Below are 57,671 nucleotides of genomic sequence, written 5' to 3' on the forward strand. Positions count from 1 at the left end.
TGGATTGGCTTCGCCTCCCACCCGCAGGGCACGCTGGTGGCCGATTCCGGCGCGGCCAAGGCGGTGCGCGGGGGAGCGGCCAGCCTGCTTGCGGCCGGCGTGGTGGAAGTGAAGGGCGATTTCGCCGCCGGCGACGCCGTCTGGGTTGACGACGAGCAGGGCAACCATTTGGCCAAGGGCCTGGTCGGCTTCGACTCCGAGGAGATCCCGCAGATGCTAGGACGCAATACGGCCCAGCTCAAGCGTTTCCTCGGCGAGGAATACGCGCATCCGCTGGTGCACCGCGACAATCTCGTACTGGTCTGAGCCAGTGCAAAAGGTGTGGTTAGGCCATCGATTTCGCTTCAAGCGAAGCGTTCGCGGCGAAATAGACGTGTGTCGTGGGGCTGTCGTTTTTCGCGTGGCAGGTCTAGCATTACAGGCATGACTATGGCTGACTGGCAGACTCTATCCGACCGTATCAATCACGTGGCTCCGAGCGCTACTCTGGCCGTCGATTCCAAGGCGAAGGCAATGAAGGCCGCCGGAATCGACGTCATCGGGTTCGGCGCGGGAGAACCGAACTTCCCAACCCCCGCACCAATCGTCGCGGCCGCGGCCGCGGCCGTGCAGGACCCGAAAAACTACCGTTACACGCCGACCGCCGGCCTACCGGAACTGCGCCAGGCCATCGCGGACAAGACGTTGCGCGACTCCGGCTACGAAGTCGATCCAAGCCAGGTCATCGTGACCAACGGCGGCAAGCAGGCCGTCTACGAATCGTTCCAGATTCTGCTCAACGAGGGCGACGAGGTCATCATCCCCACCCCGTACTGGACCAGCTATCCGGAAGCCGTGAAGCTCGCCGGCGGCGTGCCCGTGACCGTGTTCGCCGGCGCCGACCGCAACTTCGAGCCCAGCATCGAAGCCATCGAAGCGGCCCGCACCGAACACACGAAGGCCATCATCGTGAACACGCCGAACAACCCGACGGGCGCGGTGTGGAAGCCGGAAACCGTCAAGGCCATCGCGCAGTGGGCCATCGAACACCACGTGTGGGTCATTTCCGACGAAATCTACGAACACTTGAACTATGACGGCGCCAAAACCACGTACATCGGCGCCGCGGTGCCCGAAGTGCGCTCCCAGCTGCTCGTGCTCAACGGCGTGGCCAAAACCTACGCCATGCCGGGCTGGCGCGTCGGCTGGATGATCGCCCCCGTGGACGTGGCCAAGGCCGCATCCAAACTGCAGGGTCACATGACCTCCAACGTGAACAACATCTCCCAGCGTGCCGCCATCGAAGCCGTCTCCGGCTCCCTGGACGCCGTCTACGAGATGCGCGCCGCATTCGACAAGCGCCGCCAGACCATCGTCGCCGCGTTGAACGACATCGAAGGCGTGAACTGCCCGACTCCGACCGGCGCGTTCTACGCGTTCGCCGACGTGACCGCGCTGCTGAACAAACCGATCGGCACCAACAAGACCACGTTCGCCAACACTTCCGAACTGGCCGCCGCGTTGCTTGACGAAGGCCATGTCGCCGCTGTCCCGGGCGAGGCGTTCGGCGCTCCCGGCTATCTGCGCTTCTCCTACGCGCTTGCCGACGACGATCTGGTCGAAGGCATGCGTCGCATGAAGCGTTGGATCGAGGACTGAGCCGACCGGCCCCGCGCTCAACTGACGGAAAGTTCAGTTGATAGACGATATTTTTAGCGATTCGCGCTTCGGTGACATGCCGGGCGCGAATCTTTTTTTTCGTTGGAAAATAGCGGTTTCTTGCAATTCGTCGTGAATCGGGTTGGACGAAGTCGCGAAAACCCGCTATTATTTCGACTTGGCGGTTTTGCCGTCTGCTTCTTGCGTGGTTTTGCATAGAATCCTCGCCGGCAAGTGGAGACGGCAGAGTTCACCTAGGGAAGTGGCGCAATTGGTAGCGCAACGGTCTCCAAAACCGTAGGTTGTGGGTTCGAGTCCCGCCTTCCCTGCCAAGCTTCTTACAACAAGCCCAGCGGAGGATTATTATGGCGAAGGCGAAGAACAGCGAGAAGGCCATTAAGCCGAACATCTTCATGCGCATTGGCTTGTTCATCAAACAGATTATCGACGAACTCCGCAAGGTCGTCACTCCGACCAGCAAGGAACTGTTCTTCTGGTCCCTCGCCGTGTTTATCTTCGTGCTGCTGCTGATGGCACTGGTCACCGGCATGGACTACGGTCTGGGCAAGCTGACCCTGTGGATATTCGGCTGATAAACAACTTGAAGGTGAAAGTGCATGACTGACGAAGTGTTTTCCGACAACCTCGACGAGGCTTCCAAGGCTGATACCGAGGCTGCTGCCGCTGTTGAGGCGCTGCCGGCCGAAGGCGAGGCCGTCCAGGCCGTCGCCGCCGATCAGGCGACCGATGAGCAGGCCCAGTCCGAGCAGGACGCTCCGGAAGAGCAGACCGCGGAAACCACTGAGGATGAAGACACTGAGCAGGATGCCGGTGCCAAGGCCGTCGAGGAATTCTCCAAGAGCCTGCGCACGCTTGAAGGCAAGTGGTATGTGCTGCACACCTATTCCGGCTATGAGAAGCGCGTGAAGACCAACGTCGAATCCCGCGTGGCCAGCTTCGGTATGGAAGACAAGATCTTCCAGGTCGAAGTGCCGATGGAGGAAGTCGAAAAGCACACCGAAAAAGGCAAGAAGGTCATCACCCGCGTGCGTGTCCCCGGCTATGTGCTGATCCGCATGCTGCCGGATGAGAACGCCCGTCGTATCGTCCGCGAGACCGAAGGCGTCACCGGCTTTGTCGGCCCGACCAAGGATCCGGCACCGCTGACCCGCAAGGAAGTCGTCTCCATGATGGCTCCGATGATCGCTTCCGAAGCTCTCAAGGCCGCCGGAGACAAGCCGGCTGCAGCCAAGAAGCGCAAGCTTGAGGTCTCCTACGCTCCTGGCGATCAGGTCACCGTCACCGATGGACCGTTCACCACCATGGCCGCGGTTGTCTCCGAAGTGGATCCGTCCACGCAGAAGCTCACCGTGCTCGTGTCCATCTTCGGCCGTGACACGCCGGTGGAGCTAGGCTTCAACCAGGTTGAAAAATTAGCCTGAACGTGCATGACGGAGCGTTAGCTGCGTTGCTCCAAGCTTGACGCACCTTGGTACGCCTGCGCTTGGGCGCCTTGCTACCGCACGCGTCACACCCATTCAGGAACCTGAAATCGTGATTCTTTTGAACCCCGCTTCGGCGGGGTTTCTTTGTATGTATTGCCATACGCGCAATGTCGTGGCGGAATCGCATAATAGAAAAGTTGTGTCTGGAGGGTCTCGTGTGCCTGGACAAGGCGGCGGCACCTGCTAGCACAGCACAGCAATATACGTTGCGGAAGGAACCGGACGCGGGAGACCTACTCCGGTGCCGTTAACCACCGCTTCACAGAAAGAAGAACCATACAATGGCTCCTAAGAAGAAAGTCTCGGCGCTTCTCAAGCTCCAGATTCAGGCCGGCAAGGCCAACCCGGCTCCGCCGCTGGGCCCGGCTCTGGGTTCCCATGGCGTGAACATCATGGACTTCTGCAAGCAGTACAACGCTGCCACGCAGGACAAGATGGGCCAGGTCATCCCTGTTGAGATCACCGTTTACGAAGATCGTTCCTTCACCTTCATCCTGAAGACCCCGCCGGCAGCAGCTCTGCTGAAGAAGGCCGCTGGCATCCAGAAGGGTACCGAGAACCCGCTGACCCACAAGGTCGGCTCCGTCACCAAGGCTCAGGTCCGTGAGATCGCTGAAATCAAGATGGCTGATCTGTCCGCACGCGACGTCGAAGCCGGCATGAAGATCATCGCGGGCACCGCCCGTTCGATGGGTATCACGGTTACCGACTGAGAGGAGAAGGACTAATGGTACAGCGTTCCAAGAAGTATCGCGAAGCGGCTGAGAAGATCGATCGCAACAACCTTTACACCGCCAACGAAGCCATCGCTCTCCTCAAGAGCATGCCGGAGTACAAGTTCGACCAGACCGTTGAGGCCGTGCTGCGCCTGAACGTGGATCCGCGCAAGGCCGACCAGCTGGTCCGCGGTTCCGTGAACCTGCCGAACGGCACCGGTAAGACCGCCAAGGTCCTCGTCTTCGCCCGTGGCCCGAAGGCCACCGAAGCTCTCGAGGCTGGCGCCGACATCGTCGGTGACGACGACCTCGTGCAGAAGGTCGCCGACGGTTTCCTTGACTTCGATTCCGTCGTCGCCACCCCGGACATGATGGGCAAGGTCGGCCGCCTCGGCCGCGTGCTCGGTCCGCGTGGCCTCATGCCGAACCCGAAGACCGGCACCGTGACCATGGACGTCACCAAGGCCATCAAGGACATCAAGGGCGGCAAGGTTGACTTCCGTGTCGACAAGAACGGCAACCTGAGCTTCCTCATCGGCAAGATGTCCTTCACCGAGCAGGCTCTGGACGAGAACTTCAAGGCTGTGGCCGACGAAGTCAAGCGTCTGAAGCCGTCCACCGTGAAGGGCCGCTACGTCACCAAGGCGACCATCACCTCCACGATGAACCCGGGCGTCCCGGTTGATCCGGCGGTCGTTGCCTGAGTGCACAGAAGCTAAACTTCACCAAAAGACCCGTATCTGCAATCGCAGCATGCGGGTCTTTTCATATGTTCGGAAAGATTCATGACTTTATGACCGGATGACAGGTGCAACGGGCGTACCCAGACGCCACACCACCCGGGCAGCGGCTCAGCGGTCGCGCATACGGCCAATCGCCAGCGCGGTCGTCAGCACATACGCGTCACGCGGATCGGTGGCATCCCAGCCGGTTGTTTCGGCGGCACGCTTCAAGCGGTAGCGCACGGTGTTCGGATGCACATTCAGCTCCTTCGCCGTGTTCTCCAACGAACTGCCATACTTCAGGAACGTGGACACCGTCAGATAAGTGGGATCATCGGGATTCTCGCCGCGCAGCACCTGATATACGTTCCGATACAGTTCTTCACGCGCGTAATCATCACCCAGCAGCGCACGCTCCGGCAACAGCTCGTCGGCACGCAGCGGACGGGAAGGAGTGGACAGCGCCGGAGCCGCCTGCAGCGAGAACATCGTCTCACGCAACGCATGCGAAGCCCCCGCCACACCGGAACGGACCGGGCTCAAATACAGTGGCTCGTCCTCGCTGAACGCCGGCATGACCGCGGTACAGGTCACCTCCGGCGTGACCGCGCCCATCTGGCAAGCCAAAGCCAGCAGGAAAGTGCCGTACGTGCCGATGACCACATGCTCGCCACCCAAATCGCGCACCGCCTTGCGGATGGCGAGGGATGTCGAGGCAAGACTGGCCGAAGGCACCCCGCCGATCGCAAAACAGTTGAAATCGCCTTGCCATCCGAGAATGTTCATCAAGGAGACCACACGATCGTCGGTCATGTTCGTCAACAGGCATTCGAAAGCCAACCGCTCGATGGTCGTATCGTCGGTATGGCCTGACAAAAGGTCGAGGATGTCTGCCTGCTCGGAGTTCATAACCGTCCATTCTAATCGTCGTATCTGCGAATTGCCGCACGTTCGCCGACCGTTCCGGTCCCCATTCGCGCAGTGGCGGTAATATGCCGACTATGAGCGAAAACAAGAAAGCCGGAAAAGCCGACACGTTCCTCAGCTGGACGTTGGGCGTGCTCGCATGCCTGTGGGTGGCGTGGTGCTGCGGCATCGGCCCGCTGTACTGGTTTGGCACCGGACTCGCCGACTTCGGCTGGGCCAACGTGCTGTACATGGCGATCGCCTTCGTTGTTTCGTTTGCTATATTGTGGTCGCTGGTCCGTTACGGCCGTGGCGAGCGCGTGCTGCCGACGTATTTCTCACGTCGGTACGTCAAGCTGTGTCAGGAGGTGTCCGGCACGCCGACGACGGTATTGGGCATCATGCTGCGCCATCTGAGCGACGCCGCGCATAGCCGTCCGGGGCGCGCCATCCATGCGGTGATCGTCTGGATTGGTCGCAAGCTGACACGTTGCACCGACTGCTGGTGGAAGCTCATGCTGCTGTTCGTCATCGGCTGGCTGTGGATTCCGACCATCCTGCTTGCCGCGTACGGCGCCGACATCCGCTCCCAGATCCGCGAATTCAGCTGGGCGTTGAACCAGTGGACCGGACTGAAACAGCCGTACATCGGCTTCTTCTCATTCGTGCCGATGGACATCTATCCGACCGCGCATTACATGTGGCCGGCCAATCCCACGTATCTGACCGACCAGCACAACATCGTGCTGACCGTTTTCTACGGTGCGTTCGCCGCGGTCTCCCGGTATTTCACCGATTCCAACGACGCCGGCATCGTGGCGCTGGCCGCGCTGCAATGGCTGTTCGCCGCGTTCTGCTGCGCCGCCACCGCCAATCGTTTCTTCAATCTGCCGTGGCGTAGGCTGGGCGTCGGCACGTTCGACTTCTCCCATCCCGAACGGCACGACTGCTGGAACATGCGCGATTTCACCCATCCCGAGGCGGGTGTGGTGGCGCGTCCGTCCAGACTGCGCGCCGGCGCGAAGACGCGTTTCGTGATTCTGCTGTTCTTCATGGTGTGCCCGTTGGCGGTGTTCGCCACGATCTCACTGACCAAATCGCCGTTGTTCGCGTTCGCGTTCGTCTGGTGGTTCGGCGTGTGGTATGAGCTGCATATGACGCATATCAAGGCGCTGCCCACCATCAACGGCAAGCCCATGAAACTGCGCAAACGTTCCTTGGCGGCACTGTTCATGTCGAGCTGCGTCATGCTGATCAGCGCCAAATACGCGTGGTACATCATTCTGTTCGCCGCGCTGCTGGCCATCATCAACGACCGTAAACGTTGGAAGACGTACGTGGTCGCATTGATGCTGCCGACCGTGCTCATCCATGGCGGCCTCGTCTATCTGGTGAACAGCGGTGCCGTCATCGGCGGCGATCCGATCGAAAGCCGTGGCATCCAGCTGCAGCAGATCGCTCGCGTGGCGAAATACAATCCGCAGGGCATTCCCGAGGACGCGGCCAAGAAACTCGCTCCCGTCTTCAACCTCGACCAGATGGCCGAATCGTACTTCCAGCAGGACGCCGACCCGGTGAAATCGTCGGGTATCCAGTCCAAGAAGGTCAGCTACAAGTGGCGTACCGTCACCAAGGACGACATGAAGGATTTCAATGACGCATGGTGGCAGATCGTCAAGGCGAATCCTCAGATCGCGCTCGATGCGCTCTTCGCCGAATGCTTCGGATACTTCAACGTGACCGACCTGCCATACGTGTCGATGGACTACTACGTGAACAACGATTACGTGCAGTCCGACAACGAATGGATTCACCTGTACAACCACCAGTGGCGCAACCAGGTGGCCGGCTTTGCCAAGAAATGGGGGCAGATTCCCGTGCTTGGCTGGGTGACGCACGGCAACCTGTATGTCACGCTGACACTGCTGATCGGCGCCGCCGAAGTGGTGCTGCGTCGATGGCGGTCGCTGTCATGGCATCTGCCGTTGCTGCTGCTTATGGGTGTGATGATCACCGCACCGGCCAACAATTTCGAACGGCATATGCTTCCGATCGCATTCGTGTTCGGATTCCTGTGCCTGGAGTTCTGGCGCGAGTCGCGTGCCGCGCGGCTTGCCGCACGCGAGGCGTCGTACGTTGGCACGTCGACGGCGGGCAAACGGCGTATCGGCGGGCACCGAATCGACAGATAGCAGTCCGACAAGCAGGACGCCGACGAACGATATCTCGATGGACGACAGCTCGACGGACAGGAGAAGGAATCATGACGACCATATTGGATTCCGCATTGACCATGCCACGCACCTGCGTCGCGGCCGACCAGGTGATCGCGCTGGACTCAGTGGGCTCCACCAACACGTACGCCGCCGAATTGGTGCGCAAAGGCGCGCTGTTCGGCTCGGCCAGACGAGATGGCCTCGATGGCTGCGATGGACGCGATTGGACCGGCCGTGAAATCGTGGCGATCTGCGCCGACGAGCAGACCGCCGGCCGTGGCCGTCTCGACCATCAATGGACCAGCGCGGTGGGGGAGTCGTTCATCGTCTCCCTGGTGGTCAGCGTGCCTACGGCGATTGTGCGGGACACGTCCGTCAACGGCTGGCTGCAGATGATCGCCGGCTGCGAGGCGCGCAACGCGATTATCGCGGCCATCCGCGATTGCGGCGGCCCGCTCGGCAAGGACATCGTGCTCAAATGGCCGAACGACATTTTCGTCGACGGCAAGAAACTGGGCGGCGTGCTCGCCGAAATGGTTCCGCTTGCCGCAACTCCCATCGCGGACGGTGCGACTGGTACCACTGATGTGGCTGCCGCAACGGAACGCGTCGGCATCGTCTTCGGCATCGGCCTGAACCTGACCGTCCCCGAAGACCATCTGCCAACCGACAAGGCCACGTCGCTGCAGCTGGTCGCGCATGGCCTGCCCGATTCCATGACATTGCGCGACATGATCGCGGCCCATCTGGTGGACGGTTTGCGATCAAGGCTCGCCGATTTCGAAGCCGACCCGCATCGCGAGGCCACGCGTGCGATGGAGGAGATGCGTCCGGTCTGCTGGACGCTCGACAAGCCATGCGAGGCGCATTTCGTGGACGGCACCACCCTGCGCGGCACCGCGCTGGAACTCAACCCCGACGCCTCCCTCACCATCAGAGACGACAACGGCAACCTGCACACCGTGCACACCGCCGACGTAGGCGTCCTACCCCAATAATTCTCTAACCCTCATCCCTCATAAAGTCGTAAAGCGCTTTTTCGAAAATCGCACGTTTCAAAAAAACGCAATATTCGAGAAAAACGGCATTTCCCAAAATCGCAATATCCAAAAACCGCGCCACCCGCAAACGCAACATTCCCCCAAAACGAGGTGGGGCCGGCGGATACCAACGTAAGACCGTAAAAAACTCGGCCTGAGCGGCCCGGAGCGTGTCGCACGTTGGTATCCGCCGGCCCCACCGGACACAGCGAAAACGAAAATCACAGCGAAAACGGAAGACTGTATCAAAACCCGGAAATCACGAAGAAACCCGGAAATCACAGCGGAAATTCTCAGCGGAAAACCCTCAGCAGAAAATTCCCAGCAAAAAGTCGTAGAAAACTACCGCAGAAAAGTCGCTGCCGATAAAAGTCACTGCAGCTTTGCCAGTCCACTCGCGACCAACGAAGCCACAACCGCCTTGATGCAATCGCCCACAATGAAGCCCATCGAAGCGATGGCCACCACCGGCATCGCCACGCCCGTAATGGCGGACTGCACGATGAAGCCGAGCAGATAGTCAAGCACGATGCAGCCGGCCACGCAGGCGAACAGATACCGTGCGGCGGTCAACGCAGCATGCTTCGGGGAATCGACACGCGCCTTGCCCTTGAGCAGCGAGGTGACGACGGCGGCTGGCAGGAAACCGATGAGGAAGCCGGCGCTCGGGCCGACCAAAGCCATGGTGGACGCGCCGCCGGCGAACACCGGCAGACCAGCCGCGCCCGCGGCCAGATACATGAGCACCGCGGCGCCCGCCTGCTTCCACGGCAGCATCAGCGCGGCCAGCATGACCACGAAGGTCTGCAGGGTGATCGGAACCGGAGTGCCCGGAATCGGCACGGCGCCCGCCATGGAGGCGGCGGCGAGCAGCACGGCGAACAGCGTGGACTTCAAAACGGCGCCGAATTTGCCGCTGGTGGCCGTTTTGGCTGCGGATGAGATGGTCAGGATTGCGTTGCGCATGGTGGAATCCTCCCTTTTTTGCGGATGCTACAGGATGCTACAAAAAGTGACGAAAATGAGTCTTTCGTCAATCAATGCTCCCCATCGTAGGGTTGCTAAGTTTCGGTAACGTTTGTGGAGCCTTACAAAAAGATTGCGAATCTTTTGTGGGAAACGAGTTCGTCGAATCACGCCTCGACCGCCAAACTTGACATTATGCCTAAGAATGTCAACAAACTACTGGTGGCGAATCGCGGCGAAATCGCGCTTCGAGTCGTGCGCACCGCACGTGAGATGGGGATTCCCACGGTCGCGGTCTACGCCGAACAGGACCGTCACGCACAGTACGTGCAGATGGCCGATGATGCGTATCTGCTGTCTGGCGACACCTACAAGGACACGTATCTCAACGAGGATCTGCTCATCGACATCCTGCAGCGCAGCGGTGCCGACGCGGTGCACCCCGGCTATGGCTTCCTTTCCGAAGTCGCAAGCTTCGCGCAGAAGGTCCTCGACGCCGGCGCCACGTGGGTCGGCCCGAATCCGAAGGCGCTCGTCGACCTGGGCGACAAGATCACGGCCCGCCGCGTGGCCACTTTCGCGAAGGTGCCGCCGGTTCCCGGCATTTCCCAGTCGATTTCCGACATGCGACTGCTGCTCGACTTCGCGCACACGCACGGCTATCCGCTGATGCTCAAGCGCACCGACGGCGGTGGCGGCCGCGGCATCACGCTCGTGCACAACGACGACGAGCTGCGTGGCTTCTACATGAACCACGATGCGCTGCAGGGCGGCGATTTGGACGAGTATTTCGTCGAACGGTTCATCGACAAGGGCCGTCACGTCGAAACGCAGTGCGGACGCGATTCGCACGGCAATTTCACCGTGTATTCCACCCGCGACTGCTCCGTGCAGCGCCGCAACCAGAAGCTTGTTGAGGAAGCTCCGGCGTCGTTCCTTCCCGACGGCGTGCTCGAACAGCTGGAAACCTATTCCCGCCGCCTGTTCGACGCGGTCGATTACGTAGGACTTGGCACCTGCGAATTCATGGTGACCGAGCAGGGCAAGGTCTACTTCCTGGAAGTCAATCCGCGTCTGCAGGTGGAACACACCGTCAGCGAAGAGGTCTGCGGCCTCGATTTGGTGCGAGAACAGCTCACCATCGCCAACGGCGGCGAGCTAACCGTCGACCACCCGCTGCGCGGACACAGCTTCGAACTGCGTCTGACCTGCGAGGATCCAGCCAAGAACCTCGCGCCGAGCTCCGGCACGCTGACCAAGCTCGCATGGCCGTCCGGCCCGGGCATCCGCGTCGATTCCGGCGTGGTGGAAGGCGACACCGTCTCCCCGAAGTTCGATTCGATGATGGGCAAGCTCGTGGTCACCGCCTCCGACCGTGCGACAGCCGTGGCACGTGTGCGCCGCGCGTTGGAAGAGCTCAAGGTGGAAGGCGTGCCGACCCCGGCAAGCCTGTTCGAGCAGATCTTCAACGACGACGAGTTCACCGCCGAGCATGGCGTGGCCTACGACGTGAGCACGAAATGGCTGGAACGCAAGTACCTGAACAAGGAAGCATCCTCCACCAAGGGCGGCCAGCCGGCATCCATGGCCGGCGCTTCGGGTGCGAAGGAAGCCGAGCAGAAGGAATCCAGCGAAACCTTCGTCATCGAAGTCAACAACCATCGTGTGTCGCTGACCGTGCCGAACGACATCGTGGCCAACCTGACCGGCGGCGCCAAGGCGCGTGACGCCAAGCGCGCCATCCAGCCGCTGCGCGGACAGGGCCTGCACCACGTCGAAAAGAAGCAGCAGGGCAACGACGGCCAGTCCGGTGTGATCGCCAGCCCGATGCAGGCGGTCGTCACACGCATCAACGTCGTCGAAGGCCAGGACGTGGCCAAGGGCGACCTGCTCGTCGTGCTCGAATCCATGAAGATGGAGAACTACGTGTACGCGCCGGTCAAGGGCACCGTCACCAAGATATTCGTCGGCCCGGCGGCAGGCATCGAAGCGGGCGAGACGTTGATGACCATTGACGTCAACGGCGCTTCCAAGGCGGCTGACGGCAAGCCGGCAACGGACGGTAATACGGAAACCAAGACGGAAGGCGGCGCGAAATGACCGACATCATCGCAAGCCCGGCCGTCAAAGAGGCCGTGAAGGTCGTCATGGAACAGCAGGAGCGACTGGGTGACGAAGCGGCTGCCGAAGCCCGCGAATCGCAGCCGATCCGTACGTCCGTGCTGCGTGCCGCGCAGCTCGCCGCCGAAGCCGAAGACCATGCCCGCGGTCGCCAGCACGTCAAAGGCAAGCTGACCGCGCGCGAACGTCTCGATCTGCTGCTTGATACCGGTTCCTTCGAGGAAATCGGCCGTTTCCGCGGCGGCGACATCAACGGTGGCCGCGCAGGCTCCGCCGTCATCACCGGCTTCGGCGAGGTGTTCGGCCGCAAAGTGGCCGTCTACGCGCAGGACTTCTCCGTCAAAGGCGGCACGCTTGGCGTGGCCGAAGGCCGCAAGATCTGCCATCTGATGGACAAGGCGCTCGACCTCAAGGTGCCGATCATCGCGCTCATCGACTCCGGTGGCGCGCGCATCCAGGAGGGTGTGGCCGCGCTGACCGAATACGGCCACCTGTTCCGCAAAACCTGCGACGCCAGCGGTTTCGTGCCGCAGCTATCGCTGATCCTCGGCCCCTGCGCCGGCGGTGCCGTCTACTGCCCGGCCCTGACCGACCTGATCATCATGACCCGCGAGAATTCCAACATGTTCGTCACCGGTCCCGACGTGGTCAAAGCGGCCACCGGCGAAGTGATCAGCATGGACGATCTGGGCGGCGGCTACGTGCACAACGCCACGTCCGGCGTGGCCCACTATCTCGGCGAGGACGAGGCGGATGCGATCGACTACGCGCGTACCGTGCTCGCCTATCTGCCGTCCAACTCTGACCAGCAGCCGCCGGTCTACGCGTACGCGGCCACCCGCGCCGACCGTGACGTGGCCAAACGCCTCGCCACCCTCGTGCCGGACAACGACCGCCAGCCGTATGACGTGCTCGACGTGATCCGCTGCATCGTGGACTACGGTGAATTCGTGCAGGTGCACGAACTGTTCGCCGCTTCAGCGGTGGTCGGCTTCGCCTGCATCGACGGCCATCCCGTCGGCATCGTGGCCAACCAGCCGAACGTCAACGCCGGCATTCTCGACGTCGACTCATCCGAAAAAGTGGCGCGATTCGTGCGCTTGTGCGACGCGTTCAACCTGCCGGTCGTCACCTTGGTGGACACCCCGGGCTACAAGCCGGGCGCCGAACAGGAACATGCGGGCATCATCCGCCGTGGCGCGAAGGTCATCTACGCCTACGCCAACGCGCAGGTGCCGCTCGTCACCATCATCCTGCGCAAGGCCTTCGGTGGCGCATACATCGTGATGGGCTCTAAATCCATTGGCGCGGACATGAACTTCGCCTGGCCATCCAGCCAGATCGCGGTGCTCGGCGCGGCCGGCGCGGTCAACATCATCCACCGCAAGGACCTGCAGAAAGCCAAAGACAACGGCAAGGACGTCGAAGCGCTGCGCGCCAAGTACATCGCCGACTACGAACGCACCACCGTCAACGCGAACCTTTCGCTGGAAATGGGCGAGATCGACGCCATGATCGACCCCGAACAGACACGCGAGACCATCATCGAATCGCTCCGCCTGCTCGCCAGCAAGAAACGCGTGCGCCGAACCAGCAAACACCACGGCAACCAGCCGCTGTGACGGACGCAACGCGACGTAACCAACGTAAGCAACCACAACAATCGCAAGAAATTTTGGAACAAGTAAGGAAGATTATGAACACCTTTTTTCTTGATCGACTGAACAGCGAGCCCCACGCGCTCGCCTTCGCCGGCCAATCCACCCCGTGGCCGGTGGCGCTCGCCGACCAGAGCGCGAATCCGGCGCTCGACGAGGTCCTGCACACCCATGCGGCCGCCGCGCAGGCGCTGCTGTATCCGGTGTCCGCCGAGCTGCTCGCCACCACCGGACGCCCGGTCGACCTGTTCGGCTTCGAACCGAACCCGGCACGTCTGGGCGCCGCAGCCGCGGCTTCCGCCAGCGTTCCCGGCATCGCGCTGACCCAGCTGGGCGCGCTGCTCGACGCCGCCGCACTCGGCTACAATCCGGCCCAGGCCAAGCCGGTCGTGGTGCTCGGCCACTCCCAGGGCGTGCTTGCCGTGCATATGGTGCAGGCGATCTGCGAAGCCGGTTCCATCGACGCAGCCGCAGCCAAGATCGACGAGATTCTTGCGATCGCAACGCTGATCGGCGTCGCCGGCACCCGTCAGGCACGCCAGCTCGGTCTCGCCGCACGCCACGGCGAGGCGACCCCGATGCTGTCCGTCAAGGACATCACCCGCGCCCAGGTGGACGCGCTGATCGAACGCGTCGACGGCGCACGTGGCCCGATCGCCGTGGCCGTCACCAATTCCGCCACGCATTACGTGTTGTCCGGCTATCCGGAGGACCTGGCCGCATTCGGCGTGGAGGTCGCCAAGGAACACAAGCGTCAGGCCAAGCTGCGCGAGGAGAAGGTGCGTGGCGGCCGCGTGTTCGACCCGACGCTCGAATATCTCGACGTGACCCTGCCGTTCCACAGCCCGCTGATGGCCGATGCCGTCTCCCAGGCCGTCGCATGGGCCGAGGCCTGCGGCATCAACGCCGACCATGCCCGTGAGCTCGCCGCCGAAGTGCTGCTCAACCATGTGGATTGGGCCGCCCGCGTGCGCGCCCTGATGAAGTCCACCGATCCGAGCGCCCTGTGGGTGCTGGACTTCGGTCCGGGCAACACCGTCGGCAAACTGTTCTCCACCGTGGCCCAGGGCACCGGCGTCGGCGTGGTGGAAGCCTCCACCGTGGCCGATCGCGGCGCGCTCTCCACGCTCGAGACCCTGCCGGAACGCACCCAGAACTGGACGCGTTTCGCGCCGAGCATCATCCACACGTCCGCCGGAGACAAGGTGCGCACCGCGTTCACCGAACTTACCGGCAAGGCTCCGGTGCTGCTGGCCGGCATGACCCCGACCACCGTGGAGCCGGAGATCGTGGCGGCTGCCGCCAACGCCGGCTACTGGGCCGAGCTCGCAGGCGGCGGCCAGGTCACCGCCAGCGTGTTCGACCGTCACGTGGCCAAGCTCGAGGAGGAACTCGAGGAAGGCCGCACCGTCGAATTCAACGCCATGTTCATGGACCGCTACCTGTGGAACCTGCAGTTCGGCTCCCAGCGCATCGTGCCGAAGAAGCGTGCCAGCGGCACCCCGATCGACGGCGTCGTCGTCTCCGCAGGCATTCCGGAATTCGACGAGGCCGTGGAACTCATCCACAACCTCAACGCCGACGGCTTCCCGTACGTGAGCTTCAAGCCGGGCACCGTCGACCAGATCCGCCAGGTGGTGCGCATCGCCAAGGCCGTCGCGCCAACCAAGGTGCTCATCGAGGTCGAAGGCGGTTCCGCAGGCGGCCACCACTCTTGGGAATCGCTTGACGATCTGCTGCTGAGCACCTACGCCGAAGTGCGCGAGCAGGCCAACCTCGTGCTCGTGGTCGGCGGCGGCATCGGCACGCCGGAACGCGGCGCCGACTACATCACCGGCGAATGGGCCGCCGAATACGGCCGTCCGCTCATGCCGGTGGACGGCGTGCTCGTCGGCACCGCCGCCATGACCGCCAAGGAAGCGCACACCAACCCTGAAGTCAAGCAGATGCTCGTCAGCACTCCTGGCATTCCGGCCAAGGGCGACGACAATGATCCGTTCGCCCCGCTGGGCGAGCAGTGGGTTCCGTCCGGACAGGCCAAGGGCGGCGTCACCTCCGGTCTGAGCCACCTGCACGCCGACATCTACGAGCTGGAGAACTCCTCCGCCCGCTGCGGCCGCCTGCTGGTGCGCGTCATGAAGCACCCGGAGGAGCTGGAAAGCCGTCGCGACGAGATCATCGCGGCGCTGAACGCCACCGCCAAGCCGTATTTCGGCGATCTGAAGACCATGACCTACCTTGAGTGGGCCCAGCGTTTCGCCGACCTCTCCTTCCCGTGGGTGGACGAAACCTACGCCGATCGCTTCCTGCACCTGCTGCAGCGCATCGAAGCCCGCGTCACCACGCAGGAAAGCGGCGAATTCGCATCGCTGTTCGCTTCCCGCGCCGACGTCGAAGCCGATCCGAACGCCGCGATCGCCAAGCTTGCCGAAACCTACCCGCAGGCCGGCAAACTGACCGTCACCCCGATGGACGAGGCATGGTTCCCGGTGCTCGTACGCGAGTATCCGAAGCCGATGCCGTTCGTGCCGGTCATCGACAACGACCTGCTGCGTTGGTGGGGCCAGGACCAGCTGTGGCAGTCCGAGGACTCCCGCTATTCCGCCGATTCCGTGCGCATCATCCCCGGCCCGATCTCCGTGGCCGGCATCACCACCGTGGACGAGCCGGTGGCCGACATCCTCGGCCGCTTCGAAGCCGCCATGGTCAAGCGCGTGTCCGCCGAATCGGCGAGCGCCGACAAGACCGCCTTCGCCCAGTTGGGCGCGGCCGTCTCCGCCGAGGAATTCATCCGCAAATCCCCGAACATCTCCTGGGTCGGCCACCTCATGGCCAACCCGGCGTACGGCACCGCCAACGGCGACGCCAACTACGAGATCCGCAAGGTGGCCGTTGAAGGCAGCGTCGAAAAGTACGACCTCGACATCCATCTCGACACCTTCTGGGACAACGATCCGGACGGCGGCGCCTCCAAGCACGCCGTACGCGACATCGTCATTCCGCTGAACGTCGACGGCAACGAATCCGGCCTGTTCCCGGTCGTGGACCGCGACCGTCTGCCGGAGCACGTCTACCGCATGCTCGCCGACACCGCGGGCATCGGCAACACCGCCATCACCGGCGACAAGCTCACCGCCATGCCGCAGATCGAGGAAGTGTCCGACAAGACCGCCTTCCCGTTCGGCCAGGCGCACACCGGCTACACGCTGTCCGCCAACCTCGGTTTCGACCATGAGGCCGCCACCGGCGGCGCGCTGCCGAGCGACCTCGTGCCGTCCCGCATCGCCCCGGACGCGCTCGTCGGACCGGCTTGGCCCGCCATCTACGCGGCCCTCGGCTCCGTGTACGTCAACGGCTTCCCGGTCATCGAAGGCCTGCTCAACGCCGTGCATCTCGACCACCTCATCGAACTCGAGGTGAGCGAGGACGAGCTGCTGAAGCACACCGGCGAGCGCATCGAGCTCACCAGCTGGGCCGACGACTACTTCGAATCCGCTTCCGGCCGTGTGGTGACCATCCACGTCACGCACACCGCTCAGGACGGTACGCTGCTTGCCAACGAAACCGAGCGTTTCGCCATCCGCGGCCGCGCGTACTCCGACGCGCTGCCGCCGGAAGCGCCCGACTATGGTGGAATCGAAGCCGAAATCGAAAGCACTCCGCGCCGTCTGCTGCGTCGTGTGAAGGTCGTCGCTCCGCACGAGATGACCGCTTTCGCCCGTACTTCCGGCGATTTCAACCCGATTCACACCTCTCATCGCGGTGCCGCCGTCTCCGGTCTCGCCGCGCCGCTCGTGCACGGCATGTGGCTGTCCGCCACCGCCCAGTACGCGGTGCAGGCGCTCGACGAGAAGGGCGCGCATTACGAGATCGCAGGCTGGACGTACAACATGTACGGCATGGTGCAGCTCGACGACGAGGTGGAGATCTCCATCGAACGCGTCGGCCGTGTGGCCCACGCCGGCATGGTGCTGGAAGTGACCAGCCGCATCGACGGCAATATCGTGTCCCGTGGCACCGCCATCGTGCGTGCGCCGAAGTCCGCCTTCGTCTACCCGGGCCAGGGCATCCAGAAGCAGGGCATGGTGCTCGACGAGCGTGCCAAGTCCCCGGCCGCACGCGAGGTGTGGGAGCGCGCCGACAAGGTGACCCGCGAGAAGCTCGGCTTCTCCATCCTCGCCGTCGTGCGTGATAATCCGAAGGAACTGACCGCCAACGGCGTGACCTACCGTCATCCGGAAGGCCTGCTCAACCTGACCCAGTTCACGCAGGTGGCGCTCGCCACCGTGGCGTTCGCCCAGACCGCTCGTCTGCGCGAAGCCGGCGCGGACATCTGGCCCGCCTACTTCGCTGGCCACTCGCTGGGCGAGTACAACGCGCTGAGCTCCTTCGCAGGCGTGATTCCGCTGGAAACCGTGCTGGAGCTGGTGTTCCACCGTGGCTCCACCATGCACCACCTCATTCCGCGTGACGAGAAGGGCCGTTCCAACTACCGTATGGGCGCGCTGCGTCCGAACCAGTTCGGTGTGGGCGACGACGGCGTGCGCGAATACGTCGAATCCGTTTCGAAGGCTTCCGGCGAGTTCCTGGAGATCGTCAACTACAACCTTGCCGGACAGCAGTACGCCGTGGCCGGCACCATCGCCGGTCTGAAGGCGCTGAAGGCCGATTCCGCCCGTCGCGTCGCCGAATACGGCGGCAAGCCGGCGTTCATGCTGGTGCCGGGCATCGACGTGCCGTTCCATTCCACGCTGCTACGCAAGGGTGTGCCGGAGTTCCGCGACAAGCTTGACGCGCTGCTGCCGAAGCACATCGACTACCGTGGCCGTCTGGTTGGCCGTTACATTCCGAATCTGGTGGCCGTGCCGTTCGAGATGACCAAGGAATTCGCCGCGAAGATCCTCGAGGTCGTGCCGTCCGAGCGCATCAAGGCCGCGTTGGACGATCCGAAGGTGTGGGATTCCTACGCCGAGGACGACCAGAAGCTCGGCCGTCTGCTGCTCACCGAACTGCTGAGCTGGCAGTTCGCCTCCCCGGTGCGTTGGATCGAAACCCAGGCGCTGCTGTTCGGTTCCGCCGAACAGGGTGGCCTTGGCGTGGAGGAGTACGTCGAGGTGGGTCTCGGCAACGCTCCGACGCTCGCCAACCTCGGCGCCAAGACGCTGCGCCTGCCGCAGTTCGCCGGCCGTGACGTGACCGTCTACAACGTCGGCCGCGACGAAGGCCGCGTCTACATGACCGATTCCGATTCCCTCGTTGCCGACGACGATGCTGACGATTCCGTCGCAGCACCGGCAGCAGCTTCGGCTCCGGCCGCTGCCGCCGCAGCGCCTGCCGCGGTCGCCGCAGCACCCGTCGCCGCAGCCCCGGCTGCCGCTGCACCGGTCGCACCTGCCGGCGCTCCGTCCGGCGCCGCAGTCGCGGATATTCCGTTCAACGCTTCCGACGCGATCGCCATGCTGCTGGCATATTCGGCGAAGGTGCGTCCGGACCAGATCGGCGAATCCGACACCACCGACACCCTGACCAACGGCGTCTCCTCTCGCCGTAACCAGCTGCTTATGGACATCAGCTCCGAGCTGGGCGTGGCTTCCGTGGACGGCGCCGCCGAAGCGACCGTCAAGGCGCTGAGCGCGCTGGTCGACAAGGTGGCCCCGAACTACAAGGCGTTCGGTCCGGTGCTGTCCGACATCGTCCGCGACCGTGTGCGCGGCCTGTTCGGCGCCGCCGGCGTGAAGCTCGGCCAGATCACCAAGCGCGTGACCGACACCTGGCAGCTCGGCGAAGGCTGGGCCTCCCACGTGGTCGCAGCCCTTGTGCTGGAAACCCGCGAAGGCGCCAGCTCCCGCGGTGGCGACCTCGCCTCGCTGAGCACCGAAGCCGCTTCCAATGCGGCCGCCGCCAACGCGCTGATCGACGCGGCCGTGCAGAAGGTCGCTTCCGACAAGGGCGTGGCCGTCGCCATGCCGAGCGCAGGTGGCGCAGCCGGTGGCGCCGTGGTCGATTCCGCAGCCTTGGACGCGTTCGCGGCCAAGGTGACCGGTGCCGACGGCGTGCTCGCCTCCACCGCCAAGTTCGTGCTGAACCAGCTGGGCGTCACCGCTTCGGTCGCCGACGATTCCGCCGACGAGAACGCCGCCGTGGTGGCCGCCGTCGAAGCCGAGCTCGGCTCCGACTGGCCGAAGCAGGTCGAGCCGCGCTTCGACGAGCGCAAGGCCATCCTGTTCGACGACCGTTGGGCATCCGCACGCGAGGACCTGTCCCGCGCCTACTACGACAACGACGCCTCCGCACTGGACGGCAGCTTCATCGGCCTGGGCAAGGCCGTCGCCGACGAAGCCGCATGGTATGCGGGCAAGACCGCTGACGTCGAGCTTGCCGCCGCGTTCAAGCGCGTGGCCGACGAGGCGCTCGAGCAGACGAACGATTCCGCCGAAGCAAGCCGCTTCGCAGGCGATATCGCCGTCGTGACCGGCGTTGCCCCGAACTCCATCGCAGCGCAGGTGGTCAACGGCCTGCTCGCCGGAGGCGCGACCGTCGTGGCCACTTCGCACAGCTTCAGGCAGAGCGTGAAGGCCTGGGCCAAGCAGACCTACCGCGAGCATGCGGCAGGCGACGCCAAGCTGTGGCTCGTTCCGGCGAACCTGTCCAGCTACCGTGACGTGGACGCTCTCGTGGCGTGGGTCGGCAACGTGCAGAAGAAGACCTCCGGCGCGACCACCACGATCCTGAAGCCCGCCTACGAGCCAAGCCTGTTCTTCCCGTTCGCCGCTCCGCCGGTGCACGGCACGTTGGCCGATTCCGGCGAGCTGTTCGAATCGCAGGCGCGCCTCATGCTGTGGGGTGTGGAACGCGCGATCACCGGCTTCGCGAAGATCGGCGCCGACACCGACGTGCAGCACAAGCTGCATGTGATTCTGCCGGGCTCCCCGAACCGTGGCGTCTTCGGCGGCGACGGCGCGTACGGCGAGGTCAAGAGCGCCTTCGACGCGATCGTCAACCGCGCCCGCGCCGAAAAGGTGTGGTCCAGCCGCGTCACCTTCGCCCACCCGAAAATCGGCTGGGTGCGTGGCACCGGCCTGATGGGCGGCAACGATCCGCTGGTCGAAGTCGTGGAACGTCACGGACTGAAGACCTACTCCACCGCCGAAATCGCGGTCAAGCTGCTCGAGCTGTCCACCAAGGAATCCCGCGAGCAGGCCGTCAAGGCCCCGCTCGACGTGGACCTGACCGGCGGCCTCGGCAGCGAGCCGATCGACATCAAGGCACTGCGCGCCGAAGCCATGGAGGACGCGGCCAAGGCCGCTGCCGCCGAAGCCGGCGATGAGGACAAGCAGGGCGATTGTGCCGCTGCGGCAACGCTGATCAAGGCGCTGCCGAGCCCGCGCGCCCCGCGTCAGGCGAAGGTCGATCTGAAGGATTGGCAGCACGTCACCGCCCGTCCGGAAGACGAGATCGTCATCGTCTCCATCGGAGAGCTGGGCCCGTGGGGCTCCGGCCGCACCCGTTTCGAAGCCGAACTCGGCATCCACTCCGACGGCAAGGTCGACCTGTCCGCCGGCGCGGTGCTCGAACTGGCTTGGAACATGGGCCTGCTGACCTGGAACGACAGCCCGAAGCCGGGCTGGTACGACACCGACGGCAACCTGGTGCCCGAAGAGGATATCGCCGAACGCTACCACGACGAGGTCGTGGCCCGCTCCGGCGTGCGTCCGTTCGAAGAGGGCATGGGCAACGATTACAAGGACGGTGCCGACGAGGAGGAGGCCGAGGTGTTCCTCGACCACGATGTGACCTTCTCCGTTCCGACCCGTGAGATCGCCGAGGAATACGTCAAGCTCGACGAAGCCCACACCAGCTACGCGGCCGACGCCGAATCCGGCGAGTGGAACGTCACCCGCCACGCCGGCTCCATGATCCGCGTGCCTCGCCGCGCGGCCATGACCCGCACCGTCGGCGGTCAGTTCCCGAAGGGCTTCGACCCGGTCAAGTGGGGCATTCCGGCCTCCATGGTCGGCGACGTGGACAAGATCGCCCTGTGGAACATCGTCACCACGGTCGACGCCTACCTGTCCGCGGGCTTCACCCCGGCCGAGATCCTCGAAGCCGTGCACCCGTCCATGGTGGCCTCCACGCAGGGCACCGGCTTCGGCGGCATGGCCTCCATGAGGAAGCTGTACCTGGACCGCTTCCTCAACCATGAGATTCCGACCGACATCCTGCAGGAAGCCCTGCCGAACGTCGTCGCGGCACACGTGATGCAGTCCTACATCGGCGGCTACGGCAACATGATCCAGCCGGTTTCCGCCTGCGCCACCGCAGCCGTCTCTCTGGAGGAAGGCGCCGACAAGATCGCCCTCGGCAAGGCCGACTTCGTGGTCACCGGCGCGATCGACGACATCGGCGTGGAATCCGTGATCGGCTTCGGCAACATGAACGCCACCGCCAACTCCGAGGAGATGTATGCCAAGGGCATCGACGCGCGCTTCTTCTCCCGTGCCAACGATCGTCGCCGCGGCGGCTTCGTGGAATCCCAGGGTGGTGGCACCATCCTGCTGACGCGTGGTGACATCGCGCTGAAGCTCGGCCTGCCGGTCGCCGGCGTGGTCGGATTCGTCCACTCCTATGCGGACGGCGCGCACACCTCCATCCCGGCTCCGGGACTGGGCGCGCTCGCAGCGGGCATGGGAGGCAAGGACTCCAAGCTCGTGCATGACCTCGCCAAGCTCGGCGTCACGCCGGACGACATCGCCGTGGTCTCCAAGCACGACACGTCCACCAACGCCAACGACCCGAACGAGTCCGAACTGCACAACACGCTGGCCCACGCCATCGGCCGCACCGACGGCAACCCGCTGTTCGTGATCTCCCAGAAGTCGCTCACCGGCCATGCCAAGGGCGGTGCCTGCATCTTCCAGGTCAACGGCCTGACCCAGCTGTTCAAGTCCGGCGTCGTTCCGGCGAACGCGGCCCTCGACTGCGTCGACCCGAAGCTCAAGCGCGACGACCACATGGTCTGGCTGCGCGAGCCGCTGAAGGTCGGTTCCGTCAAGGCCGGCCTGGCCACGTCGCTCGGCTTCGGCCACGTGTCCGGCTTCGCCGCGATCGTCAACCCGGGCGCCTTCGAGGCTTCCGTGGCCAACACCGCGGGCGAGGACGCGCTGAACGAATGGCGCGACCGTGCCAACGCGCGTCTCGCCGCCGGCCAGCGTCGCCTTGAAGAGGGCATGATGGGGCGCGCCGCGCTCTACGAGCCGATCGACAACCGCCGCTTCCACGAGGACGGCCGCGGCTACGACGCGCACGAGGTGGAGAAGGCCATGCTGCTCGATCCGAACGCGCGCCTCGCGTCCACCGGCTATTTCGAAGCGTGAGACGGCTACGTCGAAATCTGTCCTGAATATGGGCAAATGATGACGGCCTGATAAGAAAAGGGCGATACTTCTGCACAGATGTGTCGCCCTTTTCCATATGACATGGTCGGGGCATTCCCGGGGTAACCCCGATTAATAATTCCTAGGAAGGCGGAGGAATGCTGGGTCTAGGGCATGACGTCGTTGACGTGCCTGCGTTCGCCAAGCAGCTGAATGAGCCGGGGACGCGTATGCGCAATCTGTTCTCCATGCGCGAGATATGGCAGACGGCGCAACGGTCGCAGCTCAAGCATGATGACGAGGCGGTGCACCTCGCCGCCCGCTGGGCAGGCAAGGAGGCGTTCCTGAAAGCGTGGTGCGCGGCCATTTCGCGGCATGCGAAAGACGGCGCCGAAGTCGCATATCCGTACACGCTCGACAACTTCCCATGGGTGCGCATCGAAATTCTCGACGATTCCCACGGCGTGCCGCGCGTCATACTGTCCTCCGAAGTGCAACGCAAGGTGCAGCAGTCGTTGGGCCTGCCGTTGGATCCGGTGTGCCAGTCGTACGATATCTCCATCTCCATAAGCCATGACGGGCCGATCGCCTCCGCCGTGGTCATGCTCGAAATCTGAAATGCCATTCCCGCTTGCAAAAGTTGGTGGGATGTGTATAATAGCTCGAGTCGTTTCGTGTCGGCTTCGGACGTAGCGGCAACACGCGGATGTAGCTCAATGGTAGAGCCTCAGTCTTCCAAACTGATTACGCGGGTTCGATTCCCGTCATCCGCTCCACAACAGCATCAGAGAAGAAGAAGGCGTGCCTCAAGGCACGCCTTTCGTATATCCGTATGCCCGGGCATACGATTGCCCGGGTATGCTGGAACGGGCCGCGGCGTGCGGCGGCGCAATCGCAAGATATCGCAATATATACGGAGCGGAACATGGGTCAGAAGGAACGCAACAAGGCAACGGAAGTCGTGGATGGCGTGGTCGAGACCGTCGACGTCTCCAAACACCCGACGGCGTCCATCGAACCGTCGGACCTGTCCTTGGCCGACATCGAACGCCGCAAATCGCATCCGGTCCGCTGGATTCTGTTCATGGCATTGGTGCTGCTGGCCATGATCGCGCCGTACTGGTGGGGGCGCGACATCGCGGTGCGGGACGCCTCATGGATGGTGGCGAACCTGAATTTCCTCGATCCCAAAGGCGTGGCGCTGATTTCATGGACGGTGACCATCGTGGCGCTCACCGGACTCGGACTGATGGTCGCGGACGCGAAGAAATGGCTGTGGGGGACCATTTTCGTGATCGGCCTTGCCGCGGAGCAATTCGTCGCCGGCATGTGCCTGCTGAGCTTCAACTTCTGGAACGCCACCTATGTGATGTACGGTGAGGCGGCCGGACTGGCGAACGCCGCGAATCTCGGCATCATCGCCGCCGGTTTCGGCGTCGCGGTCTACGCGGTGCTCTGGGTGGGCCTGCTGGTGTGCATCAAGAAGGAATCGAAGCTCAACGTCCTCACACGCAGCTGGGCCTCGTTCCTATTGTTCTTCGCAATCGAACTCGTCGCGCTTGCCGTGGTGTTGTTCGGCGGTCTGCTCATGTCCATGGCGTGACGTGAAGAACGGCCGTCGGCGGGGGGCGGAAATATCGGCCGGCGATTTTGGTCCGGCCGTCGTGTAAGATGTTCCCTTGGCGTGTTTCGCCCGCGGATAGAGAGCGCGTCGGTATTGGGCCGGCAGCACCGCGCAGCAATATAAGGAGGATGCCGTGGCACTTACGGCTGAGGAAAAGCAGGAAATCATCAAGACCTACGCAACCCACGAGGGTGACACCGGCTCCCCGGAGGTCCAGGTTGCTCTGCTCACCAAGCGCATCGCTGATCTGACCGAGCACCTCAAGGAGCACAAGCACGATCACCACTCCCGTCGTGGTCTGCTGCTGATGGTCGGCGACCGTCGTCGTATGCTTGATTACCTCAAGCGCGTTGACATCAACCGTTACCGCTCCCTGATCGAGCGTCTGGGTCTGCGCCGATAACATTCTTCCGCCCGAGCGCCATATGGCGCCCGGGCGTTTTTGCATGACAGCCGAGTTCAAGGAACAGACAGTTTGAAGGCCCGAGGTTTGGGGCGCACGAGGTCTAGAATCTAGAGATGAGGAAGCGGCGGAGGCAACGCCGCGTCACGCATGTAGGAATCGGTTGGAGTCCGCTGAAGAGGACTGCCGATAGTAGGTACACAAGAAAAGAAAACAAAGGAGGAACCCTATGGAGGGTCCCGAAATCAAGGCTGTTGAAGCCGTAATCGATAATGGTTCATTCGGCAAGCGCACGCTGCGCTTCGAGACCGGTCGTCTCGCCCAGCAGGCGGATGGTGCCGTCGCCGCCTATCTTGACGATGATTCGATGATTCTGTCCACGACCACCGCCGGTTCCAGCCCGAAGGAGAACTACGACTTCTTCCCGCTGACCGTGGACGTGGAAGAGAAGATGTACGCAGCCGGCAAGATCCCGGGCTCGTTCTTCCGCCGCGAAGGCCGTCCGAGCTCCGAAGCCATCCTGGCCTGCCGCATCATCGACCGTCCGTTGCGTCCGCTGTTCCCGCACACCCTGCGCAACGAAGTGCAGGTCGTCGAAACCGTGCTCGCCGTCAACCCGGATGACGCATACGACGTCGTCGCACTGAACGCCGCCTCCGCCTCCACCATGATCTCCGGCCTGCCGTTCGAAGGCCCGGTCTCCGGCGTGCGTCTGGCCCTGATCGACGGCCAGTGGGTCGCCTTCCCGCGCTGGAGCGAGCGCGAACGCGCCGTGTTCGAAATCGTGGTCGCCGGCCGCGTTGTCGAGAACGGCGACGTCGCCATCGCCATGATCGAAGCCGGTGCCGGCAAGAACGCATGGCACCTCATCTACGACGAAGGCCAGACCAAGCCGGACGAGGAAGTCGTCGCCGGCGGTCTTGAAGCCGCCAAGCCGTTCATCAAGGTGATCTGCGAGGCCCAGGCCGAGCTCAAGAAGATCGCCGCGAAGGAAACCAAGGAATTCCAGCTCTTCCCGGAGTACACCGAGGATCTGTACAACCGCATCGACGAGATCGCCCACGCCGACCTCGACGAAGCCCTGTCCATCGCCGAAAAGCTGCCGCGCCAGGACCGCATCCACGAGATCAAGGAAGGCGTCAAGGCCACCCTCGCCGGCGAGTTCACCGACATGGAAGACGCCGAGAAGGACAAGGAAATCGGCAACGCGTTCAAGGAGCTGCAGCGCCAGATCGTGCGCCGCCGCATCCTGACCCAGGACTACCGCATCGACGGCCGTGGCCTGCGTGACATCCGCACCCTGTCCGCCGAAGTGGACATCGTGCCGCGCGTGCACGGCTCCGCACTGTTCCAGCGTGGCGAAACCCAGATTCTGGGCGTCACCACCCTGAACATGCTCAAGATGGAGCAGCAAATCGACGCGCTGTCCGGCCCGCAGTCCAAGCGCTACATGCACAATTACGAAATGCCGCCGTACTCCACCGGTGAGACCGGCCGCGTCGGTTCCCCGAAGCGCCGCGAGATCGGCCATGGCGCCCTCGCCGAGAAGGCCCTCGTGCCGGTGCTGCCGAGCCGTGAGGAGTTCCCGTACGCCATCCGTCAGGTCTCCGAGGCAATCGGCTCCAACGGTTCCACCTCCATGGGTTCCGTCTGCGCCTCCACGCTGTCCCTGCTCGCCGCTGGCGTTCCGCTGAAGGCTCCGGTCGCAGGCATCGCCATGGGCCTCGTGTCCGGCGACGTCGACGGCCAGCACATCTACAAGACGCTCACCGACATCCTCGGCGCCGAAGACGCCTTCGGCGACATGGACTTCAAGGTGGCCGGCACCTCCGAATTCATCACCGCCCTGCAGCTCGACACCAAGCTCGACGGCATTCCGGCCGACATCCTGGCGTCCGCCCTGCAGCAGGCCAAGGAAGCCCGCACCACCATCCTCGAAGTCATCAACGAGTGCATCGACGGCCCGGCCGAGATGAGCCCGTACGCGCCGCGCATCATCACCACCACCGTTCCGGTGGACAAGATCGGCGAGGTCATCGGCCCGAAGGGCAAGATGATCAACCAGATCCAGGAAGACACCGGCGCCGAAATCGCCATCGAGGATGACGGCACCGTGTACATCTCCTCCGAAGGCGGCGAGGCCGCCGAGAAGGCCAAGGAGATCATCGACCAGATCGCCAACCCGCACGTGCCGGAAGCCGGCGAGACCTACAACGGCAAGGTCGTGAAGACCACCTCCTTCGGCGCCTTCGTGAACCTGACCCCGGGCACCGACGGTCTGCTGCACATCTCCCAGATCCGCAACCTCGCCAACGGCGAGCGCATCGACGCCGTCGAAGACGTGCTCAAGGAAGGCGACACCGTTGAGGTGGTCGTGCAGGGTGTTGACGATCGCGGCAAGATCTCCCTTGCCATCCCGGGCTTCGAGGATCAGGAATCCTCCGCTCCGCGTCGTGACCGTGGCGATCGCGATGACCGCCGTGGCGGCCGTGGCCGTCGTGACGACCGCCGTCGTTCCGACGATCGCGATGATCGCGATTATGATGATCGTCCGCGTCGCCGTCGTTCCGACCGCGATGACGATCGTGATTATGATGATCGTCCGCGTCGCCGTCGTTCCGACCGTGACGATCGCGACTACGATCGTGACGACCGCCGTTCGTCCCGTTCCGATCGCGATGATCGTGATTATGATGATCGTCCGCGTCGCCGTCGTTCCGACCGCGATGACCGTGACTACGATCGCGATGACCGCCGTTCCGACCGTCGCCGTGGTAGCCGTCGTGACGACCGCAACCCGCGTTACGCCGCCGACGAGAACTACGACGAGTACCGTGCCGATCGCGAAGAGCGCTCCGAGCGTCCGCGTCGCCGCGTGCGCCGCGACTTTGATCCGTTCGAAGACTGACGTCTTCTCACGGATCCTTCGCAGCGAAGCTGCTCACTTCACCTACGAGAAGCCCACTGGGCTTCTCGCTTGACGGCTCAGCATTCGAAGACTGATGACACCTTCGCGCGGATTTCCCGCAGCATAAGATGATTATCTGAAAGGCCCGCCCCCGTGGGGCGGGCCTTTCTGCATTCCGACACGCTTGGCAAAACATGATGTCAATCGTTTTACGGGTGTATGCGCGCCGTGGAATGGTGCAGTCCTCATGAGAACATGATGGCAATAGAAGCAACGAAGCAGAGAAGCAGAGAGGAAATACGATGATCGTAGCCATTATTATCGTCGTCATCATCGTTCTTGTGCTGTTGTGGGCAATGTCCGCCTACAACGGGCTGGTTACGCTGCGTAACCGGGTGAAGAACGGCTGGGCGCAGATTGACGTGCAGCTCAAGCAGCGTGCCGACCTCATTCCGAATCTGGTGGAAACCGTCAAAGGCTATGCTGCCCATGAATCCAACGTGTTCACGCAGGTGACGCAGGCTCGTGCCGGCGTCATCCAGGCTGCGCAAAGCGGTGATGTGCAGCAGCGCATCCAGGCCGAGAACCAGCTGAGCCGTGCGCTGGTGAACCTCCAGGCCACCGCCGAGGCATATCCGCAGCTGCAGGCCAACCAGAACTTCATGGATCTGCAGGGGCAGCTCAAGGGGCTCGAGGAGAAAATCGCCTACGCCCGCCAGTTCTATAACGATGTGGTGCAGAAGTACAACACCAAGATCGAGGTCGTGCCGACCAACATCATCGCCGGACTGTTCCACTTCGAGCAGGCGGCGTACTTCCAGGTCGACGAAGCGGACCGTCAGGCTCCGCAAGTCAAGTTCTGAACGTTTCCATACAAGAAAGGGGAGCGCTGACGAGGTGTGATGTCTTGCCAGCACTCCCTTTCCTGTATTACGGTCCGTTGACGCCGAGACCATGCGTTGGTGCTTGAGGACCCTTGAGAGAAAACAGAGATACCGCCGATGAATATCAGACGTACGTTGGTCAGTCTGCTGTCCACGATTGTGGTCACGTTGACGATGTTGGGCATCGTGCTCATCAATGCGCAGACCTCCGATGAGGAACCCGATTTAAGCTACCGCACGCTTGACTACGACGTGGCGGTGCAGAGGAACGGCGATCTCAAAGTCACGCAGCATATCGACATGAGGCTGAAGGACCGTGGCCGTGACTGGAAGCAGATGTATCAGCGGTATACGCTGAAATCCAAGAATCTCACGGATATCAGCGATATTGGGGTCAAGGACGTATCCAACGGCGAGACATACCGCCAGGGCGACTTCGTCTTCCCCGACAATGCCGACAACTGGAACGACGAGCATGCGGGACGGTGGTACATCGTGGACGTCACTGAGGATGAGAACGATCCTCAGCCGTTCAATCCGCAGACCGATGGGTTAAGTGATGACGGTCAGGCCGACAAAACACTTGAAATCGGTTGGAATATTCCACAAACCGTATCCGAGGACAGTCTCAAATTCGATGTATCCATGACGCTGCATGGCGTGAGCACCGCCTATGACGACGTCGTCTCCTTCCAATGGGAGCCGTTCGGCGAGGAAAACCAGATTCCCATCGGTACGGTGACGGGCAAAGTCACATTCCCCAACGGCATTAACGGCAAGAATTCGTGGGCATGGCTGCACACCAAAAATACCTCCACCACGAACCGCGGCGATAATGGTTCCCTGATGTTCTCCGCCAATGATGTGCGCGCCGGCGACTATTTGGATGTCGTGGCCATGTTCGATGCCTCGCAAGCGCAAGGCGTGGCACGCACCAAGTCCGGCGCATACAAGCAACGGCTTATCGACGATGAAACCAAACAGGAACGGGAATGGAGGTCCAGTCAGCATACGAAGGCCGTCAAACGGGTGGCCGGCTGGATATTCGCGGCGTTGATCGGCATCGCGCTTGCTGTGGCGGCGCTGTATTTCGCCATCGTCAGCTTCCGCAAATCGCAATACAAGGGCGATATCGAATACTGGCGGGACCTGCCTGACCTAAGTCCAGCAGCCGCCGCGAAGATGGAGGATATCATGAGCGCATCCTCCTCGATATTCGGTTCCGGCAAGACCAAGAACGCCGACAAACTGGCCAACAGACAGATGTCCGCCACGGTGATGTCGCTTGCCTCGAAAGGCGCGATCGCCATCTATCCGGGGCCGGTGGACCTGTATAACGGCATTGATTTGACCACGACGAGCGCGGCTTCGGTGGCTGGCATGCTCGGTTCCAATGCGGCGTCCGCGCGCAAACTGAAGAAGACCAGCACCATCGCTATCATGCCGGTGGTGTGTGACGACATCGGTTCGTTGCTGCTCAGTTCCTCCGAAAGAGCGGTGCTTGACATCCTGCTTAAAGCGTCATCGCGTCTGCATGATGCGCAGGTGTTTGATTTGAAACAGATGAGCAAGGCCTTCAAACACTATTCGAGCGGTTACAAGCTGTTGGAAACCTTCGACAACGCGTGCTCCATGGAATTCGATGACTTACATGCCGTCAAGCCTATGGGATTGCTCAGCTATCTGTTCAGTGGGCTGGGTATTGCGTTCGCCTTCTTCCTGGCGTTGAAATACGTGCAGGACGGTGAGCTTGCCGTGGCGCTGGTCGTCTGCGTTCCGGTGGTCGCGCTTTGCGCTTTCGCCGCAGCATACGGGAAACGCTATGTGCTGACCGATGAGGGGCAACGCTATGGTGGGCAAGTCGCCGGATTGAAACGCTATCTTACGGATTTCAGCGATTTCACCGACCGAGGCGTGCTCGACATGACGTTGTGGGGCCGGTACATGGTGTATGCCACCGCGTTCGGCATTTCCAAGAAGGCGATGGCCCAGCTAGCCAGAGCATATCCCGAAGTGGCCGATCCGCAGTGGTTGGATGAGCATGCCGGCACCTCGTACATGTACATGCCCTTGCGTTCCAGCAGCCTGCTTGGCGCATCCGTCGGCACGTCGCTTGGCGCCTCCACGATTGATCCGGCCGCATTCAGCGCGAATTTCGGCGATCTCGGTGCGCAGCTGAGTTCCAGTTTCGCCGATGTGCGCAGCACGATCTCCGCGGCGGCCCCATCCTCCTCATCCGGAGGTTCCGGAAGCTCCGGCGGTTCCGGTGGTTCCTTCTCCGGCGGCGGTTTCGGAGGATCGTCCGGCGGCTCCGGCGGCGGTTCGTTCGGAGGCCGATGAAACAGACGTACTGGCAAACGCACCATGGCCGCATTGGCCAGTCGTAGAGAGCAGGAAGGGGTGAACAATGAACGGTAAACGGTACGGACGCGGGCTAATCGCCGCGTTCAGTGCGCTGGTGGCGGTGGTTGCCATCATCCTTGCGGTATTCGTCATATCCGGCGACGAGGCGGACCTGAGCTACCGCTCCGTCGACTTCGATGCACGGCTCCAGAGCAACGGCGACATTAGATTCACAGAGCATCTGGACTACCAGCTGAAGCGTCGCGAGGACGGCAACGGTGACACCAAGCCGTGGAAACAGCTGTATCTGACGTTCAAACTGCGCAACCAAGATCTGACGAACATCACCGACATCTCCGTGACCAACGCATCCACAGGCGAGGAATATACGCAGACCGATCCACAATTGCCATCCGGCATATCCGACGGCACATGGGACTCGACCTATGCCGGCCACTGGTACATCGCCGACACCACGGCCGGTTCCGACTCGCCGCAGCCGTTCGATCCCACTACCGACGGCATCGACCCGAATGGTTCCGGCGAGCAGAAGAACATCGAGATCGGCTGGAACATCCCCGCCACCGTCAAACAGAGCAGCCTCAAGTTCGATGTGAGCATGACGTTCCATGACATGGGCACGCGGCATAGCGACGTGACGAATCTCATGTGGGAGATGTTCCCTGAAAACAACCAGGTGCCGGCCGGCAAGGTCACCGGCACCGTGCGTTTCCCCAAAGGCATCGCCTCCAACAATTCGTGGGCGTGGTTGCATACCGAAGCCACCTCCCAGACATCGCGCGATGCGGACGGCACATTGCATTTCACCATCAGCGACCTGCGCACCAACCAATATGTCGACCTCGTCGCGGCCTTCGACAACACAGGCGCTGCCGGCGTCGAACGTACGCAGTCCGGCGATTATCTCGACGAACTGAAATCCACGGAGGCCGCCAAGGAACGGCAGTGGCGTGACCGACAACGGTTGAAGGCGCAGCTCACCGTCGCAGGCTGGTTGATTTGTCTGATAATCGGAGTGCTATGCTGCGTGCTGGCGATTCGTGGCGTGCTGTCGGCGAACCGCGAGGCCCGTTACCAAGGCGGCATCGAATATTGGCGCGATCCGCCGCAGGTCAGCCCTGCGGCCAGCGCGTATCTGATCGACGTGGTGGACGAATCCGTAGGTGACCGATCATCGCGTGCCATGACGGCGACGATACTGGCGTTGGTGGTCAAGAAGGCGCTTGCCGTCTACCCGGGGCCATCCAGCCTGTACCAAGGCATCGACCTGAGCCAAGCCAACGCCTCTGACCTCGCCCGCATGATTGCTTCCGATCCCAATCGAGCCAAGGCCACGGCTTCCTCCAGCACTCTGGTGATCATGCCGGCCGCGCTTTCCCATCGCAACACCCTCGGTCTGAGCCAGTCCGAGGAAGCCTGTCTGGAACTGCTGATCGGCATCTCCATGCGCGTCGGCTCGCCGGTGTTCGACTTCAACCAGATGGACACGGCCTGCTCCGACTGGGAGGAGGGCTACCAGTCCCTGAATCGGTTCAAGAGCGCCTGTGACCTCGAATTCGGAGCGCTTGGCGCGGTGAAGAGCGTGAACGGACGGTGGTTGGTGCCGAGCCTATGTCTGATGGTCATCGGCGCTATTGGTATATTCGCCAACGGTGCGAGCAATATCGCGATGGCGCTGTGCTTGGGCGTGCCGTTCATCTGTATCGGCGTCTTCTGCATGGCCGCGGGCCGATCGGAAGGCATCACCGAACGCGGCCAGCAGTATGCCGGCGAATGCTTGGGACTCAAACGCTATATGGAAGATTTCTCCAATTTCTCCAATCGCGGAGCCCTTGATTTGACGCTATGGAACTGGTACATGGTCTACGCGGCGGCGTTCGGCATCTCCGAGAAGGTAGCGAGGGAATTCGCCCGCGCCTACCCCGAAGTCAACGACCCGCAATGGCTTGACACCTACGGTTATGACTCCTTGGGCTATTGGACCTATCGTTCCCAGGCGTGGAACGGTCCGATCAATACGAATGGCATGATGCCGGGTGGTATGTATGGCGGTACGCAATTCATGGGCGGCGTCGGTGACATCGGTTCGCAGATCAGCTCTGGATTCGCTTCGGTGAGTTCCACGATTTCCGCGGCCGCGCCTTCCTCATCCTCTGGCTCCGGCGGATCCTTCTCCGGTGGCGGCTTCGGCGGCGGTGGCGGAGGCGGCGGCGGTGGAGGCGGCGGAGGCCGATAGCCAAGGCGCCGCCGCGGCAGCGCTGTCTGCCCGTCATGCCGTTTCGTCATACGATCATTGGCATAATCAACGTGGCCCCGGCATGGAGAAGCCTACCGTTCGCCTATGGCGATTGGTAGGCTTCTCCATTGGAAACACACCTGAACGCTGACGTCGACCGGCTTGGCATGCTTTGCCGGAAAGACGCTTCGTGCATATGCCCGATGCAGGGCACGTGCCTGTTTGGAAGGACAAGACATGACGTTATTCCGCGATCTCGGACCATTCCATACCACCGCCATCGGCCACGGCGAGATGCCGCTAACCATTGAAAACAACCGGGGCCACGATGTCGGTATCGAGACCTTGCATGCATCTTTGGATGCTGGCTGCCGTCATATCGACACCGCGTGGGCGTATTACACCCCCGGTGAGGAGGAGCAGACCGGCGAAAAGCTGGTCCGCGAAGCACTGGAGACCTGGAAGGGACCTCGTGAGGAAGTCACCGTGGCCACCAAGGTCGGTCTGCGCCGCGCGTGGGATGGCGACAAGCCGATCTGGCCGCGCGACGGCAAGCCGGAACACCTCATCGAATACGGCAAGCAGTCCGCGCAGGCGCTCGGCGTCGACTCGATCGACCTGCTCTACCTGCATCGCCACGATCCGGAAGTGCCGTACAACGAGTCCTGCGAAGGTATCAAGGCGCTGCTCGACCAGGGCGTTGCCCAGTGGGCGGGTGTGTCCAACGTGAGCATCGAACAGCTCAAAATCGCACAGGAGATTCTCGGCGACAAGCTCGTTGCCGTGCAGAACCAGTATTCGCCGATCCATCTGGAAACCCAGGACACGTTGGAATACTGCGCGAAGGAAGGTCTCGCCTTCGTGTGCTGGAGTCCGCTCGGCGGCTACCGCCACCCGTACGACGAGCACCTGTTCGACCCGTTCCGCGAAGTGGCCGCCAAGCATGGCGTGAGCTACCAGCGCGTGGTGCTGGCTTGGGAGCTGGCCAAGGGCGACCACATGTTCGTGATTCCGGGCGCACACCGTCCCGAAACCATCCTCGACTCCCTGAAGGCCGACGAGCTCGAACTCACTGACGAGGAGCTCGCCTTCCTCGGCTGAAAAAGCACTGCCCGTCCGCATTTTGTTAGCCCAACCACTCAGCTCGGGTAGCAAAACACGGACGGGCATACGTTTTTGCGGAACCGGACGGCTATCGGGGATTACAGCACGGCCATCGCGAAATCAGCTAGTAGTTTGACGCCGTACAGCACCACCACCGCGCCACACACGCGGTTCATCGCGGTGATGATTCGCGGGCTGAACTTGTGGCTGAACAGCGACACCAGCAGGGTGATGCCGAAGAACCACAGTGCCGACGCGGTTTCCACGCCGGTGATGAACGGCGTGGACTGACCGACGGTAAGCGTCGCGCTGAACGCGCCGAGCATCAGCGTGCCGTCGATGATGGCCTGCGGATTGCACCACGTCACCACACCGGCGGTGACGATGGTGTGCAGCAGCTCGCTGTCGCCGCCGAATTTCGAAGTGACGCGTTGCGCAAGGCCCTGCGATTGCGAGGTCTGCGACTGCGGCGTTTGCGCGGCGCCATCATCGCCACCCTTGCCGGGAAACAGCAGACCCGCGCCGATACGGATGACCACCAAGCCGCCGATCGCCAGAATGGCCAGCTTCAGCCATGCGTGGTCCTGCATGAGCTTGCCGATGCCGAAAAAGCAGGACAGCGACAACGACACGTCGAAGAACAGTACGATCAGCGCGGTCAGCAGCGCGCGGCGGCGCGGCTTGGTCAGCGCCGAATCGATGACGAACAGATTCTGCATACCGATCGGCGCGACATACGCCAATCCCAACGTCAGCCCTTGGAAAAAGAATCCCATACTCGCCTCTTATCCATCCAAACATATTTGGTTGGTTGTAATCAACCCAGCCAAAACCAACCAAATTGCTCATTTTGTAATCGCAGGAAAAACCTCTATTCTGCGAAAAACAACGTAACCAGTGTCATATTGTATAGGTGTTGCTACAATAGGCAACCAGCCAAAAGCTGAGGTTTGGCTCAGCCAATCGCAGGACGGTCCACTGTCAGAAAGCAGATGCGCCGACCGCGGAAAACGCCGAACCATACCGACACCACCAATGTGAAGGAGCGTCATGGCACGCATCGCGCCGCTGAACATCGATTGGAAACCGGACCGTACCACCGGCGAACCCGTCACCGAACAAATCGTCGGGTACATGTGCGAACAGGTGCACAGCGGCAATTGGCCGATTGGCTCGCGTCTGCCGTCGCAACGCGCGCTCGCCGAATGGTTCGGCGTGAACCGGTCCACCGTCATCGCGGCCATCAACGAGCTGTCCGATTATGGCATCGTCGAAGGGCAGCATGGAGCGGGCACGCGAATCGTCAGCAACACGTGGTCGCTGATGCTGCCGGGCGCGCCCGACTGGGCCGATTACGTGGATTCCGGCTTCTTCAAAGCCAACAACGACACCATCCAAGCCATCAACCGGTACGAGTTCACGCCGAACATGACGCGCATCGGCACCGGCGAGCTCGACCCGCGGCTCTTTCCGAAAGCCATGTGGCGGCAGGTGCTCGGCGAGGCGGCGGACGAGATCGAAACGCTCGGCTACCCGCCGCCCGAAGGCCTGCCCGAACTGCGCGAGGCCATCGCGGCGCACATGCGCGCCACCGGCGTCGACTGCACGGCAAGCCAGGTGCTGGTCACATCCGGCGCGTTGCAGGCGCTGCAGATGATTTCGGTGAGCCTGCTGCCGGCCGGCACCACCGTATACGCGGAATCGCCGAGCTACATCAAGTCGCTGCAGGTGTTCCAGTCGGCCGGCATGCATCTGGAAGGCGTGCCGATGGACGACGACGGCCTCAACGTGCAGGCATTGCGCGGCCTGCTGGCGGAAGGGGAGCTTGACACCGGCCGTCCGGCGCCGCTCAACGCGCGCAACCGCAAAGGCAATGCGATCCTGTACACGATTCCGACCAATCACAATCCGACAGGCGTCACTATGAGCGACAAACGCCGGCATGAACTGGTCGAGCTTTCCGTGGACAGCCGACTGCCGATCATCGAGGACGGCGCCTACCGCGACCTGTATTTCGAGGATGATGCCCCGCTGCCGTCGCTGAAGGCCCTCGATGAGACCGGCATGGTCATCACGCTCGGCAGCGCGTCCAAGTCGCTGGCTCCCGGCTTGCGCATCGGATGGCTGGTCGCCGCCGAACCGATCGTGCAGCGGCTCGCCGACGTGAAAATGCAGATGGACTACGGTGCGAGCGTGCTGAGCCAGTGGACGTTCGCGCGATTCCTCACGAACGGCATGTACGACGAATACGTGGCCGGCCTGAAACGGGAGCTGCGGCACCGCCGCGACCGCGCGCTCGTTACGCTGCAGGAGAAAATGGACGGGCTCGCCCACTGGAACGTGCCGTCCGGCGGCTTCTACATTTGGATGACCTTCGACCGGCCGATACGCATGAACCGCCTGTTCCAGCTGGCCGCCGAACGTGGCGTGCTGCTCAACCCCGGCGACATCTACGATTTCGCCGCCGACAACTCCCTGCGCCTGAGCTACTCCTACACCACGCCGGAAGAGTTCGCCGACGCCGTGGACGTACTCGCCGCCGTCGCACGCGAGCTGGCGTAGCCCGAGCTTGCGTAACGGCTGGACGGGCTTTGCCTGTCCCGTGAATCTACGACAATATCTGATGGTCTTTTACGAGTAAGAGGAACATCCGTGCAAAGAAGAAACAAGCCAGAAGTGTTGGCCCCCGCAGGCAATTTGAGGGGACTGAAAACCGCGGTCGATTACGGTGCGGACGCCGTCTACTGCGGCGGCAAGGCGTTCGGCATGCGCAGCGCGCCGAAAAACCTGAGCCTCGAGGATTTCGAGGAAGGCGCACGCTACGCCCACGAGCGTGGAGCCCGCGTGTACGTCACCTTCAACGTGCTGCCGCGCAACAACGAGGTGGAAGCCATGCGCGAATACCTCGGCAAGCTGAAGGACACCGGCGTGGACGCGCTGATCGTCTCCGACATCGGCGTGATGCTCATGGCCAAGCAGGTGGCTCCGAACCTCGAACTGCATGTGAGCACGCAGGCCGGCGTCACCAACTACCAGGCCGCCAACGCGTTCTACGAACTGGGCGCGCGCCGCGTGGTGCTGGCCCGCGAAATGGACCTGCAGGCCGTGCGCGACATCCGCGCCCGCATTCCCGACGACCTCGACATCGAATGCTTCGTGCATGGCGCGATGTGCATGGCCTTCTCCGGACGCTGCCTGTTCTCCAACTATCTGACCGGCCGCGACGGCAACCACGGCGAATGCGCGCAGCCGTGCCGCTGGAAGTATTCGATCGTCGAAGAGAAACGCCCCGGCCAGTACTTCCCGATCGAACAGACCGCGGAAGGCGCGTACCTGTTCAATTCGCAGGACATGAACATGCTCGCCCACATCGACGATCTGCTTGATTCGGGCGCGACGAGCCTCAAGATCGAAGGCCGTTCCAAGAGCGCCTACTACATCGCCGCCATGACGAACGCCTACAAGACGGCCGTCAACGAATACATGGTCCAGCGCGGCTTCGAAGATGCCGACGGCAATGTTCTGAAGCCGTTCCGCGACCGCGTGATCCGTCCCGGTGACCCGGAATACGGCAAGCCGGACACCGAGGATGCGATCATGGCCAACGCCGATGGCGCGTTCGCCGGCAAGCCCGACATCGACGCCGTTCCCGTTGGGGGCGTGCCGTCCGGCAACGTTTCGGCTGGCAACGTTTCGTCCGGCAATATCGCGATTGGCGAGCCGGACAATCTGAGCTACCACGCACGCAGCACCCGACGCAAGTCGAACACCGCCGCCGAAATACTGCCGGAAGGCTGGCATCACGCCGGTGTACGGCCGGCACCGCATGTCACCCTGCCGGATTGGCTGCTCGACGAGCCCGACAAAGTGGCGCACCGCGACTACTCCACCGGCTTCTATTATCCGGAACACAAAGTGCGGCAAAGCACCGACCGTTCCGCATACTTCCGCGCATGGCTCGTCGTCGGCGAAGTGCTGTCATGGAGTCCGGAAGACGGAGGACGCGTGACCATCATGAGCCGCAACAAGATCGAAGCCGGCCAGGAAGTCGAATTCGTGCTGCCCGGCGCGGCCCCCTTCGCCTACACCGTGCCTGCCGGCGGTTTCCGTGACGCCGACGGCCACTGGGTCGAAGCCATCAACAACCCGGCGCACGTCTTCTCCATGCCGTGCCCACAGGAGGTGCCCGTCAACGCGGCCATCCGTTCGCGCACGAAAAAGCCGACGCTGAAAGCCGAATAGAAGACGGCAATCGCAAGCAGGCCTTCCAATCGCAAAACCAAGGAAAAACAAGACATGAGCAGCACACAATACGATGACGCGATCCTCGATTCCAACGCCATCGACCCCACTGACAAAAACGGCAACCCGATTCCCGTGACCATTCCGATCATGCTGGCCCCCGGCATCAAAGTCGTCTACACCACGCGACTCGGCGGCACCAGCGAAGGCGATTTCGCGCACTTCAACCTCGGCGGCAAATCCGGCGACAAACCGGAACACGTGCTCGCCAACCGCAAGGCGCTCGCCGACGTGCTCGGCGCGAAAATCAGCCTCATCAGCCAGGTGCATTCCGGCGACGCGGTGGACGTGGACGAATCATTCGTCATCAACCAGCCGTTCGGATTCGACGTGTCCGGCACGAAGAAGCCGGAAGACGAGACGGACGGCGAAAACAACGCGACGGGGAATGACGGTGAGCCGACCGTCATCGAAGCCGACGGCCAAGTGACGTCCCGGAAGAACGTGGCGCTCGGCATGTTCGCCGCCGACTGCCTGCCGGTGCTCATGGCCGATCCCGAAGCCGGCGTGATCGGCGCAGCGCACTGCGGCCGTCGCGGTCTGCAGAAAGGCGTGATCGGCGCGACCATCGAGAAGATGGTGTCCAAGGGCGCCCAGCCGGAACGTATCGTCGCCACGCTCGGCCCCTGCATCTGCGGCGACTGCTACGAGGTCGGTGGCGACATCGCCGACGAATTCGATGCGCAGTTCCCGGGAACCTTCACGTTGAGCCGATTTGGCCAGCCGGGCATCGACATCGCCGCGGCCGCCCTGCAGGAGCTTGCCAAAGCGGGCGTGCCGGCCGACAACATCGTCTCATCCCGTCCACGCGTCAACGCGGCCACGCAGTACCTGTCCGAAGACGAGGAACTGGCCGGCATCTGCGCCGCCGATGGCGAAGGCGATCCGAAGCTTTCCGAACGGTTCAACAAGATCCGCCGCAGCCTGTGCACGCTCGAAAACCCGCTGTGGTTCTCGCATCGCCGCGCGTCGCTCGCCAAAAAACAGCATGAAGGACGCATGCTGGCGCTGATCGTACGCGAATAATCACCATACGAGTCATACAAGCCACGCGATTCGTGCGATTCGAGTGATTCGCGTGGCCACTGTTGCGGATTGCGTGCAGAACCCGCCGTGGAACGGGGTGGCATGCGGCCGCGGCTTTACGGTGGAGCATATGAGTAAGGGAGAGCAGATGCAGGAACAGAAGATGCCGGTCGTGGCCGTGGTGCTGGCAGCGGGATTCGGCACCCGATTCGACGAGAACAACCCCAAGCAGCTGGTGTCGGTGGGCGGCAAGCCAATCGTCTGCCGGAGCATCGAGGCATTCGAAAACAACGACCGCATCAGCGACATCATCGTGGTGGTCAACGAACGCGTCGAAGAGACGGTGAACGAGCTTATCGACGAAGCCGGCTACGCCAAAGTGCGGGCCATCGTTCCCGGCGGCGCCGAACGCGTGGACAGCACGCTCGCCGCCCTGGACCTGCTCAAGCAGGCCGGCATTCCCTCCGGCGCGAAGATCCTCATCCACGACGGCGTGCGTCCGTTCGTCGAGGAGCGGTCCATCGACGGCTGCATCGACAGCCTGGACCAGTTCAATGCCGCCACCGTGGCCTACGCCTCCACCGACACGATTCTGCTCACAGAGGATCTGGGCGACCGCAAGGTGGTCAAATCCGTGCCGGAACGTCCGAACACCTTCCGCGCGCAGACCCCGCAGGCGTTCCGTTTCGGTACCATCGTCAAAGCCTACGAACTGGCCGCCGCCGACCCCGACTTCCATCCGACCGACGACACGCGCGTGGTGGTGGACTACCTGCCCGACGAGCCGGTCGCCATCGTGGACGGTTCCGAAACGAACCTCAAAATCACCACGCCATCCGACATGCCGATCGCCGAAGGCATCGCCCGCAGCCTCGACCCCGAACACGCCAAGGAGGAAGCCAAGGCGCGCATGCACGCCGTGTTCGCCGAGGCGTTCTCCCAGATGCACAGCCGTTGATTTTCATCGAACGTTAAGTCCGTCGACGTGTCGGCAGACTTAACGTTCAACACATTCACCACGTACACTGGAAACCATGCAGCAGATCAACATCGTCATCTCCGGTTTCACGCCCTACGAAGGCATCGACGTCAATCCGGCCGTGCTCGTGCCGGCGGCGGTAGCCAAGCAATGGGGCGATCCGGCGCAATCGCAGGCGATCTCCGAAGAACTGCTGCAGGACATCGCCGTCACCGTCACCAACGTCACGCTTCCGGTGAGCTTCGCCAAAGCCTGGCCCACACTGCTGGAAGCCATCGAACAGGCCAAGCCGGACATCGTCATCGCCACAGGGCTCAAGCGCACCTCCCGTGGCATTCTGCTGGAACGATGCGCCACAAATCTCATGGATGCGGCCAAGCCGGATGCCGACAACGTGATTCCGCCCCGCCGCCCGATCGACCCGGAAGGTCCGGCCGCGTACTGGACGCGCCTGCCGTTGCGGTCGATACTGCACGATTTCGCCAAACACGAGATTCCCGCCGCGTTGAGTTCCGACGCCGGTACGTTCGTATGCAATTCGCTGTTCTACCATCTGCTCAACTGGTCGGCGGGCCAGGAACGTCGCATTCTGTCGGGGTTCGTCAGCCTGCCGATCGTCAACGGTCGGCCGCACGAACGTGGACTGCCGATCGAACAGCAGACCGCTGCGGTCGATGACGTACTGCGTGAATCGGTACGATACTTCCTGCAACCCTCGTCAAGCGACATTCTGCTTGGCTGAGGACGGCTCCGCTTTCTACGGCACGATTTTCTGCGACATGTGAGTCATGCGGTTTCGACACGTGGTCGCGGACATACCGCCATACCCCCGACAGACTTTTTCGAACGATTTCTGTGCTCTCTGTGAGAATAATGCATTTCGTTCTGCGTGCCGCCTGCTGACTGAGATAGAGTACTGAACGAGTGCGCGCTGGCAGATGCGCGAAGTGTAGGGAATTCGTGAAAGGAAAAGGGCATGGTTGAGCAGTTCCCAATCGTGTTGAGGGGGTACGACAAGGATCGAGTCGACGAGGCGTTCGCTTCGGCTCAGGAGACGGTGAACCGTCTGCGTGAGCAGGTCAAGGCCGACGACCAGACCATCCTTGAGCTGCAGGCGCAGCTGCAGGAGGAAAAGAACAAGAAGGCCGCTCCGAAGTCCTTCGCGTCACTGGGCGCCAACGCCCAGCAGATGCTCGCCAGCGCGGAACAGACCAGCGCCGAGCTGCTTGAACGAGCCAAGAAGGACGCTTCCGCGGCCCGCGCCACGGTGCAGCTGCAGGCTGAAACACTGCTGAACAACGCCAAAATCGACGCCAAGCGCATCATGGACGACGCCAACGCCAAGGCGGCCAAGGTGCTCGGTGACGCCAAGGACGAATCCGAAGCCATGAGGGCCAATGCCCAGCATGAGGTCGACCAGATGCGCAGCGAGGCCCAGAAGGCCGTGGTGGCGCAGCGTCAGACCGTCGATCTGGAACTGACCAACTCCCGTGAGGAACACGGCAAGCGTCTTGCCGCCGAACGCGCCACGCAGGAACGTGAGATTTCCGACATGCGCACCGAGGCGACCAGCAAGATCGCCGAACAGCGCAAGAACGCCAATGAGGAGATCTCCCGCCTGAAGAGCGAGACCAACGACCAGATCGAATCCGCGCTTGCCGAAGCCAACAAGAAGCTGGCGGACGTGCGCGAGCAGGTGTCCAAGATGATGACCGACGCGCAGCGCCGTGCCGCCGAAATCACCGACACCGCCAAGGCGAAGGCCCAGGAGATCACCGACGAGGCGGAGGTGCACCGCACCAAGACCATCAGCCAGGTCAACGCCGAAGTGGAGCAGATCCGCGCCGACATCTCCGCCCAGCAGGAGGAGGCCACGAAGAAGGTCAATGAGCTGCTCACCGACCTGAACGAGCGTCGCGAGGCCGCCAACAAGCAGGCCAGCGAGTTGATTTCCTCCGCGCAGAAGACCCGTGACGAGGCTGAGGCGTACGCTTCCAGCAAGCGTGACGAGGCGGACGCGAACGCGGCAAGCATCCTCAAGCAGGCCACCGAAGACGCCGACGAGCAGATCAACGAGCGTCGTGAGGCCGCGAAGAAGGAACTGGACGGCGTGCAGCAGCGCATCGCCGACCTGCAGAGCCGTGAGGCCCAGATCACGCAGCGCGTCAGCGAACTGCGTGCCATGTTCTCCAACGCGTTCTCCGGTTTCGGCATGAACGACCTGTCCGTGGTCAACGCCGTCGATGAAGGCGAGCCTTCCGACGCGCAATCTGATGACGACGCGCAGCACGACGATGAGACCGCCGCACCGGCAGACGCCGACACGCAGGATGCCGTCGAGAACGATTCCGCAGCCGAGACCGAGCCGGAAGGCGACGCCGAATCCGCAGACGCTTCGCAGAACAACTGAAACCATAGAAAGGGAATGGATAATGACCGACATCACGCCATTGAGCGGTGATGAACTGAACAAGCTCGTCGACGATTTCGAAGCAAGCGAGCACAATCGCATGGCCATGAACGCCGTCACGACGGCCGGCATCGACAAGGTGGCGCGCAACTACGATCGCGCCCGTCTGATGCAGCGTCGTTTCTCCACCGTCGTGGACAACGGCACCGTCACCCATCAGGACCGTTCCGGCCGTTGCTGGCTGTTCAGCTCGCTGAACGTGGCCCGTTTCGTGGCCAAGCAGAACATGGGTCTCAAGGAGTTCGAGTTCTCCCAGAACTACGCCATGTACTACGACAAGCTCGAACGCGTCAACTACTTCCTGAAGGACGTGGCCAAGCTGGTGCGTGCCGGCGAGCCTGCCGATTCGCGTCTGATGCAGCATCTGCTGTCCGACGTGATGGGCGACGGCGGCCAGTGGACCATGGCCATGAACGTGTACAAGAAGTATGGCGCGGTGCCGAAGGACCTGTTCCCGGAGACTGAATCCTCCAGGAACACCGGTGAGATGAACGTGCAGCTGCGCCGCATGCTGCACACCGCGGTTGCGCATATGTACGCTGATCCGTCCGCGATCGATGCGATCATCGCCGATGCGGTCGCCGCCGGTCACCGTATTCTGACGATTCACTTGGGCGAGCCGCCGAAGAGCTTCGATTGGGAGTGGACCGACAAGGACGGCGAGTTCCACCGCGATGGCGAGATCACGCCTGTCGAGTTCTGGAAGAAATATGTGGGTTCCGCCGATTTGGAAAGCTATGTCTGCCTGGTGGACGATCCGCGTCAGGAGCACGTCAAGGGCAAGAAGATCGGCATCGAGCATCTGGGCAACGTGGCCGGGGGAGACCCGACCGAGTACCTCAACGTGCCGAACCAGTTCATGAAGGACTGCGTGCGTCAGATTCTTCAGGAACAGGGCATTCCGGTATGGTTCGGCGCTGATTGCCATCCGATGATGGACCGTGAGAACGGCGCGTGGGCCACCGACCTGTTCGAGTATGGCCGCGTGTATGGCGTCGATTTCGATCTGGACAAGGAACAGCGTGTCCGTTTCGGCGATTCCGCGATGAATCACGCGATGGCGTTCGTCGGTGTGGATGTGGATGAGGATGGCCACACCACCCGCCGTTGGCGTGTGGAGAACTCGTGGGGAGACAAGATTGCCGACAAGGGCTACTTCACCATGAGCGACGACTGGTTCACCGAATACGTCTACGAGGTCGCCGTCCCCAAGGTCCTCCTTCCCGCTGAATACCTCAAGGCCCTAGAAGAACCCGCCACCATGCTCCCCGCGTGGGATCCGATGGGAGCGCTGGCCTAAGGCCAGCGCTCCCTGAGCCGACGCGCCGTTAAGCAAACAGTCCTGTGGACTGTTTGTAGGCGCGGCTGAGGCCGTCAGGCCGAAGGCACGGCGAAGGTAGTATTGAGTCCACGCGGAGCGTGGTCCGTAATTGCAGGGCCGAAGGCGCGTTGGCTATGTAGCGCGCGAAGCGCGCGTAGCCAACACGCGCCGAGCGTTAAGCGAGAGCCCAGTGGGCTCTCGTAGCGAGGAGAAAACGCCGACAGGCGTTTTCATTTAGATTTAGCCCGGGTCAACCAGCCCGGGTTTTTCTTTTGTCTTTCCCACGTCACCCCCACCCATTCCACCATGCAGTCGCCCATCCCCATATTCCGTCCCCATCCGTTAAGGTAACGACGGTGGCGCTATCGCGCTACGCAAGCATAATGATGCAGGGGAGGAACAGAAGCGATGGCAGGTCTTCGCGGTCCGGATAGTTCGAAGGATGCACAGCTGTTGGATGAGCGCGCCGTGTTTCCGGAGACCGTGGATGTCAATATTCGTCAGCTTGACCCGATTCCCGCTCCCCGATATTTTCTGAAGGAACTTCCGCTCACGAACGAGATGAGCGATCTGGTGTTGAAGTCCCGTCAGGAGATTCGTGACGTGCTGCATGGCCGTGACGATCGTCTGCTGGCCATCGTCGGCCCGTGTTCGATTCATGATCCGAAGGCTGCGCACGAGTATGCGGAGAGGCTTGCCGCCGTCAAGAAGGAGCTTGATGATCGTCTGGTCATCGTCATGCGCGTGTATTTCGAGAAGCCGCGCACCACGATCGGTTGGAAGGGTCTGATCAACGATCCTGATCTTGACGGCCAGTTCAATATTCGCAAGGGCATGTTCATGGCTCGCAAGGTGCTTACCGACGTGCTGGGGCTCGGCTTGCCCGCCGCTACGGAATGGCTTGATCCGATTACCCCGCAGTATATTTGCGATCTGATCAGCTGGGGCGCTATCGGCGCGCGTAATACGGAAAGCCAGGTGCACCGCGAGCTGGCGTCCGGCATGTCCATGCCGATCGGTTTCAAGAACGCTACGGATGGTTCCATCAAGCCGGCGGCCGATTCGTGTTTCGCGGCCGCTTTCGAGCATCATTTCCTCTCCATCAATCTGGATGGTCGTGTGATTTCCGCGGAGACCAAGGGCAATCCCGACTGCCATCTGGTGCTGCGTGGTTCCTCGCATGGTCCGAACTACGATGCCGCTTCCGTGGCCCAAGCGTTGGCGGATCTCAAGGCTTCCAAGGCTTCCGGACCAAGCGAGCATGGTCTGATCATCGATGCCGCGCACGGCAACTGCGGTAAGAACGAGGTGCGCGAGGCCGAAGTGGTCGAAGAAATCGCCGCACGCGTCGCGGCCGGCGAACAGGGCATTCTCGGCATCATGATGGAAAGCTTCCTCAAGGCGGGCAATCAGAAGCCCGCGCCGCTCGACCAGCTGGAATACGGCAAGTCGATCACCGACGCATGCGTGCCGTGGGATCGTACCGAGCAGCTGCTGCACACGCTTGCCGACGCGGTCGACGCGCGTCGCAAGCTTGGCTGATGTTTCTGCGCCATCGTTGCTATCCTTGGGAAAGGAAGCGACAAGGAGAGCGAGATCATGCAGCAGCAGCTGAATACGCCTGAGGATTTACGTGCCATTAGGCAGGCCATGGATGAGGGCAAGAATCCGCTGGTGGAGACCGACGTGCCGCGCTGGGAGGACCAGGTGGGCATCAGCCGCATCGTGAACCGCCGCGTGCTGGAATTCGAAGTGTTGCCCACGCCGGCGCAGGTGTTGGGCGACCTGCCGTTGAGCGAGCAGGCGCAGGAGATCGTCGCCTATTCGCGTGATGAGATTCGTGCCTGCCTGTACGGTCAGGACGATCGCCTGCTGGTGGTTGTCGGTCCGTGTTCCGTTCACGATCCGAAGGCCGCGCTCGATTACGCGCGTCGCCTGTCCGCGTTGAAAGGCGAGTTGGATGGCGAGCTGCTGATCGTCATGCGCGTGTATTTCGAGAAGCCGCGCACCACGGTCGGTTGGAAGGGTCTGATCAACGATCCGGATATCGACGGCAGCTGCAATATCAGGAAGGGCTTGCTGTTGGCCCGCCGCACGCTGCTTGGCGTGCTTGACGAGGGTTTGGCGGCGGCCACGGAGTTTTTGGAGCCGACCAGTCCGCAGTATATTTCCGACGCGATTAGCTGGGGTGCGATCGGCGCGCGCAATACGGAAAGCCAGGTGCACCGGCAGTTGGCGTCCGGCCTGTCCATGCCGATCGGCTTCAAGAACGCCACGGACGGTTCCATCAAGGCTCCGGCCGATTCCTGCTTCGCTTCCGCACAACAGCACACGTTCTTCGGCATCGACCATCTTGGCCGCGCCGCCGTGGTCAAAACGCTTGGCAATCCCGACTGTCATGTGGTGTTGCGTGGTTCCTCGCACGGCCCGAATTACGATGCCGCTTCGGTGGCCAAGGCCATGGACACCATCCGCGCCGAAATGCCGGCCGATTCCGCTGCGGCACATGGGCTGATCGTCGACTGCTCGCATGGCAACTCCGGCAAGGACGAGCATCGTCAGGCGCAGGTGGTGCGTGACATCGCGGGCCGTATCGCCAAAGGCGAGCAGGGCATCACCGGCATCATGATGGAAAGCTTCATCGAAGGCGGCAACCAGAAGGCCGCGCCGCTCGGCCAGCTCGTCTACGGCAAGTCCATCACCGACAAATGTCTGAGCTGGAACACCACGGAACAGCTGCTACGCGAGCTTGCCCATGCGGTGGCCGTGCGCCGCTGGAAGTGACCGATTCGATTCACTATCCGCGCGATTGCAGAAAATTCGGGAAACGCGAATCGCAATCGCGTAAAACAACACTCAAGACAGCACGTAAGACAGGGAGGGTGCAATGACCGCAATCGCCATCATTGGCGCCATGGATGAGGAAGTCGCCAATATCGCAACGGCACTGAGCAACGTCACCGTCACCGAGGAAGCCGGCGTCAAGGTGACGCGCGGCACCCTCGAAACCAACAAGGGCACCGCCGTCAACGTTGCCGCGACCGTCGGCGGCATGGGCACCGTCAACATCGCCGCCACCACGCAGCATCTGATCGACGCTGACCAGCCGGACGCCGTGATCTTCTCCGGCATCGCGGGCAATCTCAACACGAATCTGCACATCAACGACGTGGTGCTCGGCGGCACCCTGCGCTATCTCGACACCGACATGCGATTGGTGGGACAGTTCAAGCCCGGCACCGCCGACCGGCCCATCGAGGAATACCATAGCGACGACCGTCTGCTCGAACTGGCCGACCAGGCGCTGAACGACTTGAACATTCACCATATCGTCGGCATCATCGCCACCGGCAACTATTTCGTCGATGATCCGCAGAAGGTCGAGCAGGTGATCCGTGAGACCGGCGCGGACGCGGTGGAAATGGAAGGCGCCGCCGTCGCGCATGTCGCCGCCCGCAACGACGTTCCCGCATTGGTGATTCGCGCGTTGAGCGACAACGCGGACACCGACTACGAGGATTTCAAAACGTTCGACATTTCCGAATACGCGGACACCGCCGCGAAACTGACGGTGAACATCGCCAAACGCATGTAGCGTTCATGTGGCGTTGCGAAACGCCTAACGTTGCGAAAAGCCGTTTCCACATCCCGTTTGCCGCATGACCCGTCATCATGCATCGTCATATCGGCAAACGGGACGTCTCATATTCCGATATGCTGCGTTTCGGAAGATGAACGGCAGGAAAACTTCCGGTGGCGTGAGAGAATCGCATACGCGAAAGCCTCTCCGAAACCGCTAGTCTTAAGGAAGAACTGAGGATTATCGGAAGGTGAACGCATGACGTTGGAGCAGATGCTGGCAACGCCGTCGGTGGTTGCGGCATTGGTGGTCGTGGCCGTGGTCGTGTTCGTCGTGGCGTTCCTGCTTGGCCGCAGACGAGGCTTCCAGGATGTGCAGGACAGCGTCGACCCCAATGATCCGAGCCTGTTCGGAGCTGCGAAGAACACGTCCCTGTTCGGCCCCCGCGTTCCCGTGCAGTCCACGGAACGCCAGCTGGTGGCCGTCATGCCCGAAGCTTTGGTGGTCGTAGACTCGCTGGCCACGGTCCAATACGCATCCCCGGCCGCGCGGCGCTTCGGCATCATCCACGACCAGGCGATGGCGCTCGCGGAAATCCGCGACATCGTGAAACTGGTCTCCACAGACAGCGTGGTGCGCGAACGCGAACTGACCATCCCCCTGCACGGCCGCACGCGAACGGGCGTGGTGAACACGAACGGCAAAGGCGTCGAAGCCGGCAAGCCGCTGCCCGAAGACACGCTCTACCTGCACGTGCGCGTCGGACAGATCGCCGACAACCTATTTGCGATTTTCATTTCCGACATGAGCGAGCAACGCCGTTTCGAAATCATGCGGCGCGATTTCGTCACCAACGTCTCGCACGAACTGAAAACCCCGGCAGGCGCGATTTCTCTGCTCGCCGAAACGATCGGCGACGCGGCCGACGATCCGGACGCGGTGAAATACTTCTCCGGCCGAATCTCCAAGGAATCCGAACGATTGACGGAACTGGTCCACCGTCTGATCGACCTGCAGAAAGCGCAAAGCGCGGCAGCGATGCTCAACGCGGAACGGCTGTCCGTGCTGCCCGTGGCACGCGAGGCGCTCGCCGAAAACCAGGTCAAGGCCGAATCGAAGCACATCAGCCTGGTCCTGTCCGTGAACGGCCGGCAGGTGCTGGTGCATGCGAACGCCGAGGAACTGGCCAAGGAAGCCGAACAGAACCTGGACGTGTTCGTGGTCGCTGACCATGAGACCATCAAAACTGCGGTGAAGAACCTGGTGGAGAACGCCATCAACTATTCGCCGGAACATACCACGGTGGCCGTCGGCATCGGCATCGAATCCGGCAAGGTGGCGATTCGCGTCGTGGACCAGGGCATCGGCATCCCCGCGGCGTCGCTCAGCAGAATTTTCGAGCGATTCTACCGCGTCGATCCGGCGCGCTCCCGTGAAACCGGCGGCACCGGCCTGGGATTGGCCATCACCAAGCATTGCGTCGAGGATTGCGGCGGCACCATCTCCGTATGGTCGCGTGAGGGGGAGGGATCCACCTTCACCATCACGATGCCGCAGGCTTCGGGCGCTGCGGAACCCGACCATCCGGCGGATTCGGCGAATGATAACACCCGTGAAAAGAAACAGTCCGGCCACTCCACCACAACAGAGAATGAGGAGAACCACTGATGACGCGAATTCTGATCGTCGAGGACGAAGAGTCGTACCGTGAGCCGCTGGTCTACCAGCTCACCCGTGAAGGGTACGACGTGTCCGCCGCGGCCACCGGTGAAGAAGGATTGGAACTGTTCACCAAGGGTGGTATCGATCTGGTGCTGCTCGATCTGATGCTGCCCGGTCTTGACGGCACCGCGCTGTGCCGTCGGATCCGCGAGCAAAGCCGTGTGCCGATCATCATGCTGACCGCGAAAAGCGCGGAAATCGACAAGGTCGTCGGCCTTGAAATCGGTGCGGACGACTACATCACCAAACCGTATTCCTTCCGTGAGCTGCTGGCACGCATCCGCGCGGTGCTGCGCCGCAACCAGATGGTCGCCGAATCCGGAGAAGCCGCCGACGACGATATTCCGCTCGTATGCGGTGACATTTCCATGAGAATCGGCCAGCATGAGGTGACGGTCCGCGGCGAGAACGTGTTCTTCCCGCTGAAGGAATTCGAACTGCTGGAATACCTCATGCAGAACAAGGGCCGCGTGATGACCCGCCACCAGCTGATCGACCGCATCTGGGGCTCCGACTATGTCGGCGACACCAAGACGCTGGACGTGCATGTCAAGCGCGTGCGCGCCAAAATCGAGGAGGACCCGGGCCATCCCAAGTATCTGACCACCGTGCGCGGCCTCGGATACAAGATCGATACGCCAAGCGAATGATGATGAAAGGCTTGGTATAGCGCGCATTCGCATCGTGCTTGCAAAGAACGGTGAACGGAAGGAACGTCGAACGGCGAAGGTGTCGTAGACTGTTCATCTTCCGTTCACCGTTTTTGGTTTGGGGCGAGTGAAACGCCCAATAGGCTGGAGATTGTCATGAAGAACGATGGCGACAACAGAAAATCGAAAAATCAGAAACATACGCCATCTGAATGTTGACAGAGGGAAAAGAATAATGCGTAACTCCATTCTCGTACGCTCCATCGCCGCTGTGTCCGGCATTGTGATGCTGGCTTCCGTCGCGGCTTGCGGTGACAACATCACCGCTTCCACCGATTCTTCGGCCAAGTCCGATACCAAGACCGAAACCGTTTCCGGCAACTTCTCCGGCGCTGGCGCTTCTTCCCAGCAGGCCGCCGTCGAAGCTTGGATCGCCGGCTTCCAGGGCACCAACCCGGACGCCAAGGTCGCTTACAACCCGTCCGGTTCCGGCGCTGGCGTGTCCACCTTCCTGACCGGTGCAACCGCATGGGCCGGCTCCGACGCCTCCCTCGCCGATAACGAGGTCGAGCAGTCCAAGAGCGTGTGCGCTTCCGGCACCGCCTTCGACATCCCGGTCTACATTTCCCCGATCGCCGTCGTCTTCAACCTGCAGGGCGTGTCCGGCAAGGGCAAGACCCTGAACATGGATGCCGAGACCATCGCCAAGATCTTCGACGGCAAGATCACCAAGTGGAACGATGACGCCATCAAGAAGCAGAACCCGAAGGTCGATCTGCCTGACCTCGACATCACCGTGGTGCACCGTTCCGACAAGTCCGGCACCACCAAGAACTTCCTGAGCTACGTCAAGGACGCCGCTGGCGACGCATGGAGCTACGACCTCGGCGAGAACTGGCCGAACGAGGTCGGCCAGGGCGCCAAGGGCACTTCCGGCGTGATCTCCACCGTGCAGCAGGCTGACGGCACCATCGGTTACGCCGATGCCTCCCAGGCCGGCGATCTGGGCACCGTGGCCGTGAAGGTCGGCGACGATTACGTCCCGTTCTCCGCTGAAGCCGCCGCCAAGGTCGTGGACGCCTCCCCGCTCGACGATTCCGCCAAGGGTGACAACCGCGTGGTCGTCAAGCTCGACCACAACACCACCGAGAAGGGCGCCTACCCGATCGTGCTGGTCTCCTACGACGTCGCCTGCCCGGCATACAAGGACGCCAACACCGCCAAGTTCGTCAAGTCCTGGCTCACCTACGTGACCAGCGACGAAGGCCAGCAGACCGCCGCTTCCGCAGCCGGCTCCGCTCCGATGTCCAACACCCTGCGTCAGAAGGTCGTCAAGTCCATCGACGCCATCAAAACCAAGTGAGCCCATCACAGTGGGGCGATCGCTTTCGGTGATCGGTGACTGACCGTAGGTTTCAGGCCGCAGCCGCGTAAAAAAACGGCTGCGGCCTGAAACGATACCTACGGACGATACGCAAAACCAGAAAAATCGAAAGCAATCGCAAGCAAACCAAAAGGAGAACCCGTGAGTTCGCAAAGCAAAACGGCACAGCAGCCGGTGAGCGGCAAGAACGCGGATAAGGTGTTCAAGGGCGTGGCCTACGCCTGCGGCATCCTGATCCTCGTCGTGCTCGCCGCGGTCGCGCTGTTCCTGCTGTTCCGCGCGTGGCCGTTGATCGGCGGTGACCAGAAGGCCAACAGCGCGACCATCAGCAACTTCACCGGCGGCAAGGCTTCCAGCTTCTGGGGCTACGTCGGACCGCTGCTGTTCGGTACCGTGCTGATTTCCGCCCTGGCACTGCTGATTTCCTTCTTCGTGTCGGTCGGCATCGCACTGTTCATCTCGCATTACGCGCCGAAGAAGCTCGCCACCGCCCTGAGCTATGTGGTCGATCTGCTCGCCGCCATCCCGTCCGTTATCTACGGTCTGTGGGGCGGTCTGGTGCTGGTGCCCGCCATCTACCCGTTCTGGAATTGGGTGGCCAAATACCTTGGCTGGATTCCGATTTTCGCCGGTCCCGCCGCCAATCCCTCCCGTACCGTGGCCACCGTGTCCGTGGTGCTGGCCGTCATGATCCTGCCGATCATCACCTCCATGTCCCGCGACATCTTCCTGCAGACCCCTCGCCTTCAGGAAGAGGCGGCTCTGGCCCTCGGCGCCACGAAGTGGGAAATGGTCAAGCTCGCGGTCCTGCCGTTCGGCAAGTCCGGCGTCGTGTCCGCCTCCATGCTCGGCCTCGGTCGTGCGCTCGGCGAGACGATGGCCGTGCTCATGATCCTGTCCCCGGGCCTCAACTACTCCGTCAAGCTGCTGCAGGCCTCGCAGAACCAGACCATCGCCGCGAACATCGCCGCGCAGTATCCGGAAGCCAACGATCTGGGTGTTTCCGTGCTGATCGGCACCGGCCTGGTCCTGTTCCTGATTACCTTCGTGGTGAACTTCATCGCTCGTAAGCTCACCGAGAAAGCGAGTGCGTGATGACCGCCGCAAATAACGACGCTTCGCCGATGGACGGCGCTCCCGTCATCGACTTCGACAAGTTCAAGCCGACCCGTTCCTTCACCTCAGCGCGCAAGCGCAAGGACTTCGCCATGAAGGCGCTCATCTCGTGCGCGTTCATCGTGGCGTTGATCCCGCTGTTCTCGGTGCTGCTCACCACCATCATCAACGGCGTCAAGAGGCTGAACCTCAACTTCCTGAGCTACAACATGACCGGCGTGGTCGGCGGCAACTCGACCCCGTCCGGCGGCTACGGCGGCATCCTGCACGCCATCATCGGCACGCTGGAAATCACCTTCGGCGCCATGCTCATCTCCATCCCGATCGGCCTGATGTGCGCCGTGTACCTGGTGGAATATTCCAACCGTGGCAAGCTGGCACAGGTCATCACCCTGCTGGTCGACGTGATGAGCGGCATCCCGTCCATCGTCGCAGGCCTGTTCGCCTTCTCGATGTTCACGATTCTGATCGGCCCCGGCACCATCAACGGTTTCGAAGGCTCCGTCGCACTTTCCCTGCTGATGCTGCCGACCGTGGTCAAGTCGTCCGAGGAAATGCTCAAGATCGTGCCGCACGATTTGCGCGAGGCCTCGTACGCCCTGGGCGTCACGAAGCAGCGCACGATCACGAAGATCGTGCTGCGCACCGCCCTGCCGGGCATCGTTTCGGGTGCGATTCTCGCCGTCGCCCGCGTGATCGGTGAAACCGCTCCGTTGCTGATGACCGCAGGCTACATCGCCTCCACGAACGTCAACCTCTTCTCCGGCCAGATGACCACGCTTCCGGTGTACGTCTACCAGGAGTATTCCAAGCTCAACGCGAACTGCCCGGCCAACGCTTCCGCGGCCTGCGTCACCACCATCCCGATGGAACGCGCCTGGGCCGCAGCCCTTGTGCTGATTCTCATCGTGCTGATCCTCAACCTCATCGGCCGTCTCGTGGCGAAGATCTTCGCCGTCAAGTCGGAACGCTGAGCGCGGTCGAATAGTCGAAAACATAAGAACAATAAGGAAAACAAATGGGACAACGTATTGATGTCAACCATCTGAACATCTTCTACGGCGACTTCCTGGCCGTGGAAGACGTGAACATCAACATCGAAGCCAACAAGGTCACCGCGTTCATCGGACCTTCCGGCTGTGGCAAGTCCACCGTGCTGCGCACCCTCGATCGCATGCACGAGATCATTCCGGGCGCCCACTGCGAAGGCGAGGTGCTGCTGGAAGGCAAGAACCTGTACGACAAGGATGTGGATCCGGTCGCCGTCCGTCGTGACGTCGGCATGGTGTTCCAGCGTCCGAACCCGTTCCCGACCATGTCCATTCGCGAGAACGTGCTGGCCGGTGTGAAGCTCAACAACCGCAAGATCTCCAAGTCCGACGCGGATGATCTGGTCGAGTGGGCCCTGCGTGGCGCCAACCTGTGGAACGAGGTCAAGGATCGTCTGGACAATCCGGGCATCGGCCTGTCCGGCGGCCAGCAGCAGCGTCTGTGCATCGCACGCGCCGTGGCCGTGCACCCGCAGGTGCTGCTCATGGACGAACCGTGCTCCGCCCTCGACCCGATCTCCACCCTGGCCGTGGAGGATCTGATCAACGAGCTGAAGAACGAGTACACCATCGTGATCGTGACGCACAACATGCAGCAGGCCGCCCGTATCGCCGACTACACCGCCTTCTTCAACCTGAAGGCCGTCGGCCAGCCGGGTCACCTCGAGTACTTCACCGACACCACCACGATGTTCAACAACCCGCAGAACGAAGAAGCCGAACGTTACGTCTCCGGACGTTTTGGCTGATCGATAAGGCCGATTCGCCAAAACGTAGTGCCAACCCGGTGGGTTGGTGCGAGTCAGCTTCAGCTGGCCAGTTAATAGCGCTTCGCTGTGCGAAACTCTGTAATTGTACGTTTTGGCTGATCGGCAGCTCCTTTTCCCCGCAAACCGACGTTGAGATTGCTCTCGGCGTCGGTTTGTTGTTTTTCTTGTGGAAGCGACACGCGCTGTTGAGAATCATTCTCAGTTACGGTTATGATGGATTCACCGAAGCATGAAGCGTATGAAAATGGAGGAACCATCGTGAACCGTTATGCAAGAATTGCGATTGCCGTACTCGCTTCCGTCGGCCTTCTCACTTCCGCGTCTGCCTGCGGAACGTCGCAGAACGGTGCCGGTTCCGCGCATGGCGCGATTTCCGTCGTCTCCTCCATCAACCAATGGGGCACCCTCGCCGAGCAGCTCGGCGGAAGCGGCGTGCAGGTGACCAGCATCATCAACTCCACCAACGTGGACGCGCACGACTATGAGCCGACCACGTCCGACATCGCCAAACTGCAGAAGGCACGAATCGTCATCGTCAACGGCGCCGGGTACGACTCATGGGCCGTCAAAGCCGCGCAATCCGCCAAATCGCAAGTCATCAACGCGGCGGAGATCGGTGGCGTCAAGGATGGCGGCAACCCGCACGTCTGGTTCTCGGCGGCGGTGCGCAAAGCGGTCGCACAGGCCATCACCAGGGCATACGAGGGCACAAGGCCCGACGGCAAGGCCGATTTCGACAAGCTGAACCAGCAATGGCGTTCCAAGGAAGACGAGGTCGCCCGAAAAATCACGGAGACCAAACGCAAGGCGGATGGCGAAGCCTATGCCGCCACGGAATCGGTCGCCGAATATTTGGCCGGGGACCTGGGCCTCAAAGACGCGACGCCGACCGGCTACATGCGTGCCACGGCCAACGAAAGCGAGCCAACGCCGACCGACATCAAACAGTTCACCGACATGCTGGAGGCCGGCAAGGTCGGCCTGCTGGTGGTCAACATTCAGGAGGAGACCGAGTTGACCGGCAAGATCGTCACCGCCGCCAAATCGTCCAATATTCCGATCGTGGAGCTGACCGAGCAGATGCCGGAGCAGTACGATTCCCTGACGGACTGGATGGCCGCGCTCGTCGACGCGTTCTCCCAAGCCATCTAATGCGGATCTGCGTCAAACCGATACGAAAGTCGATAAAAAAAGGGCGATTCCACTGAAGGAACCGCCCATTTTCCGTATGAAAAGGACTGTTACAGCACTGCGGTGATGATGAAGTCCAGAATGAACAGCACGGCCACGACCCAGATCACCGGATGCACGTCCTTGGCCTGCTTCTTGCAGGTCTTGACGATGCAGTAGGTGATGAAGCCGCCGGCGATGCCGTAGGAGATGGAGTAGCTGAACGCCATGAACACGGACGCGAAGAACGCCGGAATGGCTTCGGAGATGTCGCCCCACTCGATTTCCTTCAAGGAGGAAGCCATCATGCAGCCGACCACGACCAGCACGCCTGCGGTCGCGGCGGACGGCACGGCGGAGATGACCGGGGAGAGGAAGGCGGACAGCGCGAAGCAGATCGCCACGACCACGGAGGTCAGGCCGGTGCGGCCGCCGGCGGCGATACCCGCGGAGGACTCCACGTAGGTGGTGGTGTTCGAGGTGCCGCAGATGGCTCCGATGGAGGTGGCGATGGAGTCGGCGAACAGGGCCTTGTCCATCTTGGAGGAGAAGCCGGAACCGTTCTCAAGAGCCTTCTCGTCCTCGGCGGAGAAGATGCCGGTACGACGGCCGGTGCCGATGAAGGTGCCGATGGTGTCGAAGGTGTCGGACATGGAGAACGCGAAGATGGTCAGCAGGATGATCGGCAGCTTCGACACGTCGGAGAACAGCGCCGGGAAGCCATCCTTGGTGAAGATCACGCCGAAGGTCTGCGGCAGCTGGGCGAAGGTGTCGGCGATGGACACGGAGTTGGCCATGGTGGTCTGGCCCATCGGAATGCCGACGACCGCGGTGACGGCGATGGCGATCAGCATGCCGCCGCGTACCTTGAGCACGGTGAGCACGATGGCCAGCACCAGGCCGATGATGAACAGCCAGATGGTCGGATTGTTCATGACGGCAAGGCCCGGGGTGGCCTGCACGGTGTCGCCGCTCTTGGCCGCGGACTTGGTGGTGAAGGTGAAGAAACCGACGTTGAGGAAGCCGACGTAGGCCACGAACAGGCCGATGCCGCCGCCGATGGCGTTCTGCAGCACTTCCGGAATGGCCTGGATGATCATCTTACGAATCTTGGTGACGGTGATGATGATGTTGATCAAACCGCACAGGAACACCATGCACAGGGTTTCCTGCCACTTGAAGCCGAGGCCGAAGCACACGGTGTAGGTGAAGAACGCGTTGAGGCCCATGCCGGCGGCCTGCGCATACGGAACGTTGGCGAACAGGCCCATCACGAGCGTGCCGATGATGGCCGCGATGATGGTGGCGAGGAACACGCCGCCCCACGGCATACCGGTCGAAGACAGGATCTGCGGGTTGACGATGATGATGTAGGACATGGCGAAGAACGTGGTCAGGCCGGCCATGATCTCCGTGGAGACGGTGGTGCCGTTCTCCTTGAGATGGAAGAATTTCTCCATTTTCTCTTTTCTCATCTTTCTTGGGTTGGTAGGCGCGTGCCATATGGTGGCGTGCGCCGGCGAGAATCGCGACTCGCCTGGGACATGCGTCCCTGAACAAAGCAAACGTAGCACCTATGTAAGTCATGGAAATTTCGTGCGATTGGTAAGGGGTTGCTTTTGCGGCGGCGCGACACGCCGGTCTGGATTAGTCCAAACGGGTCAGTAAATTACCCACTTGTAAACCACAGACCGTTGGTTGGAGCGTGCAAGCGCTCACGAAGTTTGGTTCGCCAAGCCAGCGCAGG

Annotated in this window: 40 protein-coding genes and 2 tRNA genes (1 of these 42 cut by a window edge); 38 read left to right on the top strand and 4 right to left on the bottom strand. The window is 62.1% G+C overall.

The features are described 5' to 3' along the window. The 7 genes from proB to rplA all read left to right on the top strand — a co-directional run. Nucleotides 1-306: the 3' end of a glutamate 5-kinase gene (proB, locus tag OGI63_RS03135; protein WP_003807760.1), read on the top strand. Its footprint begins 828 nt before the window's first position; the window shows 306 of its 1,134 coding nt (coding positions 829-1,134); the start codon falls outside the window, past its left edge; it ends in the stop codon at nt 304-306. Nucleotides 307-423: 117 nt separating this feature from the next. Beyond that, entirely contained in the window at nt 424-1,638 is a 1,215-nt protein-coding gene (locus OGI63_RS03140; protein ID WP_172458538.1) for a pyridoxal phosphate-dependent aminotransferase, read from the top strand. A 256-nt stretch (nt 1,639-1,894) separates the two neighbouring features. Beyond that, a tRNA-Trp gene (locus tag OGI63_RS03145) sits at nt 1,895-1,970 on the top strand. Between the two features lie 33 nt (nt 1,971-2,003). Further along, on the top strand, nt 2,004-2,231 hold the full coding sequence (gene secE / locus OGI63_RS03150) for a preprotein translocase subunit SecE (protein ID WP_003807764.1): 228 nt from the start codon (nt 2,004-2,006) through the stop codon (nt 2,229-2,231). Between the two features lie 24 nt (nt 2,232-2,255). Further along, nucleotides 2,256-3,080, top strand: a complete 825-nt coding sequence (gene nusG, locus OGI63_RS03155; protein ID WP_011742767.1) for a transcription termination/antitermination protein NusG — start codon at nt 2,256-2,258, stop codon at nt 3,078-3,080. Nucleotides 3,081-3,424: 344 nt separating this feature from the next. Next, the gene (gene rplK / locus OGI63_RS03160; protein WP_003807772.1) at nt 3,425-3,856 is read left to right on the top strand and encodes a 50S ribosomal protein L11; all 432 of its coding nucleotides are present in this window, start codon (nt 3,425-3,427) and stop codon (nt 3,854-3,856) included. Nucleotides 3,857-3,870: 14 nt separating this feature from the next. Next, a complete protein-coding gene (gene rplA / locus OGI63_RS03165; RefSeq protein WP_003807775.1) occupies nt 3,871-4,563 on the top strand; it encodes a 50S ribosomal protein L1 in 693 nt (230 codons plus the stop codon). Nucleotides 4,564-4,710: 147 nt separating this feature from the next. On the opposite strand, the gene OGI63_RS03170 is transcribed toward rplA, so the two are convergent. Next, nucleotides 4,711-5,490 (bottom strand): PucR family transcriptional regulator, encoded by a 780-nt coding sequence (locus OGI63_RS03170; protein ID WP_003807777.1) that lies wholly within the window; start codon nt 5,488-5,490, stop codon nt 4,711-4,713. Nucleotides 5,491-5,573: 83 nt separating this feature from the next. Here OGI63_RS03170 and OGI63_RS03175 point away from each other — a divergent pair, with 83 nt between their 5' ends. After that, on the top strand, nt 5,574-7,679 hold the full coding sequence (locus OGI63_RS03175) for a DUF6020 family protein (RefSeq protein WP_011742768.1): 2,106 nt from the start codon (nt 5,574-5,576) through the stop codon (nt 7,677-7,679). A gap of 71 nt (nt 7,680-7,750) precedes the next feature. Continuing rightward, nucleotides 7,751-8,701: a biotin--[acetyl-CoA-carboxylase] ligase gene (locus OGI63_RS03180; protein WP_011742769.1), complete on the top strand. Its 951-nt coding sequence runs from the start codon at nt 7,751-7,753 to the stop codon at nt 8,699-8,701. Between the two features lie 414 nt (nt 8,702-9,115). Here the strand turns inward: OGI63_RS03180 and OGI63_RS03185 are convergent, their stop codons facing one another. Then, nucleotides 9,116-9,709 carry a biotin transporter BioY gene (locus OGI63_RS03185; RefSeq protein ID WP_003807783.1) on the bottom strand — a complete coding sequence of 198 codons (594 nt, stop codon included), beginning with the start codon at nt 9,707-9,709 and terminating at the stop codon, nt 9,116-9,118. A gap of 195 nt (nt 9,710-9,904) precedes the next feature. On the opposite strand from OGI63_RS03185, the gene OGI63_RS03190 reads away from it, so the two are divergent. The 12 genes from OGI63_RS03190 to OGI63_RS03245 all read left to right on the top strand — a co-directional run bounded on the left by OGI63_RS03190 (nt 9,905) and on the right by OGI63_RS03245 (nt 34,382). Then, the gene (locus OGI63_RS03190; RefSeq protein WP_011742771.1) at nt 9,905-11,809 is read left to right on the top strand and encodes a biotin carboxylase N-terminal domain-containing protein; all 1,905 of its coding nucleotides are present in this window, start codon (nt 9,905-9,907) and stop codon (nt 11,807-11,809) included. Nucleotides 11,810-11,856: 47 nt separating this feature from the next. Further along, on the top strand, nt 11,857-13,452 hold the full coding sequence (locus tag OGI63_RS03195) for an acyl-CoA carboxylase subunit beta (protein ID WP_370622422.1): 1,596 nt from the start codon (nt 11,857-11,859) through the stop codon (nt 13,450-13,452). Between the two features lie 74 nt (nt 13,453-13,526). Then, nucleotides 13,527-22,862, top strand: coding sequence for a type I polyketide synthase (locus OGI63_RS03200; RefSeq protein ID WP_011742773.1), 9,336 nt, complete (start codon nt 13,527-13,529; stop codon nt 22,860-22,862). A gap of 158 nt (nt 22,863-23,020) precedes the next feature. After that, nucleotides 23,021-23,479 (top strand): holo-ACP synthase, encoded by a 459-nt coding sequence (locus tag OGI63_RS03205; RefSeq protein ID WP_011742774.1) that lies wholly within the window; start codon nt 23,021-23,023, stop codon nt 23,477-23,479. Between the two features lie 85 nt (nt 23,480-23,564). Beyond that, a tRNA-Gly gene (locus OGI63_RS03210) sits at nt 23,565-23,638 on the top strand. Between the two features lie 149 nt (nt 23,639-23,787). Then, nucleotides 23,788-24,465, top strand: a complete 678-nt coding sequence (locus OGI63_RS03215) for a hypothetical protein (protein ID WP_011742775.1) — start codon at nt 23,788-23,790, stop codon at nt 24,463-24,465. A 154-nt stretch (nt 24,466-24,619) separates the two neighbouring features. Further along, nucleotides 24,620-24,889, top strand: a complete 270-nt coding sequence (gene rpsO, locus OGI63_RS03220) for a 30S ribosomal protein S15 (RefSeq protein ID WP_003807806.1) — start codon at nt 24,620-24,622, stop codon at nt 24,887-24,889. 229 nt (nt 24,890-25,118) lie between these two features. Then, entirely contained in the window at nt 25,119-27,797 is a 2,679-nt protein-coding gene (locus OGI63_RS03225; RefSeq protein ID WP_003807809.1) for a polyribonucleotide nucleotidyltransferase, read from the top strand. A 302-nt stretch (nt 27,798-28,099) separates the two neighbouring features. Beyond that, complete coding sequence (locus OGI63_RS03230; RefSeq protein WP_011742776.1) at nt 28,100-28,660, top strand: LemA family protein; 561 nt, start codon at nt 28,100-28,102, stop codon at nt 28,658-28,660. A gap of 138 nt (nt 28,661-28,798) precedes the next feature. Continuing rightward, entirely contained in the window at nt 28,799-31,021 is a 2,223-nt protein-coding gene (locus OGI63_RS03235; RefSeq protein ID WP_011742777.1) for a DUF2207 domain-containing protein, read from the top strand. 67 nt (nt 31,022-31,088) lie between these two features. After that, complete coding sequence (locus OGI63_RS03240; protein WP_085347223.1) at nt 31,089-33,281, top strand: DUF2207 domain-containing protein; 2,193 nt, start codon at nt 31,089-31,091, stop codon at nt 33,279-33,281. A 237-nt stretch (nt 33,282-33,518) separates the two neighbouring features. Next, nucleotides 33,519-34,382 carry an aldo/keto reductase gene (locus tag OGI63_RS03245; protein ID WP_011742779.1) on the top strand — a complete coding sequence of 288 codons (864 nt, stop codon included), beginning with the start codon at nt 33,519-33,521 and terminating at the stop codon, nt 34,380-34,382. Between the two features lie 101 nt (nt 34,383-34,483). On the opposite strand, the gene OGI63_RS03250 is transcribed toward OGI63_RS03245, so the two are convergent. Continuing rightward, nucleotides 34,484-35,161 carry a LysE/ArgO family amino acid transporter gene (locus tag OGI63_RS03250; RefSeq protein ID WP_011742780.1) on the bottom strand — a complete coding sequence of 226 codons (678 nt, stop codon included), beginning with the start codon at nt 35,159-35,161 and terminating at the stop codon, nt 34,484-34,486. A 274-nt stretch (nt 35,162-35,435) separates the two neighbouring features. Here OGI63_RS03250 and OGI63_RS03255 point away from each other — a divergent pair, with 274 nt between their 5' ends. The 17 genes from OGI63_RS03255 (at nt 35,436) to OGI63_RS03335 (ending at nt 55,906) form a co-directional block, all read left to right on the top strand. Continuing rightward, nucleotides 35,436-36,947, top strand: a complete 1,512-nt coding sequence (locus OGI63_RS03255; RefSeq protein WP_011742781.1) for a PLP-dependent aminotransferase family protein — start codon at nt 35,436-35,438, stop codon at nt 36,945-36,947. A 90-nt stretch (nt 36,948-37,037) separates the two neighbouring features. After that, complete coding sequence (locus OGI63_RS03260; protein WP_035010145.1) at nt 37,038-38,627, top strand: peptidase U32 family protein; 1,590 nt, start codon at nt 37,038-37,040, stop codon at nt 38,625-38,627. 54 nt (nt 38,628-38,681) lie between these two features. Next, nucleotides 38,682-39,713 carry a polyphenol oxidase family protein gene (locus tag OGI63_RS03265; protein WP_011742783.1) on the top strand — a complete coding sequence of 344 codons (1,032 nt, stop codon included), beginning with the start codon at nt 38,682-38,684 and terminating at the stop codon, nt 39,711-39,713. 130 nt (nt 39,714-39,843) lie between these two features. Further along, nucleotides 39,844-40,671 (top strand): IspD/TarI family cytidylyltransferase, encoded by an 828-nt coding sequence (locus OGI63_RS03270; protein ID WP_041777233.1) that lies wholly within the window; start codon nt 39,844-39,846, stop codon nt 40,669-40,671. A 76-nt stretch (nt 40,672-40,747) separates the two neighbouring features. Continuing rightward, nucleotides 40,748-41,434 (top strand): pyroglutamyl-peptidase I, encoded by a 687-nt coding sequence (locus OGI63_RS03275; RefSeq protein ID WP_041777234.1) that lies wholly within the window; start codon nt 40,748-40,750, stop codon nt 41,432-41,434. A gap of 234 nt (nt 41,435-41,668) precedes the next feature. Further along, a complete protein-coding gene (locus OGI63_RS03280; RefSeq protein ID WP_011742786.1) occupies nt 41,669-43,102 on the top strand; it encodes a DivIVA domain-containing protein in 1,434 nt (477 codons plus the stop codon). A 22-nt stretch (nt 43,103-43,124) separates the two neighbouring features. Next, complete coding sequence (locus OGI63_RS03285; RefSeq protein ID WP_011742787.1) at nt 43,125-44,462, top strand: C1 family peptidase; 1,338 nt, start codon at nt 43,125-43,127, stop codon at nt 44,460-44,462. Between the two features lie 429 nt (nt 44,463-44,891). Further along, nucleotides 44,892-46,025: a 3-deoxy-7-phosphoheptulonate synthase gene (locus OGI63_RS03290; RefSeq protein WP_003807841.1), complete on the top strand. Its 1,134-nt coding sequence runs from the start codon at nt 44,892-44,894 to the stop codon at nt 46,023-46,025. A 57-nt stretch (nt 46,026-46,082) separates the two neighbouring features. Continuing rightward, nucleotides 46,083-47,267: a 3-deoxy-7-phosphoheptulonate synthase gene (locus OGI63_RS03295; protein ID WP_011742788.1), complete on the top strand. Its 1,185-nt coding sequence runs from the start codon at nt 46,083-46,085 to the stop codon at nt 47,265-47,267. A gap of 103 nt (nt 47,268-47,370) precedes the next feature. Beyond that, complete coding sequence (mtnN, locus tag OGI63_RS03300; protein ID WP_003807845.1) at nt 47,371-48,078, top strand: 5'-methylthioadenosine/S-adenosylhomocysteine nucleosidase; 708 nt, start codon at nt 47,371-47,373, stop codon at nt 48,076-48,078. Nucleotides 48,079-48,321: 243 nt separating this feature from the next. Further along, nucleotides 48,322-49,731: a sensor histidine kinase gene (locus tag OGI63_RS03305; RefSeq protein WP_011742789.1), complete on the top strand. Its 1,410-nt coding sequence runs from the start codon at nt 48,322-48,324 to the stop codon at nt 49,729-49,731. Continuing rightward, nucleotides 49,731-50,435 carry a response regulator transcription factor gene (locus tag OGI63_RS03310; RefSeq protein WP_003807850.1) on the top strand — a complete coding sequence of 235 codons (705 nt, stop codon included), beginning with the start codon at nt 49,731-49,733 and terminating at the stop codon, nt 50,433-50,435. Before OGI63_RS03305 ends, OGI63_RS03310 begins: the two co-directional genes overlap by 1 nt. Before the next feature lie 235 nt (nt 50,436-50,670). After that, a complete protein-coding gene (locus OGI63_RS03315; protein ID WP_041777235.1) occupies nt 50,671-51,798 on the top strand; it encodes a phosphate ABC transporter substrate-binding protein PstS in 1,128 nt (375 codons plus the stop codon). 162 nt (nt 51,799-51,960) lie between these two features. Then, nucleotides 51,961-52,914 (top strand): phosphate ABC transporter permease subunit PstC, encoded by a 954-nt coding sequence (gene pstC, locus OGI63_RS03320; RefSeq protein WP_011742792.1) that lies wholly within the window; start codon nt 51,961-51,963, stop codon nt 52,912-52,914. Further along, nucleotides 52,914-53,909, top strand: coding sequence for a phosphate ABC transporter permease PstA (pstA, locus tag OGI63_RS03325; RefSeq protein ID WP_041777236.1), 996 nt, complete (start codon nt 52,914-52,916; stop codon nt 53,907-53,909). Before pstC ends, pstA begins: the two co-directional genes overlap by 1 nt. Nucleotides 53,910-53,953: 44 nt before the next feature. Further along, on the top strand, nt 53,954-54,733 hold the full coding sequence (pstB, locus tag OGI63_RS03330) for a phosphate ABC transporter ATP-binding protein PstB (RefSeq protein ID WP_003807858.1): 780 nt from the start codon (nt 53,954-53,956) through the stop codon (nt 54,731-54,733). A gap of 231 nt (nt 54,734-54,964) precedes the next feature. Next, on the top strand, nt 54,965-55,906 hold the full coding sequence (locus OGI63_RS03335) for a metal ABC transporter solute-binding protein, Zn/Mn family (protein WP_011742794.1): 942 nt from the start codon (nt 54,965-54,967) through the stop codon (nt 55,904-55,906). A gap of 89 nt (nt 55,907-55,995) precedes the next feature. Here the strand turns inward: OGI63_RS03335 and OGI63_RS03340 are convergent, their stop codons facing one another. Beyond that, the gene (locus OGI63_RS03340; RefSeq protein WP_033499317.1) at nt 55,996-57,384 is read right to left on the bottom strand and encodes an NCS2 family permease; all 1,389 of its coding nucleotides are present in this window, start codon (nt 57,382-57,384) and stop codon (nt 55,996-55,998) included. Nucleotides 57,385-57,671: the final 287 nt, after the last annotated feature.

Source organism: Bifidobacterium sp. KRGSERBCFTRI, assembly GCF_025908335.1.

What these genes read in the sequence shown, in the direction of transcription:
- OGI63_RS03140 (WP_172458538.1), top strand. Translation starts at nt 424, where the DNA reads ATGACTATGGCTGACTGGCAGACTCTATCCGACCGTATCAATCACGTG.
- secE (WP_003807764.1), top strand. Translation starts at nt 2,004, where the DNA reads ATGGCGAAGGCGAAGAACAGCGAGAAGGCCATTAAGCCGAACATCTTC.
- nusG (WP_011742767.1), top strand. Translation starts at nt 2,256, where the DNA reads ATGACTGACGAAGTGTTTTCCGACAACCTCGACGAGGCTTCCAAGGCT.
- rplK (WP_003807772.1), top strand. Translation starts at nt 3,425, where the DNA reads ATGGCTCCTAAGAAGAAAGTCTCGGCGCTTCTCAAGCTCCAGATTCAG.
- rplA (WP_003807775.1), top strand. Translation starts at nt 3,871, where the DNA reads ATGGTACAGCGTTCCAAGAAGTATCGCGAAGCGGCTGAGAAGATCGAT.
- OGI63_RS03170 (WP_003807777.1), bottom strand. Translation starts at nt 5,490, where the DNA reads ATGAACTCCGAGCAGGCAGACATCCTCGACCTTTTGTCAGGCCATACC.
- OGI63_RS03175 (WP_011742768.1), top strand. Translation starts at nt 5,574, where the DNA reads ATGCCGACTATGAGCGAAAACAAGAAAGCCGGAAAAGCCGACACGTTC.
- OGI63_RS03180 (WP_011742769.1), top strand. Translation starts at nt 7,751, where the DNA reads ATGACGACCATATTGGATTCCGCATTGACCATGCCACGCACCTGCGTC.
- OGI63_RS03185 (WP_003807783.1), bottom strand. Translation starts at nt 9,709, where the DNA reads ATGCGCAACGCAATCCTGACCATCTCATCCGCAGCCAAAACGGCCACC.
- OGI63_RS03190 (WP_011742771.1), top strand. Translation starts at nt 9,905, where the DNA reads ATGCCTAAGAATGTCAACAAACTACTGGTGGCGAATCGCGGCGAAATC.
- OGI63_RS03195 (WP_370622422.1), top strand. Translation starts at nt 11,857, where the DNA reads ATGGAACAGCAGGAGCGACTGGGTGACGAAGCGGCTGCCGAAGCCCGC.
- OGI63_RS03200 (WP_011742773.1), top strand. Translation starts at nt 13,527, where the DNA reads ATGAACACCTTTTTTCTTGATCGACTGAACAGCGAGCCCCACGCGCTC.
- OGI63_RS03205 (WP_011742774.1), top strand. Translation starts at nt 23,021, where the DNA reads ATGCTGGGTCTAGGGCATGACGTCGTTGACGTGCCTGCGTTCGCCAAG.
- OGI63_RS03215 (WP_011742775.1), top strand. Translation starts at nt 23,788, where the DNA reads ATGGGTCAGAAGGAACGCAACAAGGCAACGGAAGTCGTGGATGGCGTG.
- OGI63_RS03225 (WP_003807809.1), top strand. Translation starts at nt 25,119, where the DNA reads ATGGAGGGTCCCGAAATCAAGGCTGTTGAAGCCGTAATCGATAATGGT.
- OGI63_RS03230 (WP_011742776.1), top strand. Translation starts at nt 28,100, where the DNA reads ATGATCGTAGCCATTATTATCGTCGTCATCATCGTTCTTGTGCTGTTG.
- OGI63_RS03235 (WP_011742777.1), top strand. Translation starts at nt 28,799, where the DNA reads ATGAATATCAGACGTACGTTGGTCAGTCTGCTGTCCACGATTGTGGTC.
- OGI63_RS03240 (WP_085347223.1), top strand. Translation starts at nt 31,089, where the DNA reads ATGAACGGTAAACGGTACGGACGCGGGCTAATCGCCGCGTTCAGTGCG.
- OGI63_RS03245 (WP_011742779.1), top strand. Translation starts at nt 33,519, where the DNA reads ATGACGTTATTCCGCGATCTCGGACCATTCCATACCACCGCCATCGGC.
- OGI63_RS03250 (WP_011742780.1), bottom strand. Translation starts at nt 35,161, where the DNA reads ATGGGATTCTTTTTCCAAGGGCTGACGTTGGGATTGGCGTATGTCGCG.
- OGI63_RS03255 (WP_011742781.1), top strand. Translation starts at nt 35,436, where the DNA reads ATGGCACGCATCGCGCCGCTGAACATCGATTGGAAACCGGACCGTACC.
- OGI63_RS03265 (WP_011742783.1), top strand. Translation starts at nt 38,682, where the DNA reads ATGAGCAGCACACAATACGATGACGCGATCCTCGATTCCAACGCCATC.
- OGI63_RS03270 (WP_041777233.1), top strand. Translation starts at nt 39,844, where the DNA reads ATGAGTAAGGGAGAGCAGATGCAGGAACAGAAGATGCCGGTCGTGGCC.
- OGI63_RS03275 (WP_041777234.1), top strand. Translation starts at nt 40,748, where the DNA reads ATGCAGCAGATCAACATCGTCATCTCCGGTTTCACGCCCTACGAAGGC.
- OGI63_RS03280 (WP_011742786.1), top strand. Translation starts at nt 41,669, where the DNA reads ATGGTTGAGCAGTTCCCAATCGTGTTGAGGGGGTACGACAAGGATCGA.
- OGI63_RS03285 (WP_011742787.1), top strand. Translation starts at nt 43,125, where the DNA reads ATGACCGACATCACGCCATTGAGCGGTGATGAACTGAACAAGCTCGTC.
- OGI63_RS03290 (WP_003807841.1), top strand. Translation starts at nt 44,892, where the DNA reads ATGGCAGGTCTTCGCGGTCCGGATAGTTCGAAGGATGCACAGCTGTTG.
- OGI63_RS03295 (WP_011742788.1), top strand. Translation starts at nt 46,083, where the DNA reads ATGCAGCAGCAGCTGAATACGCCTGAGGATTTACGTGCCATTAGGCAG.
- mtnN (WP_003807845.1), top strand. Translation starts at nt 47,371, where the DNA reads ATGACCGCAATCGCCATCATTGGCGCCATGGATGAGGAAGTCGCCAAT.
- OGI63_RS03305 (WP_011742789.1), top strand. Translation starts at nt 48,322, where the DNA reads ATGACGTTGGAGCAGATGCTGGCAACGCCGTCGGTGGTTGCGGCATTG.
- OGI63_RS03310 (WP_003807850.1), top strand. Translation starts at nt 49,731, where the DNA reads ATGACGCGAATTCTGATCGTCGAGGACGAAGAGTCGTACCGTGAGCCG.
- OGI63_RS03315 (WP_041777235.1), top strand. Translation starts at nt 50,671, where the DNA reads ATGCGTAACTCCATTCTCGTACGCTCCATCGCCGCTGTGTCCGGCATT.
- pstA (WP_041777236.1), top strand. Translation starts at nt 52,914, where the DNA reads ATGACCGCCGCAAATAACGACGCTTCGCCGATGGACGGCGCTCCCGTC.
- pstB (WP_003807858.1), top strand. Translation starts at nt 53,954, where the DNA reads ATGGGACAACGTATTGATGTCAACCATCTGAACATCTTCTACGGCGAC.
- OGI63_RS03335 (WP_011742794.1), top strand. Translation starts at nt 54,965, where the DNA reads ATGATGGATTCACCGAAGCATGAAGCGTATGAAAATGGAGGAACCATC.
- OGI63_RS03340 (WP_033499317.1), bottom strand. Translation starts at nt 57,384, where the DNA reads ATGGAGAAATTCTTCCATCTCAAGGAGAACGGCACCACCGTCTCCACG.